The following is a 55917-nucleotide window of genomic DNA, read 5'->3' as shown; positions in this document are numbered from 1 at the left end:
TGTCGGGGACGTTGTCGCCCTCGTCGATGCGATTCACCGCCTTCTCGATCCCCGGCAGCAGCGCCGGCAGGAGACCGACCCAGGTGTCGGCATTGGAGACGTAGCGCCCTTCGTTCTCCACGGCCGCCTCGCTCCTGGGCACCCCTTCGCAGACCACGTCGGCATCCGACACGTAGTAGCCAAACCGCGCGATGGCCTTGTCCTTGTAGTACGCCTCGCTGATGCGCGCGTTGGCGTCGACCAGCCGCGCCACGGCACGCGTCGCCGGGTCCAGCGCCTTGTCCTGCGAGGCCGGCGCCGGCGCCGCCTTGTCCTGGCCCTCACGCGTCTGGAGCACCAGCTCGGCCAGGTTGCCGAATCCCTGGCGCAACTCGTTGTCCGAGCCCAGGGTGTTGACCATGTTGTGCGTGTCCACGTTCAACGCCGCGCACAGCCCGATCGCGATCCACAGCCCCACCAGGCTGCTGTTGCGCTTGTACCAACCGGAGGCGCGGTCACCGATGTCGGAGAACCACAGCGCGATCGCGGTCTCGAAGGCCGGCCAGTTGCTCTCGGCCGCGGGAATCAGCGCGCGCAGGCCGTTCAGATAGGCAAACTTCTCCGGGTTCTTGCTGGCGTTCACCCCCTTGAGCAGCGAATCCATGAAGGCCAGCGGCGACAGCGGTTCGGTGGACGGTGCCTTCCCCGACGGATTGAGCGTCATCAGCAGCGCGCGCACGAAGGTGTCCGGGGGTACGGCCGACGGACCGGTGGCGCGCGAGAACCAGCCCGCCGGCTTCGACGCGTCGTTCTTGGTCAGGGCCAGCAGCAGCGGATTGGCCAGCACGTCCTTCTTCAGCGTGGCGTCGTTCCCGCAGGCCTGCAGCAGCAGCTCGTGCATGTTGCGCACCCGGCCGCGGAAGACGCCCCCGTGCAGGCTTTCCTGCAGTTTCATCAGCAGGAGCGCCATCGCGAGGTAGACCAGCACCAGGCCGATCACCACCTCCATCAGCAGCTTTTCCATCGTCGGGCTCCCTCACCGGATGTTGTTGTAGAACTCGTGCCGCCCGATGACGGCGCAGGGATGCTTGTCCAGCAGCCAGTCCGGACGCAGCGCGCTCGGCAAGGTGGTGGCGACGTAGTGCCGGGCGCCGAGCGTCGGATCGGGCACCGTGCCGTCGCGCGAGGGCTGGGACAGCGCGAACGTGGCCACGTCGAGCGCGGTCTTGAAGTTCTCGTCCTGGGACAGCGCGGGATCCAGCCGCAGCATCTGCGCGCGATTCGGATCGTTGGCGTTCCAGCAGCTGAACTGCGAGGGGTCGAGGCAGACCTGGCTCACCGTGCGGCAGCCGCGATAGCCGGAGCGCCAGCGGTTGAGGATCACGCGGCCCACCGCGTACATGCCGGCCTCGCCTTCGCCGCGCGCCTCGCCCCAGAGCGTGCGCGCGAGCACGAGCTGCTCGTCGGCATCGGCGGGATCCTCGGCCGCCTTGCCCGCCAGCGGCGCGGCCATCGCCATCGACGGCGGCCGCTCCGGCCAGTCCGCCGCCGTCACCGTGGCCGGATCCGTCCGCGTGAACGGCTTGACGCAGTACCACGCCAGCGCCGGCTGGACGCGCGCCATCACGGCATTGGCGTCGGCCGCGCGGCCGCTCTCGATCGCGCCCACGTGCATGCCGAACAGCCGGTCGCCGGCCGACCAGATCGCGCCGCCGCTGTCGCCGCCCTGGGTCGAGCCCGAGGTGGCATAGCTGATGCCGTCCTTGAGGAAGTAGTCCACGGCGTCCTGCCCGTCGGTGCCGACCTCGCCCGACCAGGGCGCGCACAAGCGGCCCTCGAGCGGCCCGTCCACGCGGCGCAGCGACACCGGCATGCCCTCGCGCGCGTCGTCGCTGAGCCCGGTGGGCAACCAGCCCGCGTCCATCGCGATCAGTTCCTGCAAGGCGGCCCCGCTCACCTCGATCAGGGCGGCGTCGAGCTCGGTGGGCAGGCAGCCGGGGCCCAGCGCCGGCTGCCATTCGCGCAGATAGGCCTCCAGCGACGCGATGCCGGGCAGGCCGATGCGCACGGCGTCTCCGTAGCGCGAAGCGCTGTCCGGCGCCACCACGTGGCCGCAGGTGAGCAGGAAACAGCGCTCCGGGTTCAGCCGGTCGCGCACCAGCGCGGTGGCGGTGCCGTCCTCGCGCGTGCGGCGCAGCGTCAGCCGCGGCGGCAGGCGCTGCGCCCGCGCGGGAGCCTGCCGCACCGGCACGAGCCGCAGCCCCAGCCAGTCGGCGGGCAGGTCGCGCGCGCCGACGCCGTCCCTGAGCGCCACCTCCAGCGCGGCGCCATGGCCCGCCTCGTTCCCGGGCACCAGCCGCAGCGCGGTCACCGCCTCGCGGCAGAGCCAGTCCGGCGCCGCCACCGGCAGGCCGTGCCAGCGCCGGGCGAGCACCTCGCTGGCCGCGGCGAAGCGGCGCTCCGCCCACGAGCGATCCCGTTCGTGCCGGATGCCGTGGCTCATTTCGAGTTCCCCGATCCGGAGGACGGCGACGCACTGGTGGCCGCGGCGTCCGTGGCCTTCTTCAGCGAGTTGGTGAACTCGGCGAGGTCGCCGTCGCCGCACCCCATGCCGGACGCGACGGCCTTGGCCAGGCGCACGCGCTCGTCGTGCCCTCCCATCCAGCTCGCCAGGTTGGCCGTGGCGGCCTTCAACCTCGGTCTAGGCCCGGTCCAGAAGGCCGTCATCGCGTCGCGCGAGTCCTGCGTCAGGTCCGCGAGATTGGCCGGGGTCGGCGCCCAGTCCTCGCGTCGGGCGGCGCCGGATTCCTTCTTGATGCGATTGACGAGCTTGCGCTCGGAGTCGATGCCCGACTCGAAGGCCTGCGCGATCTGGGTCGCCACGCTGGTGGGCGACTGCAGCGCCGGCGTGCGCTCGTTGAGGCCCTGGACGAGCGCACGCTCGATGGCGATGCGCTGCCAGCGCAGCCGGTCTCCCGCGTCGTGGAGTTGCTGCCTGAGCTTCTGCGCCGCGGCGAGCTGCTCCTCGGCCCGCGTGATCAGGCCGTCGGTCTCGAGGAGGAAGTCGGCGCTGGGATTCTTCTGCGCCTTCGGGGCGCTGTTCAGGCCCATGGCCTCCATCCGCCGTCGATCCGTGTCGGTGCGGCCCGTGGGGCCGGACTTCCGGGCGGCGAGCTGCGTCCCGATCAAGACCCGGTCGCGCTGCTCGGTGAACACCCGCAGGTTCCAGGTCAACTGGTTGATCCGCTGGCCCAGGGAGTCCTCGGCGGGATTGAGCAGCGGCCAGTCGGTCCAAGGCGCGCGCAGCTGACGGTCGTCGGGCTGGACCTCGGACTTCAGGTACAGGTCGGCGTCGAACAGCGTCATCGCGCAGGCCATGCGCGCCGCCGTCTTCACGTAGAGCTGGTCGCGATCCGGGATGCCGGAGTTCAGGAAGCCGTAGCTCGCCACCGCGAGCGCGGCCACGTCCATCGCGCTCCATTCCGGGTGGCGGATCTTCTTCTGGATGAAGTACGCCCCCAGCGGCCAGAGCATCGCGTTGTAGGCGGAATTGATGTTGGTGTGAGCGGCGGCCTGCCCGATCAGCGCGCGGCGGCGCACGTCCGTTTCCCACAGCGCGCGGCCCAGGCCGCCGTAGAAGGCATCGATGTCGTCCTGGAGCGGCTGGCATTCCAGCTGGGTCTCGCCGGCCGACTTGCACGGCGCGTTGCCCGTGCCCTCGTTCTTCAGCGGAAAGCGCCGGTCCGCCTGCTGCGTCTGGATCGGGGCCAGGATCGTGCAACCGGTCGCCAGGCCGAGGCTCAGCGCGGCCAGCCATCGAGTTCTCAAGCGGAGAGCAGCGTCGATCACGGTTCCTCCCGGTCGGATCGCGCCATTAGTTCACGCGCGGGCAAATCGCGCTCCTCGCGCGTCATCAACTCTGATGACGCCGCCGTCCGTTCGTGGGAAAGGGTCAGGTCATGCGCGGCGGTGACGGCGCGTCATGCCCCTGCGTGGGGCGCTCAGCGCGATGCCAGCGCGGCGGCCCTCGACTTCAGCCACGCCAGCACCGCGTCGAAGGTCTCGCCGTCGACGTCCGACTCCGGCGCCATCAGCACGTAGCGCGAGCCGTCGGCGACGAAGCCCCGCGGCGCGACCAGCAAGCCGTTGTCGATGTCGTCGGCCACCAGCGCGACCGGGCCGATCGCGAGGCCCGCGCCGGCGGCCGCGGCCTGCAGGCTCAGGTAGAAGTGCTCGAAGCGGACCTCGCGCGCGGGCCGCAGCGCCGTCCCGGTCGCCTGCGCCCACTGCGTCCACGCCGCCGGCCGGGTGGCGGCGTGCAGCAGCACCGCCGCCTCGTCGCCCCGCTCGGCCCACGCGGCGGCCACCTCGGGCCGGCAGACGGGACCGACGCGTTCGTCGAGGAAGGGCTCGGCCCGCAGTCCCTCGGCGATCGGGAAATCGGCGCGGCGGATCGCCAGGTCGATGCCCTCGCGCGCGAAAGGCACCGCGCCGCCGGCGGACACGAAGCGCAGTTCCCGCTCCGGTCCCAGGGCAGCCTGCAGGTCGCCCAGCCGCGGGATCAGCCATCGGATCAGGAAGGTGGGCTCGCACGACAGCACCAGCGGCCGCTCCGGTCCCGCGGCGCGACGCGCGCGGGTCAAGGCGTCCCGCAGCCGGTCCAGCGCGTCGGCGATCTCCTCGGCGAGATGGCGCGCCGTCGGCGTCGGCACCACCGAGCGGTTGCGCCGGTGAAACAGCGGGAAGCCCAGCGTGCCCTCCAACTCCCGCACGGCGCGGCTGACCGCGCCGTCGGTCAGGTGCAACTCCCGCGCCGCCTTGGACACGCTGCCGTGCCGCACCGTCGCCTCGAAGGCGCGCAGCGCGGGCATCGGGGGGAGATGGGGAAATCCGTTCATCGGTCGCCGCTCCTTGTCGATTGATTTCTGCTCAATCGTTTTTGGAAGATTAATCGATAGTCCATTCAGAGCGCTTCCCGCAAAGTCTCGCCAACGATTGACACACGGGAAATCATCTTGATCACCATCCTGGCCGACGACCTCACCAGCGCGCTGGACGGCGCGGCGCCGTTCGCGGCCCGGGGCCTGGCGAGCACCGTGGCCCTGCACGCCGACGCGGTCGGTCAATGCCAGGCGGAGGTGCTCGCCCTCGACCTGGACACGCGCTCGCTGCTGCCGGAGGAAGCGAGACGCCGCTTCCTGCATGCGGCCATGCGGATGCGTCGATCGACGCTCGTCTACAAGACCGTCGACTCGACCCTGCGCGGCCATCCCGGCGCGGAAACGGCGGCGGTGCTCGCCGGCTCCGGGCGCGTGCATGCCGTGATCGCGCCGGCGTTCCCGGCGGCGGGTCGGACGACGTCGCAGGGTCGTCAGTTCGTCGATGGCCAGCCGGTGCACCTCACCGCGTTCGCTCGCGATCCGCTGACGCCGGTGCGGTCGAGCCGCGTCGTGGACGCGATGCGCGGCGCGGAGCCCGGCAGCTACACCATCCACGACGCCGCCACCGACGGCGACCTGGACGCGCTGGTCGCCCGCGTGGGAACGTTGGCCGAGGTGCTGTGGGTCGGATCGCCGGGACTCGCCGGCGCGCTGGCGCGGGCCCTCCCCGATCGCCGGCACGTGGCGGGGACGATGCCATGGACCCCGGCACGCCGCGTGCTCGTCGTGGTCGGCAGCCTGCATCCGGCGAACGACGCGCAGCTCGCGGCGCTGGGCGGCGCGGGCGTCCCGCTGGTGCCCTTGTCGCTGGAGGCGGACAGCGCCGACCGCGACCGGACCTCGGGCCGATTGCGACAAGCCTTCGCGACGCACCCGGTGGTGGCCCTGGTGTCGCCGAGGGCGGCCGGATCCGATCCCGCATGGCCGAAGGCCCTGGCGTTGCGCGCGGGCCTGATCGCGCGTCGCAACGCGGACTGCTTCGACGGCCTGGTCGTGACCGGCGGCGACACCGCGCGCCGCGTCGTGGACCAGCTCGACGCGGCCACGCTGGACCTCGCCGGCGAGGTCGAGGCCGGCGTGCCCTTCGGCGTGCTGCACCTGCCCGGTCGATCGATCCCCTTCGCCACCAAGGCCGGCGGATTCGGATTGCCATCCACCCTGCTGCGCTGCGTCGATCGCCTGCGTGGCCGCTTTGAAGTCTGAGGAGAACCCCGTGTCCCGTTCCACATCCCCCTGCCTGCCGCCGCTCGCGATCACGATGGGCGATCCGCTCGGCGTCGGGCCCGAGATCGTCGTCCGGCTGGCGATGGCGTCCGAGCCCGCGCCCATGCGCTGGTTCGCCGTCGGCGACGAAGGCTGCCTGGCGCGCGCGGCGCGGATGCTCGGCCTGCCCTTGACGCTGCGTGCCATCGCGGCCGTCGGCGAGCTACCGGCGGAGGCACCCCGGGCCGGCGAGCTTTTCGTGATGCAGGCGGACGGGCCCTTCCCCGCCGACGCGACGCCGGGCCGCGTCGATGCGCGCGCCGGCGCCGCTTCCCATGCCAACGTGCAGCGCGCGATCGACCTCGCGCTGGCGGGCGAGGTGGCGGGCATCGTGACGGCGCCGATCAACAAGGAGGCCCTGCGCGCGGCCGGCGTGCCGTTCCCCGGTCACACCGAGATCCTGGCGGACCGCGCCGGCACGCGGGACTTCGGGATGCTGCTGGTCAACAGCGAGTTGCGGGTGATGCTGGTGTCGATCCACCTGTCGCTGCGTGACGCGATCGCGGCGGTGACGGTGGAGAACGAGCTGCGCGCGATCCGCCTGGCGCATCGGGCCTGCCAGGCGGTCGGCATCGTCGCGCCGCGGGTGGCGGTCGCGGGCTTGAATCCGCATGCCGGCGAGAACGGCCTATTCGGCGACGAGGACCGCGAGGTGATCGCGCCCGCGATCGCGGCGGCGCGCGAGGCCGGCATCGATGCCTCCGGGCCGTGGCCGGGCGACACCGTCTTCATGCGGGCGCGGCGCGGCGATTTCGACGTGGTGGTGGCGCAGTACCACGACCAGGGGCTGATCCCGGTGAAGTACCTCGGCGTCGACGAGGGCGTCAACGTCACGGTGGGGCTGCCGTTCGTGCGCACGTCGGTGGACCACGGCACCGCGTTCGACATCGCCGGCCGCGGCGTAGCCGACGCCGCGAGCCTGGCCTGCGCGGTGCGACAGGCCGCGGCGATGGTGATGGCGTCGCCGCGATGGCAACAGGCCTCCGACGCCAAGCCATCGGCATTGGCGTCCGCATCCACGTCCACGTCCACGTCCACGTCTGCATCGGCATCGGCATCGACGGCGCTGCCCGATTTCATCTTCATGCTGACGCGTCAGGACCGGACGGTGCCGGATGCGAAGGAGCGATTGCGCGAGGTGCTGGCGCGAGGCGTGCGGCACATCGGGTTCAAGGACATCGGACTGCCGCTGCCGGTGCTGCACGAACTGACCGACGCGATTCAGGCGGGCGGCGCGCTCGCCTACCTCGAGGTGGTGAGCCTGGACGAGGCGAGCGAGATCGCCTCGGCGCGCGCGGCCGTCGAATTGGGCGTCGACGTGCTGATGGGCGGGACGCGGCCCGAGGCGGTGCTGCCGATCCTGCGGGGCACGGCGATCCGTTACTACCCGTTCCCGGGCCGGGTGACCGGTCATCCCAGCGTGTTGGAGGGCGACCTCGACGAGATCGTCGCGAGCGCGCGCCGGATCGCGGCGCTGGACGGCGTGGCCGGCCTGGACCTGCTGGCGTATCGATTCCGCGGCGACGTGCCGGCGTTGATCGACGCGGTCTGCGCGGCGGTCGACAAGCCGGTGGTCGTCGCCGGGTCGATCGACCGGCGGGAGCGGCTGGAGACGGTGGCGCGCAGCCGGGCCGCGGGATTCACCGTGGGGACAGCCGCGCTGGACGGCGTGTTCCCGGCGCGCCGGTCAGGCTTGACGGGGCAGCTTGAGACGATTCAGGACTGGGTGCGCGAAATGGGTGGGCGATGAACACGTGAATCGGCGCGCCTCGTTCGGCCGCCCAACGCTCTCAGCGCTCACCGAAGGGGGATGACGGGTTCCCCGCCTCTTTCCGATCCGGCTCCGCAAGCTGAGCCCCCTCGCGAGCCAGCCGCTCGATCCGAGTCTCCTCGCGAGCCAGCCGCTCGATCCGAGTCTCCTCACGAGCCAGCCGCTCGATCGCGCGGATACCGGCTTCCATCTTTTCCCGGGCCGACGAGTTGGCCGAATGCACGCGCATCCTGGGCGGCACGAAGCCGCGGAGCGCCACGGCCTCTTCGATCCAGAGCACCACGTCGTAACCCGTCCCGCGATCGTCGTCGCCGAGGTCGTGGTCGAGGCTCACCTCCTCCACGCCACCCACCTCGAGCAGCGCGATCACTTCATCGGGCCAGTACGCGCGGACCCACCCTTCCGGCGTGGCGCGCTCATCGTCAAGGAACACTCGCATGGCCGCCGATTCTGTCAGCGTGGCGTGCTGCGAAAAACAATCGGCTCAATGGGGCTCGTCGCCCTCCCCGGCCTTCCGGCTGCCAGCCAACTCGGCCACCGCGCCGATCGCCGCGACGACCGCGCTCAGGAACCAGATCCAGAAACCGATGTCCAGGCCGGCGACCGGTTCGCGGATGCCGGATTCCCCGCCCCAGACGGCGTCCTTGATGCCCAGCGAGCTCAGCATCAGAAAACCCGCACCGACGAGCACCGCGAGCGAGAACGCCGGCTTGCGGATCGCCAGCAGGCGCCAGGCACCCCACATCAATGGATTGGCCAGCCAGTGGGCGGTGCCGTTGTACCAACCGAAGCCGAGGATGAACAAGCCGCTGACCGGCTCGCCCCCGGCATAGCGCAGCGCGGGCAGTGCCAGCGAGAGCAAGTAGAGCAACACGCTGATGCCGAGGAAGACGAAACGAGGCGACATGACTCCTCACTCGACCCCGAACGACGCGGCGGTCACCTCGGTGCTCACTGTCCATCCGAGCGCCGAATACAGATGCCGGCCGTCCTCGGTCGCCACCAGCACGCCGAGCGTCGCGCCCTGCTCCCGGCACGCTTTCGCGAGCTGGGACATGAGCAACGAGCCATAGCCCTTGCGGCGATGCTGGGGCTCGGTCACCACCTGGTCGAAGATCGCCGCCGTGCCCGACACCGCCGCCTGGGCACGCGCGGCGAGGTCGCCATCGGGACCCCGCAGCGTCGCGGTGACGACGGGCCCCTCGCGCGTGATCTCGACCGACGGCGCCTCGGGGATCGCCGCCATGTCCGCCAGCGATCGGTGCATCAGGTACTCGGCCGCATGCACCACCCACTCCGCCGGCAACAGCGGCTTCACCGCGTCCTGCGCGGCCGCCACCTTCAACCAAGTGCCTGCGACCGGCGACGCGCCGGCCACCGCTCGCAGCGCGTCGGCCGCGAGCGTCGGGAAGACATGCCGGACCACGTGTCCGGGCAGCCCCACGGCGACCGAGAGGTGCGTGCCGTGGTCGACCGGCGCGGGTGCGTTGCGCGACAGCACCCATCCGTGAACCCAGGCGGTGGTGATGTCAGCGGGCGTCCAGGAGTGCGGCGAGGCGGAATCGTTGGCGAGCATGTGGGAAAGGCCTGCGGCGACAGGCGGCAGCGCCCGTCGAATCGGGCCGCGCGAATCTAGCAGCCGACGCCTCGGCATCCACAGGTCACGCGCGAACCCGGCCATGTCGCGATCGACGGCACCCCGTCGTCACGACCGGCCGAGGCCCCCTCAGCGCCCGTCCAGGTAAGGCGCCTTCCAGGCGTCGAACGGCGCCTGCCACTGCGCGCGGGCGCGCTCGACGACCGGATCGGGATCGGTCAGCGGGTCCAGCTGCGCGACCTCGCTCAGCCACTCGCGGTAGTCCTCGATCGCCTCGCTCGCGTAGTCGTCGTCTTCATCCTCGTCCTCATCGTCCTCGTCGATGAAGAAATAGGCGCTCTCGTGGTCGACATACGGCTCGATGTCCAGCCCGCTGAGCTGCAGCAACTCGCGCACGTTGCGCGCGATCACCCACTCGCCGCCCTCGTCGCCGAACACCACCACCGGCCACTCCGCCGGCTCGCTCCCGTCGTCCGGGTTCCACAGCGCGTAGAAGGAGCCCGAGCCGTTGGCCACGCCAAAGGCAACCAGCCGCGCCAGGAACGCGGGGTCCTTGGACCAGCCGGCCTCCAGGCCGCGCTTCTCGTGGTCGGTGAGCCACAGGCTCTCCGTGTACTGCGCCTTGACGACGTTCTGGAAGCCGCCCAGGCGGATCAGGTCCTCGGGCACCGGGCGCCCGTCGAAGAGCGCGATGAACTGATGGAGGTCGAGCATGACAAGCCTTCAACAAGGAAATCAGCGGGCGACGATAGCCAATCGCCGATGACAGCCCGCATGACCTAGGTCGTGGTTCGATCGACCGCTTTCGCAACCCCTTGTCACCGTCGGACCCCGCCAGCCGAGGGTAAACCCCGAAGACATTCTGAAAGCGCTTTCAGATAGTGGGGATCGAGAGGTGGCGGCGCCCGCGCGGCGATCCAGCCGCCCCATGGCTTACCCCTGTGCTCGGGCGTCCGCGGAGACGCCGTCATCCCGTCGCGCGTCTCCTCCCCCATTGGCTTGAGGAGACTTCACATGACACGCTGGATTCGATCGCTGGCCGCGGCCGCGCTCGCCCTGACGGGCGTCGCGGCGCAGGCCCAGAACTGGCAACTCGTCTGGCAGGACGAGTTCACCAACGGCATCGGCCCGAACTGGCGCTTCGAGACCGGCACCGGCTCGGGCGGCTGGGGCAACAACGAGCTGCAGTACTACCGGCGCGAGAACGCGTCCATCGAGAACGGCCAGCTCGTCATCACCGCCCGGCGCGAGGACTTCGGCGGCATGCGCTACACGTCGGCGCGGATGACGACGCAAGGCCTGGCGACCTTCAAGTACGGCCGCATCGAGGCCCGCATCAAGGCGCCCTCCTTCTCCGGCATGTGGCCGGCGTTCTGGATGCTGGGCAGCAACATCACCTCGGTGGGCTGGCCCGCGTCGGGCGAGATCGACATCATGGAACACGTGAACGCCGACGCCGACGCGCACGGCACGATCCACTGGCAGGGACCGGACGGCGGCCATGCGTCCTACGGCGGCCACACGCCGGTCAACGTGGCGGACTACCACGTCTACTCGGTCGAATGGGACCCGCAGTTCATCCGCTGGTTCGTCGACGGCCGGCAGTTCCACATCGCCGACATCACCAACGGCGTCAACAGCACCGAGGAATTCCATCGCGACTTCTTCCTGCTGCTGAACCTGGCGGTGGGCGGCAACTGGCCGGGCTGGAACATCGATGAATCCCGGCTGCCCGCGAAGATGTACGTCGACTACGTGCGCGTCTACAAGGGCGACACCACGACGCCGGGCTTCTCGACGACGCTGGACGCCGCGGGCTTCGCGCTGCAGCAGGGCATGCAGCTGGAGGGCTCGAGCGAAGGCGGGCAGAACCTGGGCTGGATCGACACCGGCGACTGGGCGGTGTGGAACGTCAACCTGCCGCAGGGCGGGACCTACACGGTCGAGTACCGCGTGGCCAGCCAGAACGGCGGCGGCGCGCTGCAGCTGGAGATGGCCGGCGGCACGCCGGTCTACGGCGCGCTGGGCGTGCCCTCCACCGGCGGCTGGCAGAACTGGACGACGATCTCGCACCGCGTGACCCTGCCCGCCGGACAGCAGCAGATCGCGGTGAAGGCCAACGGGCCGGGGTGGAATCTGAAGTCGATCCGGATCACCAAGTCGTGATCGAATGCGGCGGATGACCACCGTCCGCCGCGTTGCCCCTCCGCCCGACAGCCGGCTCGCCGCCGGCTACGCGGGCGCCCATCTCGCCGATGCCTTCGCCATCGCGCTGCCGGACCACGCGCCCGACGACGCGATGGCGCTCGCGCGCGAGGCGCTGGCCGATCCGCCGCGCTGGTTCCGCGTGCTGCTCGCGATGCGGGACGTGGCGGTCAAGCCCTTCGGATTGAAGACGACGGCGGCGATGCGCGCCCATCTCGCCGAGATCGGCGTCGAGCACGTCGACATCTTCCGGGTGCTCGAGTCCTCGCGCGAGGAGGCGATCTTCGGCGAGCAGGACCGGCACCTGGACTTCAAGCTGTCGATCCTGATCCGCCGCGTCGAGGGATCGACGCGGCGCGAGGCGGTCGCCACCACGGTGGTGCATTGCCACAACCTGCTCGGCAAGTGCTACCTCGCGGCGATCCTGCCGGGGCACGTGCTGGTGGTGCGCTCGCACCTGGCCGCGGCGGCGCGGCGGTTCGAGGCGCGCTGAGCGCTCAGGCGGTGGCCGCCCGCTCCTGGTCCTTGCGCCCGGCGGTCAGCCACAGGACGAGCGCGAACACCGCGCCCGCGACGCTGGCCAGGCCGAAGAACAGCATCATCGGCTCGTAGCCGGCGGGGTTCTGCGCGCTGGCGCCGGCGCGGTCGTTGAGCCAGCCGGCGACCAGATTGGCGCCGGCGATGCCGGCGTTCTGCGCGACCCACATCAGCCCGATCGCCGTGCCGAAGCGTTGCGGCGACACGATCTTGCTGGCCAGCGGCCACATCACCGCGGGCACCAGCGAGAAGCTCACGCCGATCAGCGCGGTGGCGATCCACAGGCTGGCGTGGGTCAGCGCCATCGTGGCGATCGCGATGGGCAGCAGCAGCGCGCCGAAGGCCAGGAACGGCGCGTAGCGGCCGACGCGGTCGCACAGCCAGCCGAAGGCGGGCGTGGCGAAGACCGCGGCGAGGAAGACGTAGCTGTTCATCGCGCCGGCCGCGGCCAGGTCCAGGCCGTGCGCGTGCTGGAAGTACTTGATGGAGAAGGTGCTGCGGAACGCCAGGATCACCGAGTACCAGAGCACGCACAGCGCGAGCAGGAACCAGTAGGCCTTGCCGAAGTGCAGCAGGTCGCGCCAGACGAAGGGCTGGGCCTGCTTCTCGGCCTCGCCCTTGTCGGCGGCGGCGACGCGGCGGTCGAGCCACCAGTACAGCACCGCGCCGGCGAAGGACGCGGCGGCGGCGATCGCGGCGATCATCAGCGGCGGCTGCCAGCCTTGGGCGTAGGCGTCGGCGAACCAGGTCGGCGACATGTCCGAGGAGTACGAGCCGAGGCGGCCGATCGACAGGGCCAGGCCCATCGAGAACGCGACGTTGCCGCCGACGAAGTACTGGGCGAGCGCGGCCAGCGTGGCGATGCCGAAGGTCTCGGCGCCGATGCCGAACAGCAGCCGGCCCGCGGCCATGCCGGCGAAGCTGGGGCTGAGGGCGGTGAGCAGCGCGCCGACAAGGCAGATGGCGGCGGTCCACACGGTCATGCGCGCGGCGCCGAAGCGGTCGACGAGCACGCCGCCGACGAGGATCAGCACGACGTTGGGCAGGCTGTAGATCGCGTTGAGCAGGCCGATCTGCTGGTCGCTGAAGCCGCGCTGGCTCTGCAGCGCGTCGGCGACGGGGCCGATGGAGTCGTAGACGTAGTAGTTGCCGTAGAGCGCGGCGGCGATCAGGGCGCAGACCAGCCACGCGATGGCGCGGCTCGGGGACTTGTCGTTCATGGCGGGAGGCGGGGGAGTCCGATGCGGCGTCGAGGGCCGAAGGGGCGGATTCTCGGTGAACTCGGCGCCACCGCCGTTAAGGTAACGGCGCGTAAGCGCCGCCGTTCCGACACGACATTCCGCGACGCCACCACCCATCGGTGGGGAGCGACCCATCCCAAATTTGCGCTATGGTCCCCGCCGTTTCTGGCTTTCGCAGTCATTGCGCTCAGGAGATCGGCATGGCACACGCGCGCTCGTTCGCATTCATCGGCACTTCCCTTCCCCGCGCGGGCGCGGCCCTGGCCGTCTGCGCCGCGGTGGCGTTGCTCGCCGGATGCGGCAAGCAGGGCGCGACGCTCGGCGAAGGCAGCTCGGAGATCACCGGCTCGGCCGGACCGGCGGGCGCCCACAACGCCAACCGCGAACTGATGAAGTGCGATGCGCCGGTGGCGACGCTGTCGCTGATGGAGAACCCCAACGGCTACACGATCAGCGCGCCCAATGGCCTGCCGAACTCGCCGCTGCCGCTGGTGCGCCTGCTCGCGCAGCAAAGCGGCTGCTTCCGCGTGGTCGACCGCAATTCAGGCCTGCGCGCCACGATCAAGGAGCAGGAACTCAAGGACGCCGGCATCCTGCGCCAGGAAGGCTCCACCGTGCACAAGGGCAAGGGCTATGAGGCGCAGTACACGCTGATCCCGAGCCTGACCTTCAGCGAGCAGGACGCGGGCCGCCAGGTCGGCGGCATCCTGGGAATGATCCCGGTGCTCAACAAGTTCGTCGGCGCGGCCGAGCACATCAAGCTCAAGGAAGCGCAGGTGGCGCTGCTGCTGACCGACAACGAGACCACCGAGCAGGTCGCGGCCGCCACCGGCTCGGTGCGCGTGACCGACCTCGGCATGGGCGGACTGGTGCTGGGCAAGCTCGGCGGCGCCGCGGGTGCGGGCTGGGCCAACAGCAACGAAGGCAAGGTCATCGCCGCGGCGTTCCTGGACGCGCACAACCAGTTGGTCACGCAGGCCCGGATGCTCGCGGCCAAGGACCTGCCGGAGCCGGTGAAGACGAAGAAGGCCGTCGAAGGCGCGAAGAAGGTGGCGGCGGGGGCTTGAGGGCTCTGGGCGCTCTTGGCTCCCCGGCTCCGTCAGCGAAAGCCGGGCCGGGGGCTCCTCCTACTTCTCGCAGGCTCCAAAAGTCGTCGCCCCCGGCCCGGCTTCCGCCGACTCCGGATCGAGGACTTCGTCGAGGACTTCGTCGCGTCAGGCTCGCTCGAGCCGCAGCTGCCCGAACGCCGCCGGCACGTGGAAGTTGGGCTTCTCGCTGCCGGTCGGGTTCCATGCGCTGAACTGGCGCGTTTCCTTGTTGCCCTCGATGCGGAACAGGTTGATCCGCCATCCATCCAGCGGCTGCGTTCCTCGCGGCATCGGCACCACCAGCTCCGCCGTCCACATCCGGTGGACCGCGTCCACCGCCGTCCGAGCCCGGCTCTCGCCGACGAAGCGCTTGCGCCCCTGGCCTCGCACCTCGAGGTCCATCAGCAGCCCGTTGGGCGACACCTCCACCTCGCGGTAGCGGTCCGTCCCCGCGTCCTGCGGCGCCTGCAGGAACACCTCCACCACGTCGCGCTCCCACAGCGGCCAGATCGCCGTCGTGGACGCCTCGCGCTCGAAGGTCGTCAGCGCGTTGTAGCGGCTGCTGAACCGCAGGTGCAGCGCGCCGTCGGCATGCATCAGCTGCACCCGCGTCGACTGCGTCCCGGCCAGCGGCCGGCCGCGCCAGTCGTGCGCGAAGAACATCGCCGGCGCGTCCTCCCATGCCGAGGCCAGCGCGAATCCGTCGCGCCCGACCAGCCGTGACGGCAGCCGCGACGCGCGCGCCAGCGGGCGCTCCACCGCGCTCTCCAGCACCGCCTCGATCAGCAGGTTGTCCTTGAAGCTCACCTTGAGCGTCGGCTTCGCCGCGTCGACACGCCCCAGGTCCACGCCGTTCACGTAGTCCCGGATCCGCCACGTGCCCGGGCCGAGCCCGCGCAGCGTCACTGCGCCGTCGAAGCGCAGCGCGTAGAACGCGTAATGCATCGCCCCGTTCTTCTCGACGACGTGCGTCTCCGGCTTGTCGAAGGCGATGTCGTAGAGCTCGCCGCGATAGACGCCGTCGGACAGCCCCTTTGCGTTGTGCGCCGCGATCCACTTGCGCCAGTGCGTCTCCCGCTCCGGCGTCAGAAGGAAGGAATCCTTGGGCTTTGGGTCCTCCGGCCAGGTGAACTTCGTCGACACCACCGCGCCGACACCGACCGACGACGCGAAGTCCGTCCCGCCGGTCGACAGCTCGACGTGATCGCCCGCGTAGGCCGACCACCGCCCCATCTGCGCCTTCAGCGCCTTGCCCTTGTGCCGGACCTGCCAGCTCGACAGCGGGTCCGAGGCCGGCGCCTGGTCGATCCACGGCATGTTGTGGAACGCGTAGCTCGTGCCGCAGGGGCAGACCTCGACCACCGCCTCCGGATTGACCGCATGGGCGGCCTCGAACATCGCGCGGTAGAAGTCGGCCATGCGCTCGTACGAGTCCTCCGGCTTCGCGTGCGCGTGCTTCGGGTTGAAGCACGGCGCGACGCCGTTGAGGTGCTGGCCGTCGATCTTCACGCCGTCGAAACCCCAGTCCTGGAGGATCTTGCGGAACATCGCCGCGGTGCGCGCCTGCGTCTCCTTGGCCACCGGGCACAGGTAGAGGCAGTTCCACCACGTGATCATCTGCGGCGCGCCGTTCTGGTCCAGCAGCAGCAGGTCCGCGTGCTCATGCAGCTCGTCGCTGCCCGGCGCCACCGCCAGCGGCGCGATCCACAGCCGCGCCTTCATCCCGCGCGCGTGGATGTCGGCGACCAGCGCCTTCATGTCCTCCTCGCCGCGCGGGAACTTCTTGAGGTCGATGTCGAACCAGTCGCCGGTCGCGCGCTGCCAGCCGTCGTCCAGCACCGCCCACTTCAGGCCGAGCTCCTGCGCCTTCGGCAGCGTCGCGCGCACGCGCTCGAGCGAGAAGTCGCGCTCATAGCCCCAGGCGCACCAGACCGCGTCGTGCGCGCTGCGCGGCGGCTCCGGCGCGGCCAGGCCCTGCGCGTTCATCAGACGCCGGTAGCGGTCCAGCGGCACGAAGCAGTCGCCCTCGTGCACCGCGATGAAGGCCAGCGGCAGGGCGAGCGTCTCGCCCGGCGCCAGCGTGCGCGGCTCGTCGCCGCGCATCGCCACGTCGACCTGGTCGCCGACCGCCTTCACCGGCAGCGAGACCAGGCGCGGCAGGGTGTCCAGGTGGCCGACCGCGACCCCCAGGTCGCGCCGCCACACGTCCACGAGCGGCGTGCCGCCGCCGTAGTCCGACGAATCCATGCCCAGGAAGTTGCGCTGCTCGAAGCCGCGCTTGACCGGCTGCATCCAGTCGCGCCGGTCGGTGTGCGTCGAGCCCGAGTAGGTCCACCACCCGCCCGCGTGCCGCGGCGCGGCCAGCAGCCGGTGCGACGCGACCGTCCAGCCCTGGATCGCCAGCGGCTTGTCGCCGCGGTTGATGAAGGCCACCTCGATCAGCGCGACGCCGGGATGCTCGTCGAGCAGCGTCACCGTCACCGTCTTCTCGACGGCCGCGCCCTCGGCCCGGCCGCTCAGCGCCAGCCGCTGGCCGGGGCCGAACGGCGTCGCGCCACTGCCCGGCACCGCGCTCGCCAGCACGAAGCGGTCGAGCGTGCGGGGCATCGTCGGCGCCGGAGCGCCCGCCGCTTCCGCGCCCAGCACGACGGCCGCCGCGCCAGCCGCGGGGGGCTTCGGGATCGACAACACGAGCTGCTCGCCCGCGTCGAAATCGGTCAGCGCCAGCGGACGCGCGCCGCCGAGCCGGACGATCCGGCTGCGCATGCGCTCGTCGAATTGCAGCGAGAGCCGGTCATCCTGCAGTCGCACGTGGCCGCGACCCGGATCGGCGGCGCGCGCCGACGCGGCGGCGCCGGCGGTCGCCGTCAGCGCCAGCCGCGGCGCGAGCGTGGCGACCGGAGCCGCCCCCAGCCATTGGAGGAACGCGCGGCGGGCGGTCATCGGGCCGCCTTCCAGGCGGTCGGGAAGCTCCGCTCGGCGTTGAGGTGATACAGCTTGTCGACGACGGCGCGCGGCAACCCGAGGCCCTGCACCGGCTTTTCCAGATCGGACACCTTGAACGTCTCCTCGGTGTTGAAGTAGCGCCAGTGCATGCGCCACACCGGCTCGACTTCCTTCAGCAACTCAGCGCCCGATTGTTGCGGCGGTTGCGAGACGTCGGTGCCGTACAGCAGACGGTCCTGGTACTGGATCAGGAAGCGCCGGACCTTCTCGCGGTCGTGCTGGCTCTGCGCCTGCAGCTGGCCGATGCGCGCGGCCAGGTCGACCTTGGCCAGCGGGAAGCGGTCCAGGAAGGCCGCGAGCTCATCCACGTCGCGCTCCAGCGAGGCCATGTGCATGCCGATGAACTTGAGCTTCGGATGCGCGGCCACCATGCGGTCGCGCGCGGCCATCTGCTCCTCCCAGCTCGGCATCTCCGGATGCAGCGCCATGTGGTACTGCGGGTGGTGCGCGAAGTACTCGCGGTCGTTGAGCACCGTCATCTTCTCCAGCGGCAGCCAGCAGTTGTGCGGCTCGCCCTGGTGCCCGAGCAGCGGGATGCCCTGCTGCTCGAAGTAGGAGAACAGCGGCGCGAAGCGCGCGTCGTCGATCATGACGAGCTTGCCCTGCTTGTCGCGCAGGCTCATGCCGATGTTCTTCCAGACCTTCACGCCGATGGCGCCGGCCTGCAGGCCGGCATCGACGCGACGTCGTGTCGCGTCGAGCCAGCCGGGCTGGTCCGAGGTCTCCGACGAGAAACTCACCGCCCACGCCACGTCCGCCGGCCTGGCCTTGCGCAGCGCGATCGCCACCTGCTGCTGCTCGTCCAGCGGCGGGAAGTCCGGGTAATCGACGTTGATCGTCAGCACCTTGAAGCCGAGCTTGCGCGCGGCGTCGAGGAACGCCGGATCGGCGTTGTGCAGGTGGACGTGGGCGTCGATCTTGGGCACCTTGGCGAAGTCCGCCATCGTGTAGCGGGCCTCGCCGGCCTTCTCGGCCTTCGCGGCGATCGGAGCGGTCAGCGCGGCGGCGGCGAGCGCGGCGGCCAGCAGGGCCGGCAGCGCGGCGCGGACGGGAGTTCTCGTCATGTCGGTCATCGGATCAGGAGGAGGGAAGTCAATCGCAGCTGTAGCGATAGGCGTCGTTCAGGTCCAGCGGCAACACCAGCGTGCGGATCTTCGCGGCCTTCATCTTCGTGCACAGCTTGTCGCGCGCGCCGTTGGTGTTCTTCTTGTACTTGGACGCGTACTCGGCGTTGAACACGGGCTTGTTCTTGCTCGTGAAGACCGAGTAGCCGCCGCACTCGTCGTACTGGTTGCACTGCTCGTTGACGGCCATGTCGAAATACGGCTCGAGCTGCGCCAGCTGGTCGACATCGTTCTTCAGCGCGATGGCCAGGCCGCGGCCGTGCGCGGCGTTGGCCAGGTACTTGTTGTAGTCCAGCTGCGTCGCCGCGCTCAGCGGGAAACCGGTGCCGTTGGTGTAGCCGTCGACGTTGTCGGGCTCCACGCCGTCGCAGCCCTTGGACACCGCCTTGTCCAGACGCGACAGCATCACCGCGCGCACGTTGGCCGAGCGCGTGTCCAGCCACTTCTCGCCGGCCCAGCCGTCCAGCGGCTGGCCCATGTCGGCGGCGTTGAAGCTGCCGAAGTCGTCGCGCCAGTTCTCCGAGCTGCCGGCCGAGAAGTAGCACACCACCTTGCGGCCCTGCGCCTTGAGCTGCGCGATCGTCTGCGCGGTGGTGTCGAACAGGTCGACGTCGTAGACGTTGACGTTGTAGCTGGTGTTGAGCGTGCCGCTCAGCTGCCACTGCCAGGTCGTGTTCACGCCCGGCTTCCACCAGGTTTGCGCCTGCGCGCCCACGGCGACGGTCAGGGCGGCGGCGGCGGCCAGGCCGGAGGCCAGCGCGCGGATCAGCGATCGTTTCATGAGTTCTCCTATGGGAGGGCCGCGTCGCGGCCCGGGTTGTGGAACCCCCAACGTCCTCTCCGGGAACCCGGCGTCAGAACTTGATGCTCGCGCCGATCGTGAACGCGCGGCCCCAGCGGTTGTAGCCCTGCGGCAGCGTGATCGAGCCGTTGCCCAGCGTGTACTCCTGCTTGGCATCGGTCAGGTTGCGGCCTTCGATCGAGACCTTCAACCAGTTGTTGAACTCGTACGAGGCCTGCGCGGTCAGCCAGGTGATGGCCTTGGCGCGCTCGTTGAAGCCAGGGCCGATCACGTTGATCGCGGTGACGAAGTCATCGGTGTGGTCGGCCGTCGCGCTCAGGCTCCACGGGCCCTTCTCGTAGAGCACGCCCAGCGACGAGGTCGCCGGCGCGATGCCCTCCAGCGGCCGCTTCTCGCCGCCGACCCAGCTGTCGGAGCGGTTGCGGGTGTACTGCGCCCGCACGCCGAAGCCGTTGTCCCACAGGTGCTGGAAGCCGATCTCCAGGCCGGTGACCTTGGCCTTGTCGCCGTTGATCGGCCGCTGCACATTGAACAGGTGGCCCGGCACGCCGATGTCGACGCCGGTCTCCCAGCTCGTCGTGATCTGGTTCTTGATGTCCTTCTGGAACACCGCCAGCGTCAGCGCCGAGTTGCGCGCGTAGTACCACTCCAGCGAGGCGTCGTACTGCTTGGCGCTGTAGGGCTTGAGGTCGGCGTTGCCCGAGTACACCTGCGTGAACGCGCCCCAGGCGACGCTCTCGGTGGTGCTGGTCGGCGCGAGCTGCTCGACCGACGGCCGCGCCATCGTCTTGGCCGCGCCCAGGCGCAGCTGCAGCTTGTCGGTGAAGTGCCAGACGAAGTTGGCCGACGGCAGGCCGTAGGTGTAGCTGGCGTCCTGCCCCAGCTGCGTCGGCTCGCCGTAGACGGCGCTGTAGTTGAAGGGGCCGTTCTCGGTCAGGCTGACGATCTTGGCGTCCCAGGCCGTGGCCGAGGTCTTGGTCTTGACCAGGCGCACGCCGACGTCGGCGCTCCAGCGCTCGCCGGAGAGGTCGGCCTCGACGAAGAACGAGTTGGTGCGTTCCTTGACGCGGTAGCTCTTGAGCGGGTTCCAGACCGGCGCGGCCTGGCTGAAGTCGTAGGTGCCGCCGTCCGGACGCGGCTTGCCGTTGTAGGCCTGCAGCGCCGCGAGGTAGTTGGGCACGTCGAAGCCCAGGAAGGTGCGCGGGAAGCTGCCGCCGACACCGCTCATGAAGTTGGGCGGGCTCAGGCGCTGGTCCAGCACGTTGCCGCCGAGCTGCCCGACGTTGATCGCGTAGCGGTCGGAGTAGTAGTTCTCGCCGCCGTTGATCGCGTTGTCGACCAGGTCGCGGCTCTTGGTGCGCCGCGTGGATTGCACGCCGAACTGGATCTGGTCGACGTTGAACCGGTCCACCGTCCACGCGCCGTTGAGCGTCAGGCCGCGGACCTTGTCGTCGATGTTGTCGCCCCGCAGGCCGAGGTAGTGGGTGTTGAAGTCGTTCGCGCCGAACTGGCCGTTGGCCAGGCCGCTGACCAGCTCGCGGCCGTCGCCGAAGACGGTCTTGACGTCCGGGATCACGGAGCTGCCCACCTTCACCGTCGAGACGTTGGGCTGGTTCATCCGCAGCACCGTGTAGGTGTCCTGCCCGCCGGAATGCCGCTTGGAGGTCGACTGGTACACGTCGCCGTTGAAGCGCAGCGTGTCGGTGGCCTTCCACTCGACGTTGGCGCCGTAGACCGCGCTGTCCACCACGCGATGCGTGGTCAGGTTGAGCAGCTCCGGATTCAGGCGCTTGTCCGGATCCGGGTTGTCCATCGTGAAGCCGGTGACCACGCCGTTCTGGATCTGCATGTTGGACCAGCGGCCCGGCGCGAACAGCGTGTAGTAGGACTGCTGGTAGCCCACCTGCGGCGAGTTCAGCCGCGTCTTGATGCCGTCGACGGTGACCTTGATCGCGTCGGTGGGACGCCACTCGACCTTGCCTGACAGCGCGGTGCGCTTCTTCTGTTCCTGGATCGTGCCGACGCGGAACTGGCCCGGGCCGATCAGCCCTTCCTCATTGGGGTCGAGCACGCCGTTGCCGTTGGGATCGATGTTGCCGCCCCAGGCATTGCCCGGCCAGTTGGCGGCCGGGTCGGAGATCGGGTTGCGCGTCCAGCCGTCCTCGGACCCGGCGGTGTCGGTGCGCACCTTGCGGTCGGCGTAGACCACGCCGAACAGCACGCCCAGTTCCTTGCCGAACGTGTTGCTGTAGGTGGCCGAGATCTTGCCGCCGTTGAGCTTGGACATCAGGTTGCGATCGCCCTCGACGCGCAGCACGCCGTGCTGGCCGGGCTGGTCGAAGGGACTGGCCGAACGCAGGTTCACCAGGCCGCCGATCGCGCCTTCCATCACCGAGGCCTGCGCGGACTTCACGACGTCGGCGCCGCTGATGATGTCCGAGGGCAGCACGTCGAAGGCGAAGTCGCGACCCTCGCCGTCGGTGGCCAGGATGCGGTTGTTGAAGGTCGTCAGCGTGTATTCCGGGCCCAGGCCGCGGACGCTGACCTTCTGGCCCTCGCCGCCGGCGGTGCGCGAGATCGACACGCCGGTGATGTGGCTCAGCGAGTCGGCGACGTTGTCGTCAGGGAAGCGGCCGAGCTCGGTCGCGCTGATGCTGTCCTGCACGCCGCTGGCGCTGCGCTTGAGGTTGAGCGACTTCTGCAGGCTGGCGCGGGTGCCGGTGATCTCGACGCGCTCCAGCGTCTGGTCGGCGTCCTTGGCCTTGGCGTCGGCCTTCGTGTCGGGCTGCGCGGCGGAAGCGGCGGCCGCCGGCGGCTGGACCTGCGCCTGGGCGCTCATCGTGGCCAGCGCGGCGGCGATCGCCGCGGCGACGGCCGCCGGCCGCGGCGCGACCCCGGCGGTCAGGAGGGAGGACAGGGGAGCTCGCATCTCAAGGTTCCTTTGTTGTCGTGTCTGGACCGGATCGACGCAAGTCTATGGGTTCTTTCGATTAATTTCGCATATCGTTTTTACCGACGTTTTGTCTTTCGGTTTTATGAATCACGAAAGAAATCGAGCGTATTGGACACCTGTAGCCATGGCTTGATGCGGGTTGTCGTCCGGGTTTTCCCTCGAAATCACCCCAATTTCGGGCGCTCACGGAAACTTCCGTTGTGTTTCCACTTTCATTGTCCTATTCTTTCGTTCGAAAGTTATCGACCCCTTTCCAAGAACGAAAGCGACCCATGCAACGACATTGGCTGACCTACGCGCTGATCACGACCCTGTTCTGGGGCGCGTGGGGGGCGCTGACGGGGCTTTCCGCCGAGCGCGGCTTTCCCGACACGCTGGTCTACGTCGTGTGGGCGCTGACGATGATCCCGCCGGCCGTCGTGGTGCTGGCACGCGCCGGCTGGCAGCTGCAGCGCGACCGCCGCGCGGTGGTCCAGGGCCTGACGGTGGGCCTGCTGGGCGCGGGCGGACAGATGCTGCTGTTCCGCGCCGTCGAGTCGGGCCCGGCCTACCTGATCTTCCCGATCGTGTCGCTGTCGCCGGCGGTCACGATCGCGCTGTCCTTCGGACTGCTGGGGGAGCGTACCGGCCGCCTGGGCGTGGCCGGCATCGTGCTGGCGCTGTGCGCCCTGCCGTTGTTCGACTTCCAGCCCGGCCAGCAGGGCCAGGCGCTGGGCGTGTGGTTCGTGCTGGCGTTGGTCGTGATGCTGGCCTGGGGCCTGCAGGCCTATTTCCTGAAGACCGCCAACAACGCCGCCAGCGCCGAGAGCGTCTTCTTCTACATGACCGTCAGCGCGCTGCTGTGCATCCCGGCGGCGCTGTGGATGACCGACTTCTCCAAGCCCATTCCCTGGGGCTGGGACGGTCCCGGCCTGGCCGCGCTGATCCAGCTGCTCAACGCCGTCGGCGCGCTGATGCTGGTCTACGCGTTCCGCTACGGCAAGGCGCTGGTCGTCTCGCCGATGGTCAACGCCGGCGCGCCGCTGCTGACGGCGCTCGCCTCGATGGCGATGAGCGGCGCCGCGCCCGGCGGCACCAAGCTGGCCGGCGTCGCGCTGGCGCTGCTGGCCGCGCTGCTGCTGGCCCTGCAACCCGAAGGCGACGCCCCGGCCCCGGCCCGGGCGGAGCCCTGACGCCATCGGTCCCGCGCCAGCCGCCGCCCGCCGCCCCCGCCTCCCACCGCTTTCTCGACAGGAAGGACACCCCTTGAAGTTCATGCTCGATCTCGTGCGGCGCCACAAGCAGTCGGCGCCCGGATCCCCGGCCGGCCCGGCCATCGGCATCCCGTCGATGTGCTCGGCCCACCCGGTCGTCATCGCCGCGACGCTGCGGGAATGCGGCGCGCTCGGCCGGCCGGCCCTGATCGAGGCCACCTCGAACCAGGTCAACCAGGACGGCGGCTACACCGGCATGACGCCGGTCGACTTCCGCCGCTTCGTCGAGGCGATCGCGCAGGTCGAGGGCGTGGACCCCGGCCTGCTGATCCTGGGCGGCGACCACCTGGGCCCGAACGCCTGGCGCAAGCAGGACGCGGCGTCCGCGATGGCCAAGGCCGAGGTGATGGTGGCGCAGTACGTCGCCGCGGGTTTCCGCAAGATCCACCTGGACTGCTCGATGTCCTGCGCCGACGACCCGGTGCCGCTGCCCGAGGCCGACATCGCCGCGCGCGCGGTGCGGCTGTGCCTGGCCGCCGAGCAGGCCTGGCGCGACACGCCCGGGCGCGGCGAGCCGCCGGTCTACGTCATCGGCACCGAGGTGCCGGTGCCGGGCGGCGCGCACGAGGACCTGGACGAACTGGCGGTCACCTCGCCCGACGCGGCCGGCGCGACGCTGGCGCTGCACCGCGAGGCCTTCGCCGCGGCGGGGCTCGACGCGGCCTGGGAACGGGTGATCGCGATGGTGGTGCAGCCCGGTGTCGAGTTCGACCACCACAAGGTCATCGACTACCGGCCGGAGAAGGCGCGCGCGCTGAGCGCGTTCATCGCGGCGCAGCCGGGCCTGGTCTTCGAGGCGCACTCCACCGACTACCAGACGCCCGAGCGGCTGGCCCAACTGGCGCGCGACCACTTCGCGATCCTCAAGGTGGGCCCGGGCGCGACCTTCGCGCTGCGCGAGACGCTGTGGGCGCTGGCCGCGATCGAGCGCGAATGGCTGGGCGCGCCGGCGTCCGGCGACGGGCTGGTCGAGACGGTGCTCGGCGTGATGCGCGCGGAGCCCGGCCACTGGGCGCCCTACTACCAGGATCCATCGCGGGTGCAGGTCGACCTGGCCTACAGCCTGAGCGACCGCATCCGCTACTACTGGGCGCATCCGACGGTGCAGACCGCCTGCGCCGCGCTGCTGGACCGGCTGGAGCACTCGCCGCCGCCGCTGACGCTGCTGAGCCAGTTCCTGCCGCGCCAGTACGAGGCGGTCCGCGAGGGCCGGCTGCGCAACCGTCCGGCCGAACTGCTGCGCGACGGTGCCGCGCAGTCGCTGCGCCCTTACCTCGCCGCCTGCGCCGCCTGAGCGCCGACGCTTCCTTCCACGAGAACAAGACCTGCCACGATGACCCTGCTCCACTTCGATGCCGCCGACCTCGAGCGCCGCGGCGCCGCGCACACCGCGCGCGAGATCGCCCAGCAACCCGACGTCTGGAAGACGGTGCACGCGCTGCTGCAATCGCGGCGCGCGGCGCTGGACGACTTCCTCCAGCCGCTGCTGGCCAAGCCCGACCTGCGCATCGTGCTGACCGGCGCGGGCAGCTCGGCCTTCATCGGCCAATGCCTGGCGCCGGCGCTGCTGCAGCAGCTGGGCAGCCGCTCCGGCCTGCGGGTCGAGGCGATCGCCACCACCGACATCGTCTCCAACCCGGCGCAGTGCCTGCAGCCGGACGTGCCGACGCTGCTGGTGTCCTTCGCGCGCTCGGGCAACAGCCCGGAGAGCCTGGCGGCGGTCGACCTGGCCGACGCCACCGTCGGCGAATGCCACCACCTGGCGGTCACCTGCGCGGCCGAGGGCACGCTGGCGCGCCGCCTGGGCGAGCGCGCGCGCGCCCACGTGCTGCTGCTGCCCGACGAGACGCACGACCGCTCCTTCGCGATGACCTCCAGCTTCACCGGCATGCTGCTGGCGGCGGCCTGGGCCTTCGGCATGGCGCTGCCGGCGGTCTCGGCGCTCAGCGACGCGGCGCGCGCGCTGCTCGCCGCCGAGCCGGAGCGCCTGCGCGCGCTGGCCGACCAGCCGTTCGAGCGGCTGGTGGTGCTGGGCAGCAACGGGCTGCAGGGCCTGGCGCGGGAGGCGGCGCTGAAGATGCTGGAGCTGACCGACGGCCGGCTGGTCGCGATGGCGGATTCGCCGCTGGGTTTCCGGCACGGCCCGAAGACGGTGCTCAACGACCGCACGCTGGTGCTGATCCTGCTGTCCAACGACAGCTACACGCGGCGCTACGACCTGGACCTGCTGCGCGAGCTGCGCCGCCAGGGCCGCGGCCGCGTGGTGGCGCTGAGCACCTCGGCGCTGAACGCCGAGGACGCGCTGGCCGCGGACGACGTGCTGCTCGAGCTGCCGGTCAACGCGCCCGACCTGGCGCTGGCGCCGGTGGCGCTGGTCTTCGCGCAGTGCCTGGCGCTGCTGGCGTCGCTCAAGCTGGGCATCACGCCGGACAATCCGAGCGCCTCCGGCACCGTGACGCGCGTCGTCAGCGGCGTCGTCATCCACCCGCTCGACCAACCGGCCCCCTGATCGACATGAGCTCCGGATCCCCTGACCGCGCCGCCTTCCTCGGCATCGACGGCGGCGGCACGAAGACCTCGTTCCTGCTGCTGGACGGCGACGGCCGGCTGCTCGCGCGGCATGTCGGCCCCACCAGCTACTACCTCGAGATCGGCTTCGAGGCGCTGCGCGCGCTGCTGCGCGACGGCGTCGCCGAGACGCTGCGACTGGCGGGGCTCGCGCCGGCGCAGATCACCTCCGCCTTCGCCGGCCTGCCGGCGAACGGCGAGGACAGCGCGCTGGCGCCGTCGTTCGACGCGCTGCTGGACGGCGTGCTGCCGCGCGCGCGCATCGGCAACGACATGATCTGCAGCTGGGCGGGCTCGCTCGGCGGCGACGACGGCATCAGCCTGGTCGCTGGCACCGGGTCCATGGCCTACGGCCAGTGGGGCGAACGCGGCGTGCGCACCGGCGGCTGGGGCGAGGTCTTCGGCGACGAGGGCTCGGCCTACTGGCTGGCGCGCGAGGGGCTGGGCCTGTTCTCGCGCATGTCCGACGGCCGCGCGCCGGAGGGACCGCTGCTGGCGCTGGTGCGCGCGCAGTTCCAGCTGGCGCAGGACCTGGACCTGTGCGCCGCGATCAACGGCGACGCGGCGCGCAGCCGGCTGGCGCAGTTCGCGCGGCTGGTGTCTGCGGCGGCGGCGGACGGCGACACGCAGGCCGGCGCGCTGCTGACGCGCGCGGGCGAGGAGCTCGCGGCGCTGGCGGTCGCGGTGGCGCGGCGGCTCGCGCTGCCGGCGGACGCGGCGGTGCCGGTGTCCTACACCGGGGGTGTCTTCGAGGCGGGCGCGGCGGTGACCGACGCGCTGCGCGCGGCGCTGGCGCGGGACCTGCCGAACGCGACGCTGAGGGCGCCGCGTTTCGGGCCGGAGCTCGGCGCGGCGATGTACGCGGCGCGGCTGGCGGGTTTCCGCCTACGGCCGCAGGCCTGACGACGGGCTTGCGAACGCAGCCGCGTCGATATCATTCGAAAGTTCACGACTTCCGGATTCCCATGACCACCTCCTCCACCGCTCCCACCGCCGACCGGGCGGATGCCTCGCTGCTGATCGACGAGCGCCGCCAGCTCATCCGGGAGCAGGTGCAGGCGCAGGGCAAGGTGACGGTCGAGGAGCTGGCCGAGCGATTCGGCATCTCGGTGGTGACGATCCGCAGCGACCTGAACGCGCTGGCGGCGACCGGCGCGCTGCTGCGCACGCACGGCGGCGCGCTGGCGCACCGCGACACCGAGGAGGTGCCGATCGGCGTCAAGCAGAAGCTGCATCACGAGCAGAAGGTGCGGATCGCCGTCGAGGCGGCGAAGCTGATCCGCGATGGCGAGACGATCCTGCTGGACTCGGGCTCGACGACCGAGGAGATCGCCAAGCAGATCCGCGGGCTGCGCTTGCAGTCGCTGAACGTGATCACCAATGCGCTGAACATCGCGGTGCTGCTGGCGACGGTGCCGGGGGTGAACGTGATCATGCCGGGCGGGCTGCTGCGGCAGAACTCGTACTCGCTGTCCGGTCCGCAAGCGGTGACGGCCTTGCAGAGCCTCTATGCGGACCGCTTGTTCCTTGGCGTGGACAGCCTGGATCCGGAGATCGGCCTGATGACGCCGCACCTGCTGGAGGCGCAGCTGAACGCGCAGATGATGAAGATCGCGCGCCAGATCGTGGCCGTGGCGGACGCCTCCAAGCTGATGAAGCGGAACCTCTCCGTGATCGCGACCGTCGAGCAGATCGACATGCTGATCACCGACAAGGAGGCCGACGAGGCGATCGTCGGCGAGCTGCGGCGCCGGGGTGTCGAGGTCGTCCTGGCTTAGCGCTTGAACTGCGCGCAGGGATCCTCGCGCGACGGCGCGGGTGCGCGCTCGACGTGGTCGTAGCCGCCGAACGGCGCGGCGCTGCCGGGCTCGAGATAGGCCACCGCGTCGATGTCCGATGCCGGCACGCCGGCAGCCTGCAAGTACACCGGCACCGCCACGTCGCGCCGCACGTGCCCGTTCCCCGCGATCAGCACGACCCGCTTCGCGCCGGCCTGCCGCGCGTCGAGCATCGCCTGCGCCATCGCCGCGTCCCGCGCGCGCTGGGCCTGCACCATGCCGGGCAGCATCGCTTCGGGCATCGCGCCGCAGTGGCCGTCCTGGATGTCCTTGCGCAACGTGTCCTGCTGCGTACCGTTCCACGCGACGCGCGCACGCAGCGCCAGCAGGTCGGCGGGCCAGGCGGCGTCGCCCTCGCGGACGATCTTGCGGACCTGGTCGCGATCGATGTTGCCGCCCCGCACTTCCGCGCCGGACTGCAGCGCGGCCTCGAACAGCGGCTGGTGCAGCGGCCAGCGCCAGCTCTTGCGGTCGAACTTCGCGGCCTCGATGACCGCCTCCACGTCGCCGGGCCGCGCCTGGCGCGCCTGCGCGACGGCCGCGTCCTCGCCGCGCGAGAACTGCTCGAAGACGACGACGGTCTTCGGCTCCTGCGCGATCAGCCGGCGCAGTTGCTCCGCGCGGGCGCGGTGGTGATCGGGGTTGTCGTGGAGCTCGCCCAGCAGGACGAACTCGGGTTCGGGCTTGGACGCGGAGCCGGCGGCGGATGAAGTCGCGGACGCGGTCGCAGCGCCGGTCGCGGCGCCGGTCGAAGCGGAGGGCGTCGCGCAAGCCGCGAGCAGCATCGGAACGAGCGCCAGCGCGGCGCTTCGGAAGGCAGTGTTCATGGGTTCGGTCCTGGGATCAGGGAAACGGGAACAGGCCTGCCGAGCGATGGCTGGGTCGGGCGGAGGGTCAGCGGCGGATTGTCGCCGCCGCCGCCCTCGGAGAGAAACGGATCAGCGGCTCAGCGGATCGTGGCCATCGACCGCATCGCCTTGACCGCGCCCTCGCCCAGCGACGCGCCGAAGCGCTTGGCGATGCGCTCGGCGACGTTGTCGCGCGGCGTGTAGTCGATGACGTCCTCGGCCTTCACCACTTCGCGGGCGACGTAGTCCAGGTTGCCCATGCCGTCGGCCAGGCCCATCTTGACTGCCTGCTCGCCGTTCCAGAACAGGCCCGAGAACATCTCCGGCGTTTCCTTCAGGCGATCGCCGCGCCCTTCGCGCACCACCGCGATGAACTGCTGGTGGATCTGGTCGAGCATCGCCTGCGCGTACGCCTGCTGCTTGGGCGTCACCGGCGAGAACGGATCCAGCATCCCCTTGTTCTCGCCCGCCGTCATCAGCCGGCGCTCGACACCGACCTTCTTCATCACCTCGGTGAAACCGAAGCCGTCCATCAGCACGCCGATCGACCCGACCACCGACGCCTTGTCGACGTAGATCTCGTCCGCGCCCGCGGCGATGTAGTACGCGCCGGAGGCGCAGATCTCCTCCACCACCGCGTAGACCTTCTTGTTGTGCAGCGCCTTGAGCCGCTTGAGCTCGTCGTTGACGATGCCGGCCTGCACCGGGCTGCCGCCCGGCGAGTTGATGCGCAGCACCACCGCCTGCGAGCCCTGGTCCTCGAACGCCGCCTTCAGCGCGGCGTTGATCAGCTCGGCGCTGGCCTCGGTGTCGGGCGCGATCTCGCCGCGCACCTCGACCAGCGCGGTGTGCGGCCCGGTCGCCGCGCCGCCATGGTGCTTGGACGCGAACATCGACCACACCAGCAGCAGCGCCAGCGTCACCCAGATCAGCCGGAAGAAGGTCTTCCAGCGCCGGTCGCTGCGGCGGTCGCGCAGGTAGTCGTGGGCGAACTGCTCGATCACGTGCTCGTAGCGGCCGGGCACGCCGGCGCTGCCCGTGGCCGTCGCCGCCGTCGTCGAGGCGCGAGGCCCCTCGGGCGCCTCGGCCTGCTTGAGCATGTCCTCGGGCCGCGGCGTCGCGTCGGGGATCGGACGCGGCAGGCCGTGGTCCGGGCCGCTGTCGGTGTCGTGGGGATGGGTCATTCAGTCCTCGAAGACGGGTCGCGTGTCGCGGGAGGGATACCAGACCACCTGCCCGTCGCGCTCCCGCACGTCGAGCTTGGTCAGGCCGATGCGGCCGCACATGCCGGTCACGCAACGGCCGTCGCGCGGGTGGTAGACCGCGCCGTGGATGCTGCAGATGATGAATTCCTTGCGGCTGTCCAGGAACTCGCCCTCCTGCCAGTCCATCTCCGTCGGCACATGGGCGCAGCGGTTCAGGTAGGCGACCACCTCGCCGTCGAAGCGCAGCGCGAAGGCCGACGCCGGCTGGCGGAAATGGAGCACGTCGAAGGTGTGGGCGCGGCCGCGCTCCTCCAGCTCGGCGGAGGCGCACAGCGGCACCGGGGTCGGGACTTGCTCGGGCGTCATGCTCGGGAACATCGGGGCGATCTCGCGCGGATCAGGCGTTGGCCAGCAGCCACGCGTGCAGCGTCGCCACGTCGTGCGCCACCAGCAGCGGGTCGAAGTCGAGCAGCGACTCGTGCGCGTGCGCGCCGTAGGTCACCGCCACCGCCGGGCAGCCGGCGTTGAGCGCCAGCTGCAGGTCGTGGGTGGTGTCGCCGATCATGAGCGTGCGTTCGGGCTCGGCGCCGAACTCGCGCATCAGCTCCAGCAGCATCCGCGGGTCAGGCTTGCCGGCGGTCTCGTCGGCGGTGCGGGTGCCGTCGAACAGCGTGCGCATGTCCACCGCCGCCAGCGCCTCGTCCAGGCCGCGCCGGCTCTTGCCGGTGGCCACCGCCAGCCAGTGGTGGCGGGCCTTCAGGTCGCGCAGCAGCTCGGGCACGCCGTCGAACAGCGTCACCTCGTGCGCCGACGCGAAGTAGTGATGGCGGTAGCGCTGGCCCAGTTCCGGGTAGCGCGACGCGTCCAGGCCCGGCAGCGCGTGGCGCAGCGCCTCGATCAGGCCCATGCCGATGACGTAGGCGGCGCGCTCGCGCGACGGCGGCTCGATCCCGAGGTCCGCCGCGGCGGCCTGCATGCAGCGCACGATCAGCGCGGTGGAGTCGAACAGGGTGCCGTCCCAGTCGAAGACGATCAGGTCGAAGCGTTGAGGCATGGGCGGTGGAGGCTGGGCGGAAGGTCCGCGGTCAGGGCGCCGCTCGGCGCAGCGCGGCCAGGAGTGTCTCGCACTCGGGCGGCAGCGGCGCGTCGAAGGTCAGCGTCTCGCCGGTGGCGGGGTGCGTCACGCGCAGCTGGCGCGCGTGCAGGAACATCCGGTCGAAGCGCAGCGCGCCGCGGGCGAGCGCGCGGTTGGCCTCGAAGTCGCCATATTTCGGATCGCCGACGATCGGATGGCCCTCATGGGCCAGGTGCACCCGGATCTGGTGCGTGCGGCCGGTCTTGATCGTGACGTCCAGCAGGCTGTAGCCCGGCCCGTTCGCGCCGGGCAGCGCCTCGGCCACCTTCACCAGGCTGATCGAGCGCTTGGCCTGGTCGACCTGCGGGTCCTTCGGATTCGCGACCGCCCGCACCCAGCGCTCGCCGTCGGCGCCGACGAACTTCAGCAGCGGCACGTCGACGACCTTCTTGCCCTTGGCCCAGGCGCCGCCCACCAGCGCGGCGTAGGTCTTGCCGGTCTCGCGGTCGCGCAGCTGGTCCTGCAGGTGGGTCAGCGCGCTGCGCTTCTTGGCGATCATCAGCAGGCCGGAGGTTTCCTTGTCGAGCCGGTGCACCAGCTCCAGGAACTTCGCCTGCGGGCGGGCGCGGCGCAGTTGCTCGATGACGCCGAAGCTCACCCCCGAGCCGCCGTGCACCGCCACGCCGGCGGGCTTGTCGACGACGATCAGGTGGTCGTCCTCGAAGACGACGGGGAACTCGCGGGCCGGGACGGCGGGATCGGCCGGCTTCTCGGCCAGCCGCACCGGCGGCACGCGGACGATGTCGCCCACCTCGAGCCGGGAGTCGGCCGAGCAGCGGCCCTTGTTGATGCGGACCTCGCCGGAGCGAATGATCCGGTAGACCAGCGTCTTGGGCGCGCCCTTGAGCTCGCGGATCAGGAAGTTGTCCAGGCGCTGGCCGGCGGAGCCCTCGTCGACGGTGATCTGCTTCACCGCGGCCGCCGGAGTCTCGACCGGCACGGCGGGGACGGCCGGCGCCGGGGGCGCCGGGGGCGCCGCGGCGCGTCGCGGTGTCGACGGCACCGTGCCCGGCGCGGGGGGGCGGGCTGCTTTGGCGCCGGGTTTCGCACCCGCCTTCGCAACCGGCTTCGCACCCGCTTTCGCGCCGGGTTTGGCGGGGCTGGCACCCCTCGTGGCACTGCGGGCAGTCCCTGGGGCGGCCTTGCGGGCTTTAGCCCCTATAATGCTGCTTGCCACGTTTGCGTTGTAAGTATTTGATTTTTCTCATTTTACTCGGACGAAAGCGTTCGAGCTCGACAAGAACGTGGCGGTGAGCGGTCAATGTGAGTAGGCTGCTCATTACTTTTGGTGATGCAACATCAGGTTGTCGTCGTCGGGCCCGCTTCCCAAAGCGAGCGGGCAGGCACGGGGGCCGGATGGCAGAGCAACGTCGTCAGAACCATGCTCACGCGGCCGGCCGCATCCTTGGATGTCGGCAGGCGGCGCGGGCAGCACAACAAGGTTTCACGACGTCAGCGCGGGGGTCGCAAGCCCTGGCGCTGACGTCAGCACCCAGGCCCCGTTTCCGGATGTCTTCCTCGGTCTCTCCCACCCCCCGCCGCCTGCGAGCGCGTGTTGGCTTCGTCCACACGCTTGGCTCCGGCCGTGGTCGGGTCGCGCCTCACGCGGCGCGCCGGCGGACCGGGACAGCCGACCCGGGGCCCGCGGCGCACGCGCCAACGCTGCAGCGCTGAACGGTCGAACGAGCCGTTCAATTGCAGTCCAGGGCGATCCTTTCATGGGTTCTTTCGCGTTTCTCGTGCATCGGTCGAATCGCCCGCCGGTGACCTTCCGGCAGCGGTTCTATTGAGGAACGCGCGTCAGCGGCAAGTCCCTGGCGTGGAGGAGAACTGATGAAACGCATGCTGATCAATGCGACGCAGCAGGAAGAGCGTCGCCTGGCCATCGTCGATGGACAGAAGCTGTTGGACTTCGAGACCGAGATCGAGGGCCGCGAACAGCGCAAGGGCAACATCTACAAGGCCGTCGTGACGCGCGTGGAGCCGTCGCTGGAGGCCTGCTTCGTCGACTACGGCGAGGACCGCCACGGCTTCCTGCCCTTCAAGGAAATCTCGCGCCAGTACTTCAAGGACGGCGCCGACGTGCGCTCGGCCAAGATCCAGGACGTGATCAAGGAAGGCCAGGAGCTGCTGGTCCAGGTCGAGAAGGAAGAGCGCGGCAACAAGGGCGCGGCGCTGACGACCTTCGTGTCGCTGGCCGGGCGCTACCTGGTGCTGATGCCCAACAACCCGCGCGGCGGCGGCGTGTCGCGCCGCATCGAGGGCGAGGACCGCGAGGAACTCAAGGAAGCGCTGGACCAGCTCGAGTACCCCAAGGGCATGTCGCTGATCGCGCGCACCGCGGGCATCGGCCGTTCCGCGGCCGAGCTGCAGTGGGACCTGAACTACATGCTCAAGCTGTGGTCCGCCATCGACGAGGCGTCGGGCGGCAAGGGCGCCTTCCTGATCTATCAGGAGTCGTCGCTGGTGATCCGCGCGATCCGCGACTACTTCACCGCCGACATCGGCGAGATCCTGATCGACACGGACGACATCTTCGAACAGGCCCACCAGTTCATGTCGCACGTGATGCCGGAGACGGCGCACAAGGTCAAGCGCTACCGCGATGACGCGCCGCTGTTCAGCCGCTTCCAGATCGAGCACCAGATCGAGACCGCCTTCAGCCGCACGGTGAACCTGCCGTCCGGCGGCGCGATCGTGATCGACCACACCGAGGCGCTGGTCTCGGTGGACGTGAACTCGGCGCGCGCCACCCGTGGCGGCGACATCGAGGAAACCGCCACCCGCACCAACCTGGAAGCCGCCGACGAGATCGCGCGCCAGATGCGCCTGCGGGACCTGGGCGGCCTGATCGTCGTGGACTTCATCGACATGGAGGAGTCCAAGAACCGCCGCGAGGTCGAGCAACGCCTGCGCGACGCGCTGCGCCAGGACCGCGCCCGCGTGCAGTTCAGCTCGATCAGCAAGTTCGGCCTGCTGGAACTGAGCCGCCAGCGCCTGCGCCCGGCGCTCTCCGAAGGCAGCCACATCACCTGCCCGCGCTGCAACGGCACCGGCCACATCCGCGACACCGAATCCTCGGCGCTGCAGATCCTGCGCATGGTCCAGGAAGAGTCCATGAAGGACAACACCGCGGCCGTGCACGTGCAGGTCCCGGTGGAGGTGACCAGCTTCCTGCTCAACGAGAAGCGCACCGAGATCACCAAGATCGAGCTCAAGCAGCGCGTGACCGTGCTGCTGGTGCCCAACCGCCACCTCGACACGCCGAACTACAAGCTCGAGCGGCTGCGCCACGACGATCCTCGCCTGGAGAACCTGCAGGCGAGCTACACGATGATCGAGGAGCAGCAGGAAGAGGAAAGCATCACCCGCCGCGGCGCCGAGAAGAAGAACAAGCAGGAGCCGGTGATCAAGGGCATCCTGCCCGAGCAACCGGCCCCGATGCCGGCGCCCGCCCCGGCCCCCGCGCCGAAGGCGGCCGAGCCGGTGGCGAGCGCCCCGGTCGCGGCGCCCGCGGCCCCGGTGCCTGCCGGCGGCGGCTTCTTCGGCTGGATCAAGACCCTGTTCGGCGGCGCGCCGGCGCCCGCGCCGGCTCCGGCCAGCGAGGCCAAGGCCGCCGAGCCCGCCAAGAAGGAACGTGGCGAGCGCGGCGAGCGCGACCGCAACGGCCGTGGCGATCGTGGCGACCGCAACCGCCGTGGCGAGCGCGGCGACCGTGCCGAGCGCGGTGAGCGTGGCGAACGTGGCGAGCAGAAGGCCCGCGACGGCAAGCCGCGCGGCGAAGGCAAGCCGCAGCAGGAAGGTCGCGGCGATCGTCCGGAGCGGGGTGACCGCGCCGAGCGTGGCGAGCGCGCGGAACGTGGCGAACGCGGTGAGCGTGGCGAGCGCGGTGGCGATCGCAACCGCCGCAACGAGCGCGCCGAGAAGCCGGAACAGGCCGTCGAAGGCGCGCCGCGCCAGGAACGCGCCGAGCGCGGCGACCGTCCGGAGCGTGGCGAGCGCGGTGACCGGGGCGAGCGCGGCGAAGGCCGCCGCCGCCGCGAGGAACGCGCGCCCGCCGAGGCGCAGGAGCAACTGCAGGCGCTGGCCGGCACCGAAGCCGCCAATGTCGAGTCGCCGAACGCGTTCGCGGACACGCAGCCGCTGGACACCGCGCTGACCGGTGAGGCCGGCGAGGAGCGCCAGGGCCGTCGTCGTCGTCGTCGCGGCAACCGCGGCGAGCGCGGCGCCGAGGGCGCGGAGCAGATCGAAGGCGCGCTGGTCGAGGGCCAGGCCCCGGCCGCCGGCGAGACCTCGTTCGCGGACGGCGTCGAATCGGCGGAAGCCCCGGTGGTCGGCGGTGACGCCGCCGCCGGCGAGGCGCCGGAAGGCGTCGAAGGCCAGGAAGGTCAGGACGGCCAAGGCCGTCGCCGTGGCCGTGGTCGCGACCGCTATCGCCGCGACCGCCGTGAAGGCGAAGGCGCGCCGGCCGAAGGCCAGGCCGCCGAAGGCCTGATCGCCGAAGGTGAAGCGCCGACGCCGGCCGTGGCCGCGCTGGACGGCATCGTGCTGGACGCGGGCGCCGCGCCGCGCCAGCTGGCGCTGGGCGACGAACCGACGCAGGCCCCGATGGCTGCCGCGCCGGTGGCGGCCCCTGCCCCCGCGCCGGTCCAGACGCCGGCTCAGGCACCCGTGGCGCAAGCCGCGCCGGTCGCCGCCGCGGCGCCTCGCTTCGAGCTGCCGATGGCGGACCTGAGCGCGGTCGCCGAAGGCGCGGGCCTGGTCTGGGTCAACAGCGACGCCGGCAAGATCGCCGCCGCGCAGGCCGCGATCGCCGCCGAGCCCGCCGCCGCCAAGCTGGGCCGCGAGCCCGCGCCGGTGGTGGTGCTGGACGAGGGCCCGCTGGTCCTGGTCGAGACCCGCAAGGACCTGAGCCAGTTCAAGCTTCCGTTTGAGGCTTGATGCCGGCATGAACTCCCTCTCCCGCACTGCGGGAGAGGGCGGGGGGGTGAGGGTGAGGGGTCTCGCGAACGGCCGCTCGTGGTGACCACCGACCCTCACCCCAACCCCTCTCCCGCAGTGCGGGAGAGGGGACCACCTTCAGGCCGTGTAGTTCCCCCCTTTTAGCCATAGCCGCCGGGATACCTCTCGGCGGCTTTCCTTTTGGGGCGTCACGAGCGCCCCGCGACACGACGGAGACTTTCCCTTGAACACCTCCTCCATCGCCGCCGGACCGGGCGGCACGGCGGGCGCGGCCTCGCAGGCGGCGCCGAAGATGCCGCCGCAGATCCCGTACATCATCGCCAACGAGGGCTGCGAGCGCTTCAGCTTCTACGGGATGCGCAACATCCTGACGGTGTTCCTGATGACCAGCCTGCTGCTGGCGATCCCGGAACCGCTGCGCAAGGGCGAGGCCAAGGAGGTGTTCCACACCTTCGTCATCGGCGTCTACTTCTTCCCGCTGCTGGGCGGCTGGCTGTCGGACCGCTTCTTCGGCAAGTACAACACCATCCTCTGGTTGAGCCTCGTCTACTGCGCCGGCCATGCCTGCCTGGCGATCTTCGAGAACAACCTGCGCGGCTTCTACTTCGGCCTGTTCCTGATCGCGCTGGGCTCGGGCGGCATCAAGCCGCTGGTGAGCTCGTTCATCGGCGACCAGTTCGACAAGAGCAACCGCACGCTGGCGCAGAAGGTGTTCGATGCCTTCTACTGGATCATCAACTTCGGCTCGTTCTTCGCGTCGCTGCTGATGCCGATCTTCCTGAAGCAGTTCGGCGCCAGCATCGCCTTCGGCATCCCCGGCGTGCTGATGTTCCTGGCGACCGTGATCTTCTGGAGCGGCCGTCGCAAGTACACCCACGTGCCGGCCGGCGTGTCGCACCGCGATCCGCACGGCTTCCTGAAGGTGGTGCGCACCGCGCTGCTGTCGCGCGCGCCGGGCCAGGGCCGCGGCGGCCTGGTGGTGGCCTGCCTGGGCGTGGCGCTGGCGATCGGCGCGCTGGCGCTGACCCCGAACCTGGGCTTCGTGATCGCCTTCTGCTCGGCGCTGGTGCTGCTGATGGGCTTCGGCGGCATCGGCGCGTGGATGCAGCTGGAACGCGCCCGCGCCGTCCATCCGGACGAAGCGGTCGAGGGCGTGCGCACGGTGCTGCGCCTGCTGGTGCTGTTCGCGCTGGTCACGCCGTTCTGGTCCCTGTTCGACCAGAAGGCCTCGACCTGGGTGCTGCAGGCCGACCAGATGACCAAGCCCGCGTGGTTCGAGTCCTCGATGATGCAGGCGCTGAACCCGGCGCTGGTCATGATCCTGATCCCCTTCAACAACCTGGTGCTGTACCCGCTGCTGGGCAAGCTCGGCCTGCGCATCACCGCGCTGCGCCGCATGGGCGCGGGCATCGCCTTCGCCGGCATCGCCTGGATCGTGGTGGGCGGGCTGCAGCTGTGGCTGGACGGCGGCCACGCGGTCGACATCACCTGGCAGGTCCTGCCCTACGCGCTGCTGACGCTGGGCGAGGTGCTGGTGTCCGCGACGGGCCTGGAATTCGCCTACAGTCAGGCGCCGCTGGCGATGAAGGGCGTGATCACGAGCTTCTGGAACCTGTCGGTGACGATCGGCAACCTGTGGGTGCTGCTGGCCAACTCGAGCGTCAAGGGCGCCTCGGTCACGGCCTACATCCAGTCGACGGGCACGAGCGTCACGGCCTTCCAGATGTTCTTCTTCGCCGGCTTCGCGCTGCTGGCGGCGCTGCTCTTCGCGCTGTACGCGCGCGGGTATCGGATGCAGGACAACTACCGGGGCTGAGGCCCCTTTCCGGGAGAAGGACCGATGAGTCGAATCGTTTCGCTGGCCGCCTGGGTGGCGGTGCAGGCGGCGCTGGTGGCGCCGGCGGCGATGGCGCAGGAGAGCGTCAAGCTGAACATGGTGCCGCTGCCGTCGACGCGGCAGCAGCTGGACGTCGCCATGGACATGCGCATGAACATGTCGATGAAGCTGCCGGCCGACGCGACCGAGCAGGCCAAGGCGCAGGCGCAGCAGATGAAGGCGTCGATGCCCATCACGATGAAGATGGCCATGCGCCAGGACCTGTCGACGACGGCCCGGCAGCCCGACGGCGGCTACACGCTCAACGCCGAGGTCACCTCGCTGAAGAACGAGATGCGCGACGGCACCGGCCAGACGCGCGCGCTGCCGCAGCAGGGCGCGATCCGCTTCAGCGCGCGGCTCAAGGACGACCAGTTCGAGAAGATCGACCTGCAGTTGCCGCCGTCCGCGCAGGCGCAGGCCCTGAGCAAGGAGATGCAGGAGAAGATCTTCAACCAGAGCTTCGACTGGATGCGCAAGTTCAACGGCATGACGCTCAAGGTCGGCGAGACGGTGGAAGTGCCCATCGACATGAACCTGCCCACGGGCAACGCGCCGACCGGCAAGCTGCTGGGCAAGTACACGCTGACCGGCGTGAACAAGGGCGTGGCGTCGTTCGACGTGGCGGTGCGGATGGACGTGAACTTCGCGGTCCCGGCGCCGGCCTCGGCACCGTCGGCCGCGGCGGCCGCGCCGGCGCAGGGCGCGATGAGCGGCTCGGGCACCGGCAAGATGGACCTGCGGCTGGCCGACCGGCTGATGCTGCGCAGCACGATGGCGATGACCATGGGCATGGACATCGCGGGGCCGCAGGGCAACATGCGCATGGACATGGACATGACGATGACCAGCACCGGCAAGGCGCTGCCCGTCGGGAAGAAGCCGGCCGCGCCGGCCAAGCCCGCCCCGAAGGGCTGATGGCGCGAGCGCCCGGCGCGCTCGACCGCGCGACCGCATGAAGACAAGGACCGCCCGAGGGCGGTCCTTGTTCTTGGCGGGTCGGATTCAATCCAGGAACTTGAACAGCGTCATCATCGCCACGATCACGCTGAAGCCGCTGCACATCACGGCGACCTGCGATCGCTGCATGTCGCTGAACCGCTGGAAGAAGTCAGCCCGCAGGTTGGCCATCTCGACCCGCAAGTCCGCGATGTCGCTTTTCGTGGCCAGGTGGGCCACGCCGCGCTTGAGCTCCTCGGTCACCTCCTGGCGGATCGACTCCGCCGCCGAGCGCGCCTTCGCTTCCGAAACACCGGCGCTGCTTAGCGCCGTGAACACATCGATTTCCATTCGCTGCCTTTCTCACAAGGGGGTTCCTCAAGAGGAAGAAATCTACGCGTCGGCGTGGTGCTCGGCACTGACCGGTTCTGTGGTCCGACACGGCGTTCCCACGCCGATGAGTAGGCTCGCTCCTCAGCCTTGAGGGCTTGTGTTTGTCCCTCGACAACCGGCTCACCGTCGCCGCGTTTCCCGGATGCCGCGCAGCGTCGGAATCACCTCGCGCATCACCTGCAGGAAGGCGCGCAGGCGGGCGGGCTGGAAGCGCCGCGACGGGTAGACCAGCGAGATCGGCAGCGGCGTCGCGCACCAGTCCGGCAGCAGGCGCACGAGCCGGCCCTCGGCGATGTCGTCGAGGACGGCCCACTGCGACACCAGCGCCAGGCCCAGCCCTCGACGCGCGGATTCCACCAGCGCGAACAGGCTGTCCGTGCCCAGCCGCGGCCGGAAGGCGACATGCATGCGCTCGCCCGACGCCGGCGCGTTCAGCTCGATGCCGTCGCGATAGAACGCCAGCAGCGCCAGCCACGGCTGCGCGCCGAGCAGCGCGGCGATCTCCTCGGGCGCCTTCCGGTCCAGGCCCTTGGGCAGCTTCTTCGCCAGCGCCGGCGCGGCGACCAGCACCCGCGGCACTTCCGCCAACTGCGTGGCGATCAGCGTGGGCTGCTGGATCTCGCCGACCAGCAGCGAGCAGTCGACGTTCTCGCGGCTGAAGTCGGGCAGCTGGTCCTGCAGCATCCACTCGACCGAGACGCGCGGATGCCGCGTCAGGAAGGCCGCGAGCGGCTCGATCAGCTGGCTCTGCCCGAACGCGTGCGGCACCCGCAGGCGCAGCGTGCCGGACAGCTCGTCACCGCCGTCGAGCTCCTCGGCCAGCGATTGCCAGCCGTCGATCAGCTCCTGCGCCTGCGCGGCGCAGCGCTCGCCCTCCTCGGTCAGCCGCAGGCCGCGGGTGGAGCGTTCGACCAGCCGCGCGCCGAGCAGCGATTCCAGCATCTGCACCCGCCGGCTCACCGTCGGCTGCGTGGTGGCGAGCTGGACCGCGGCGGCGGAGAAGCTGCCGGCCTCGGCGACGCGGAGGAAGGTCTGCAGCAGCGCGAGGCGGTCCTGGCCGCCGTCCCGGAGGAGATCGTTCATGGGGCGCTTTATACGCCGCGCGTATGGCCACTGTGCATGCCGGACCGGTTCCGCCGGCAGGGCCGGATCAGAAGAATGCGGGTCAGTCGGTGCGCACCCGACCCCTTCGTCGAATCCATCCCCTCGGGAGTCCGCATGTCCACCCTGCCCTTCCCCGCCGTCGCCACGGCACCCGGCGAGGCTGGCGCCCCGTCCGCGTCGCCTGCCTCGTCCGCGTCGCCCGCGGCGTCTGCTTCATCCGCGGCGTCGACGCCGTCCGCGCCGCTCATCGTGCTGCTGGCGGCATCGGCCGGCCTTGGCGCGGCCTCGCTGTACTACAGCCAGCCGATCCTGACGCCGCTGGCCGAGGACCTGCACGCCTCGACCGGCGGCATCGGCGCGGTGCCGATGCTGACGCAGCTCGGCTACGCGGCCGGCATCCTGCTGCTGACGCCGCTGGGCGACCGCTTCGACCGTCGCCGGGTGATCCTGACCAAGTTCGTGCTGCTGATCGCGACGCTGCTGATGAACGGTTTCGCGCCGGGCTTCGCGCCCTTCCTGGTGGCGAGCGCGCTGCTCGGCCTGACGGCGACGCTGGCGCAGGACGTGGTGCCGATGGCCGCGACGCTGAGCCCGGCGGAACACCGGGGACGCGTCGTCGGCCAGGTGATGACGGGGTTGTTGCTGGGCATCCTGCTGTCGCGGGTGATGAGCGGCGTGATCGCCGACCTGCTCGGCTGGCGTTGGGTCTACGGCCTCGCGGCGCTCGCGCTGACGATCGCCGGACTGGCGAGCTGGCGCTGGCTGCCGTCGGCGCCGCCGGCGATGCGCACGACGTATGGCGCGCTGCTGCGCTCGCTCGGCGGGCTGTGGCGGGCGTGGCCGACGCTGCGTCGCGCCACGATCGCGCAGGCGCTGCTGGCGTTGGCGTTCAGCGCGTTCTGGTCGACGCTGGCGGTGATGCTGCACCAGCGCTTCGGGCTGAGCAGCTCGGTGTCGGGCGCGTTCGGCCTGGCGGGCGCCGCGGGCGCGCTGGCGGCGCCGCTGGCGGGCCGCATCGCCGACAAGCGCGGCCCCGGCGTCGTGACGCGGCTGGGCGCGCTGCTGGTGGCGCTGTCGTTCGCGGCGATGTCGGTGACGGCGTGGCTCGACCGGGGCGCGGCGATCGCGGTGCTGGTGGTGCTGGCGGTGGTGTTCGACTTCGGCGTGCAGGCGGCGCTGGTGGCGCACCAGACGATCGTCTACAGCCTCGACGCGGCGGCGCGCAGCCGGCTCAACGCGCTGCTGTTCACCGGCATGTTCATCGGCATGGCCTCGGGCGCGGCGCTGGGCAGCCTGCTGCTGTCGACCTTCGGCTGGCTCGGCGTGACCGCGCTGGCGACGGTGGCGAGCGTCGCGGCGCTGGTGGTGCGGCTCACTGCCGACGAGTGACCGGCGATGCCCGCGACGGCGCGGGACGCTCGGGACGACTCGAGGCCGCTTGGGACTGCCCGCGCTACAGCCGCTTGAACAGCCCCGGATAGTCGATCACGAGCCGCTCGTCGTCGACGGGCAACTCGGCCTGGAAGCCCGAGCCGTCCAGCGACTCGAAGCGGTACAGGCGGTCGTCGAGCCGCGTGTAGGCCTGCGCCTGCGCGCGCACGGCGAGCGTCGTGCCGTCGATCCACGCCATGCGGAACTCGCGGCGCTCGCCGACCTTCAGCGGCGCGCGCCGGATCGGCAAGCTGTTGGTGAACGGCGTGGGCCAGATGTCGATGTCCAGGCAGCCGTCGAGCTCGCGCAGCGGTTGGCCGCGCTCGTCCTGCCAGTGCCCCTCCCCATCCGTCTTCAGGTGCAGCGACCGCGGCGGCCCGCCGTCATCGACGGCGAGCGACAGGCCCGCGCCGCGCAGGCGCCATTGCGCATCCCACTTCAGCCGGTAGCAGAGCCGGAACGGCCCCGCGTCCGGATCCACCGCGATGACGACGCCATCGGCCTGGCCGTCGGAAAGCAGCAGGTGTTCGATGCCCACGTTCCCGTGGTCGGGGTTCCAGGTGGGGATCCAGCAAATGGTGCGGAACGAATGCGACATGGGCGACTCCTTCGGCGCCGATGGGCAATCCGCATGCGAAGGCGTCGTTCAAGCCGTCGTTCCTGCATCCGCAGGACACACCGCACACGGCTTGTTGCCGACGACGGGCGAATCGCGATCCGCCGGCCACGGACGGCAGCCCGCCGCCCGCCCGCGGGCCATCCTTCCCTACTGCGTCCGCCCGCGCCAGCCGATCAGGCTGACGCCCAGCGCGACGAAGCACGCGCCGAAAGTCCGGTTCATCAGCTTCACCCGGGCCGGCGACGCGAGGCCGCGCCGCAGCGCGCGGGCCAGCACGACGTAGAACGCATGCGCCAGCACGGCGCAGGCCGAGAAGGTCACCGTCAGCACGACGAAGTCGCGCAGCGCCGTCTCGGGGTGGTTCATGAACTGCGGGAACAGCGCGGTGAAGAACAGGATCGCCTTCGGGTTGGTCAGCGCGACCATCACGCCGCGCAGGAACAGCGCGCGACGCGACAGCCCGGCCGTCTCGGCCGCCGCGTCGCCGTCGGCCATCGCCGCCATGCGCGCGCCCTGGCGCCATTGCTTGATGCCCAGCCAGACCAGGTAGCAGGCGCCGAGCAGCTTCACGACGAGGAAGGCCTTGGCCGAGGTGCTGAGCAGCACGCCCAGTCCGGCCGTCGTCGCGGCCGACACGGCGAGCAGTCCGATCGCGTTGCCGATCGAGCCGACCATCGCGCGCCGCGGCCCGACGCTGAGCGAATTGGAGATCGCCATCAGCACCGCCGGCCCCGGCGTGAAGGTGACGAACAGCGCCACGCTGACAAAGCCCAACCAGCTGGTCACATCCACCGCGTTCTCCCATCCGCACGACACAGGAAGCGCCGATGGTACCGGGCACCCCGCCGGGGCTAGGATCCCCCGGTCCATATCCCCACGGCCCGGGAGGCCCCATGCGATCGATCTTCCACCTGGCCTACCACGTGCGCGACCTCGACGACGCGCGCGCGTTCTACGGCGGCGTGCTCGGCTGCGAGGAAGGCCGCAGCACCGACACCTGGGTCGACTTCGACTTCTTCGGCCACCAGATCTCGCTGCACCTGGGCGAGCCATTCAAGACCGGCAACACCGGCCAGGTCGGCAGCCACCTGGTGCCGATGCCGCACCTCGGCGTGATCCTGACGATGGCCGACTGGCGCGCGCTCGCCGACCGGCTGGAGGCGCGCGGCATCGAGTTCGTGCTCAAGCCCGGCATCCGTTTCGCCGGGCAGCCCGGCGAGCAGGCGACCATGTTCTTCCTCGACCCCTCGGGCAACCCGATCGAGGTCAAGGGCTTCGCCTCCACCGACGGGATCTTCGCCACTTGAGCGAGGCCGTCGCCATCGGGCCGCTGGTGCTGCCCTGGGCCTTCGTCCACCTGTGCGTCGCGGTCGCCGCGGCCGGCGCCGTCGCCGCGCTGCTCGCGCGTCGTCGCGGCCAGGACGCCGGACCGCTGTTGTGGCGCTGCCTGATCGTGGCGCTGGTCTTCGCGCGGCTGGGCTTCCTCTACCAGTACAAGGAGCTCTACGCCGCGCATCCGCTGAGCGTCTTGAACCTGCGCGACGGCGGCTGGTCGCCCGAGATCGGCATCGTCGCGATGTGGATGTACGCGACCTTCCGGCTGCGCAACGCGCCGGCGCTGCGGCTGTCGGCGACGGTGCCGCTGGCGCTGGCGACGACGCTTGTGATCGCGGGACAGATCCAGCTCGCGCTGCAGCCCGGGAGCGAGCCGCTGCCGCGCCTGCGTTTCGAGACGCTGGATGGCGCACCGCTCGACCTGGCCGAGCCCGGCGGCAAGCCGACGCTGGTCAACCTGTGGGCGACCTGGTGCGGGCCGTGCATCCGCGAGATGCCGATGCTGGCGCAGGCGCAGCGCGATCGGCCCGACGTGCGGTTCGTGTTCCTCAACCAGGGCGAGGACGCGGGTCATGTGAGGAAGTGGCTCGACGCGCAGCGCCTGTCGATGACCAACGTCGCCGTCGACGAGCGGCGCCAGGCGAGCGCCGCGTTCAAGCAGGCCGGTTATCCGACGACGCTGCTGTTCGACGCGTCCGGCCGCCTCGTCGCGAGACGCACCGGCGAACTGTCGGAGCCGGCGCTGCAGGCGATGCTGACCCGGCTGAGATGAGCGGCCGAAACAAGGCGGCCACCTCGGAGGCCGAACACCAAGGAGCACCCATGACCTCCCCCTTCACCGTCGCCGCCTTCGACGTCCCCAAGCCCGGCCTCGCCGCGCTGATCGAGGCCGGGCTGGACCAGTACAACGAGGCCTTCGGCGAGCGCGGTGCCTTCGACGGCCAGGGCGAGCTGTCCAGCGCCGCCTACGACGCCGGCGGGCGCGTCATCGGCGGCGCGGTCGGCCGCACGCTGGGCCGTTGCTGCGAGCTCCAGCAGCTCTGGGTCGACGCCACCCATCGCCAGGCCGGCGTCGGCAGCGCGGTGGTCCGGGCCTTCGAGCAACGCGCCCGCGAGCGCGGCTGCGACACCTGCTACCTGAGCACGTTCAGCTTCCGGGCCCGCCCGTTCTACGAGCGCCTGGGCTACGCGGTCCAGCTCGAGATCCCCGGCCATGGCGCCGCGGGCTCCAAGTTCTTCATGGTGAAGAAACTCGCCGGCTGAACGCCCCGGCGGCGCGGACGGCGGGCACGCACCTTGCCGCCGATGGGGGCATGAACACCCCCACCCGCACCGTCCACCTCTACCTCTTCGAAGGCTTCGCCGACTGGGAGGCCGCCTACGCGGTCGCGGGCATCAACACGCCCGAATTCCAGAAGGACGCCGGCACCTGGGAAGTCAAGACCGTCGCCGCCGCCGGCGCCAACCTGGCGCGCTCGATGGGCGGGCTGTCGGTGATGCCCGACATCCGCTTGTCGACCCTGTTCCCCGATGACAGCGAACTGCTGATCCTCCCGGGCGGTGCCGGCTGGGACAAGGGCGAGCACATGGAGGCGGCGAAGAAGGCCAAGGAGTTCCTCGACGCCGGCAAGCGCGTCGCGGCGATCTGCGGCGCGACCGCCGGCCTGGCGCGGCTGGGCGTGCTCGACGAGCGCCAGCACACCAGCAACGCGCTGTCCTACCTGAAGGGGGTCCCGGAGTACGCCGGCAGCGACCGCTACGTCGACGAGCCGGTCGTCATCGATCGCGGCCTGATCACCGCCGGCGGCATGTCCGCGCTCGACTTCGCGCGCGCGATCTTCGACACGCTCGGCATCTATGAGCCCGAGACGCTCGAGGCCTGGTATCAGCTCAACAAGACCGGCAAGTCCGCGTACTTCGCGAAGATGGCGCAAGGCGCGACGCGCTGAGGCGGCTCGCCGAGCGCGGGACGGAAGGCACCGGTCGCCTGCTGTCCTGGGCCGAGACCCCCGGCGCACCGGGGGCGCGCTTCAGGGTTGCTGCTTGAACGCCTCCAGCTGCTTGATGCGCAGCTTCGCGTGTTCCTGCATACAGCCCAGGAACTGCAGGTTGCGGATCGAGCCGTCCGCCCACAGCTCGTAGACCGCCTTGCAGTCGGCCTCGCGGAACTTGACCCAGGCGCGCTGCGCCTCGACCAGACGCTGTCTCGGCTTGGCCGGCACCTGCGCGTCGACCTTGGCCGGCGTCGCGGCCAGCACGCGCTGGTAGACCGCGTTGAGCTGCTTCTCGACCTGCTGCTGCTCCTGCGCGGCGCAGTCGTTCATGTCGACGGTGCTGACGGCGTTGGCGCAGTCCAGCGCGTGCGCCACCGACGCCGACGCCATCAGCGCGGCCAGACCCAAGATTCGAATGTGCTTCATGGGAGGGCTCTCCTTCCGATCGGAACCAGGGGGCGGCGCTTCGCGGGCGATCACGGCAGGCGCGCCAGCGCCTCCAGGTAACGCGGCGCGAGCATCAGCTCGTCCCAGGTCAGCGGCGCCGACTGCGGCACCAGCGCCGCGCGCCGGGCTTCGCTGTCGATCGCCGGCGCCCAGGCGCCGTTGGCCTGCGCCTCGACCAGGCCGTCGAGCAGTTCGTCGATCGCGCGACCGCCGTTCTCCAGGCTCTGGTTGCACAGCAGCACCAGGTCGCAGCCGGCGTCCAGCGCCGCCAGCGCGGCCTCGGGGTAGCCCACCGGCCGGCCTTCGATCACGCGCGCCGCGGCCATGCCCAGGTCGTCGCTGAACACCGCGCCGGCGAAGCCGAGCCGGTCGCGCAGGATGTCCTGCAGCCAACGCCTGCTGAAGCCGGCCGGGCGGCCGTCCACCTTGCGGTAGATCACATGCGCCGGCATCACCGCCGACAAGCTCAGGCTGAGCCACTCGAAGGGCCGCACGTCCTCGGCCAGGATCGCCTTGAGCGTCCGCGTGTCCACCGGCACGCCGACATGCGAATCGACGCTGACCGCGCCATGGCCAGGGAAGTGCTTGCCGCAGCTGCCCATCCCCGCCAGCGCGAAGCCCTGCATCAGGCTCTGCGCCAGCAGGCTCACCACCCGCGGATCGCGGTGGAAGCTGCGCGAACCGATCACCGGGCTGACCGACTGGCGGTCGTCGCCCTGGTGGTCCAGGTCCAGCACCGGCGCGAAGGTCATGTCCACGCCGCAGGCGCGCAGTTCCAGCGCCAGCACCAGGCCGGTCGCCGTCGCGGCCTGCACCGCGCGCATCGCGTCCTCCATCCAGAGTTCTCCGAGCGTGCGCATCGCCGGCAGCGCGGTGAAGCCGTCGGTGCGGAAGCGCTGCACGCGGCCGCCTTCCTGGTCCACCGCGATCAGCAGGTCCGGCCGGATCGACTTGGCCTCGGCGCACAGCGCCGTCAATTGCGCGCGATGCTCGAAATGGCGCGCGAACAGGATCATCCCGCCGGTCATCGGATGCGCCAGCCGGCGGCGATCCTCCGCGGTCAGCGTCGTGCCGGCGACGTCCAGGATCACCGGCGAATGCAGGGCTTCGGTCATTGACTTGTCTCTCTCGTTGGCGCGCGCGGTGGCGCGCTCGGTCTCATCGGGCCGCGCTCAGTCGCGCTCAGCCCCGGGTTTCGACGACGACGAACGCCGTCGCGTAATCGGTCTCGTCGCTCACGGTCACGTGCGCTCTCAGCCCCTTGGCCTCGAACCAGTCGGCCAGGCTGCCGTGCAGGCGCACCTCCGGCTTGCCGCTGGGCGCCTTGACGATCTCGCAGGCCCGCCAGGTCATCGGCATGCGCATGCCCATGCCGATCGCCTTGGAGAACGCCTCCTTCGCCGAGAACCGCGTCGCCAGGTACGCGATCCCCCGCGCCGGCACCTTCGCGAACCGCGCGCGGAACACCTCGATCTCGTGCGGTCCCAGCACCTTCTCGGCGAAGCGTTCGCCGCGCCGCTCGAAGGTGTCCCGAATGCGCCGGATGTCGCAGACGTCCGTGCCGATGCCGTAGATCATCGCGGCCCTTTCTCGCGTCCTCGGTGCACGCGTCGTGCCCGGTTCGTGTGGATGACGTGCCGAATTGAAATCAGACGTACGCGCGCTGGATGCAGCGCTGGTAGTCGCGCACCGTCTCGGTGTAGCCCAGCTCCAGCGCGTCGGCGACCAGCGCATGGCCGATCGAGACCTCCGCCACGCCCGGCACCTCGCGCAGGAAACGCGTCAGGTTGTCGCGGTTCAGGTCGTGGCCGGCGTTGATCGCCAGGCCCTGCGCCAGCGCGGCCCGCGCCGCGGCGGCGAAGCCGGCCAGCACCTCGTCCTCGCGCGGCGTGCCGAAAGCGCTCGCCCAGGTCTCGGTGTAGAGCTCGATGCGCTGCGCGCCCAGCGCGGCCACGTGGGCCATCGCCTCGGGCAGCGGGTCCATGAACAGGCTCACCCGCACGCCCAGCGACCGGCACTCGTCGATCATCGGCCGCAGCCGCTCGGCGTCCGCCGGCAGGTTCCAGCCGTGGTCCGAGGTGAACTGGTCCTCGCTGTCCGGCACGAACGTCGCCTGGTGCGGCCTCACCTCGCGGATGAAGGCCATCAGGTTCTGCGTCGGGTTGCCTTCGATGTTGTATTCGGCCTGCGGCCAGGCCTTCATCAGCGCGGCGAGCTCGCGCACGTCGCCGGCGCGGATGTGGCGTTCGTCAGGCCGCGGGTGCACGGTGATGCCCTGGGCGCCGGCCTCCAGGCACAGCTGCGCCGCCCGCGTCACGCTGGGAATGCCCAGGTGCCGGGTGTTGCGCAGCAGCGCGACCTTGTTGACGTTGACGGACAACGCGCAGCGCGCCTCATGGCGGCCGGATTCGGGAGCGATCAGCGGATTCATGTGAGCAGCTTCTGGACGTCGAGCAGCACCTGCCGCGTCCGCAGAGGACGATGCCCGAGATGATAGTGAAGCAACGCGCGCAGCAGCGGCTTCAGGGTCGGTCCCGCGAGTTCGCAGGCCTGTTGCAGCGCCGCCTGGCTGCCGTGCAGCAGCGCCGCCTGCAGCTGGATGAAGGCCATGCCGGTCAGTTGCGGCGCGTCGTGCGTCGGCACGACGACGCCGGACTCCGGCGCCAGCATGTAGGTCCGCTCCGGATCGAGCGGGGCCTGCGTGGTCGCCAGCACGCTCAGGTCGGGCAGCAGGCCGCAGGTCGCGAGCAGCCGGAACTCGAACGCGCGCAGCGCCGCCTGCGCGTCCTCGGCCGAGGGCAACTGCGGCAGCAGCGCCGCGTAGGCGTCGAACAGCGCGGGCTGCGGGTCCTGCCGGGGCAGGAACTTCAGCAGCAGCTCGTTGACGTAGTAGCCGCTGAACAGCGCCGCGCCGCTGGGCAGCGTCTGCCCGCCGACCCATTCCGCGCCGCGCAGCGACTGCACCTCGGCGGCGCCGTCCTCGTTCATCTTCGACGGCTTGGACAGCGTCACCTGCAGCCGCAGGAACGGCAGCAGCACCGAGCGCAACTGCGAATACGGCCGCTTCGCCCCCTTGGCCACCACCGCCAGGCGGCCGTGCTCGCGGCTGAACAGGTCCAGCACGAGGCTGGTCTCGCTCCAGTCGTAGTGATGCAAAACAAAAGCCGCCTGCGTGGCGGGCGGCTTCGGGGCGCGGGTGGCCATCGGGCGGTGCGGCCTGTCGATCACTCGTAGCCGTAGCTTCTGAGGTGTTCCTCGGAATCCGCCCAGCCGGACCGGACCTTCACCCAGAGCTCCAGGAACACGCGCGCGTCCATCAGCGTCTCGAGCTCCTGGCGGGCCTCGGAGCCGATGCGCTTCAACCGCTCGCCGCCCTGGCCGATGACCATGCCCTTCTGGTTGTCGCGCTCGACCACGATGGTCGCGGCGATGCGGCGCAGGTTGCCCTCTTCCTCCCAGCGGTCGATGATCACGGTCGCCTCGTAGGGCAGCTCGTCGCCGGTCAGGCGGAAGAGCTTCTCGCGGATCATCTCCGCGGCCATGAACTTCTCGCTGCGGTCGGTCAGCGCGTCTTCCTCGTAGAACCACTCCTGGTTCGGCAGGTAGGGCTTCAGGATCTGGAACAGGCGCTGCACGTCCGAGTCCTTCTTGGCCGACAGCGGCACGAACTCGGTGAAGTTGCGGCGCTCCTGCATGCTCTTGAGCCAGGGCATCAGCTCGGCGCGGCGATGCACCGCGTCGAGCTTGTTGGCGATCAGAACGACCGGCTTGTCCTGCGGCAGCAGCGACAGCACCTTCGCGTCGTCCAGCCCGAAACGGCCCGCCTCGACGACGAACAGCACCAGGTCCACGTCCGCCAGCACGCCCTGCACCGTGCGGTTCAGGTTGCGGTTCAGCGCGGTGCTGTGCTTGGTCTGGAAGCCGGGCGTGTCGACGAAGACGAACTGCGCCTCGTCGACGGTGCGCACGCCGGTGATGCGGTGCCGCGTCGTCTGCGCCTTCTTCGACGTGATCGAGACCTTCTGCCCGACCAGCGCGTTCAGCAGCGTGGACTTGCCGACATTGGGCCGCCCGACGATCGCGATCAGGCCGCAGCGCTGGTCGCCGTCATAGGGCATCGCGCCGATGCCGCCCTGCACCGCGGGCCGGTCGCCGTCCTCGCCGAACTCGCCGTGCCCGCCCTCCTCGTCATCGTCCAGCGGCTCGTCGCCCTCCTGGGCGGCGGCGTCGGCAGCGTCGGCGGCGTGCGGGTCCAGGGGCGTGGCGGGGTCGTGCGGGGCGTTCAGATCAGGGTCCTTGGCAAGGGGTTCCGCGGGGGAATCCAGCGGGCGGGTCTCGGGGGAAAGGGACGAGGACGCCGTCTCGGGCGTCCTCGGGGTCTTGGGTGCGTTCATCGCGGGCTCCGCGTCAGTCGCGCAGGCCGGTGCCGGGCCGGTCGCCGGCGAGCAGTTCGTCCAGCACCTGCCGGGCCGCCTCCTGCTCCGCGATCCGGCGCGAGCGGCCCTCGCCGCGGCGCGACAGCGTCAGCGCGGCCACCTCGCATTCGACGGTGAAGGTCTGGGCATGCGCCTGGCCGCGCGTCTCGACGATGCGGTAGGCCGGCACCGCCAGCTTGCGCGCCTGCAGCCATTCCTGCAGCGCGGTCTTCGAATCCTTGGCCCACTGCTCGATGCCGCTGGCCGCGATCGTCTCGCCCAGCAGCCCGCGCACGATCTCGCGCGCGGCCTCGTAGCCGCCGTCCTGGAACGCGGCGCCGATCACCGCCTCCAGCGCGTCGGCCAGGATCGACGGGCGCTGCGCGCCGCCGCCCCGGGCCTCGCCCTCGCTCATGCGCAGGCACTCGGGCATCTGCAGCTGCAGCGCCAGGCGGTGCAGGCTGTCCTCGCGCACCAGGTGCGCCCGGATGCGGGTCAGGTCGCCCTCGTCCGAACCGGCGAAACGCTCGAACAGCAGCGCCGAGACCGCCAGGTTCAGCACCGCGTCGCCGAGGAACTCCAGGCGCTCGTTGTGCTGCTGGCCGAAGCTGCGATGCGTGAGCGCGCGCTGCAGCAGTCCCGCCTGCGAGAAGCGGTAGCCGAGGCGTTGCTGGAGGGCGTCGAGCGCTTGAGGGGTCATGGACGGAGGCGGCGGAGGCGGGTCAGTGGGACTCGCCTTTGTACTTGATGGTCAGGAACACCGGCCCGAACAGGGGCACTTCCTTCTCGTAGGCGAAGCTGATCTTCACCTTGTCATCGACCTTGGTGATGTTCAAGTCCTTGGGCTCGATGCTCACGATCGAATACTCGATCTGCTTGGTGCGTTCGAACGAGTCGCGGGCCGCCGGCACCGTCGCCGGGTTGTCCTTGGCGATCTTGTCGATGGCGCGCTGGATCGTGTAGTACTCCATCACCGTGGGCACCACGCGCAACAGGATCACCGAACCGCCGCCGATGATCACCGCCCAGAACAGCAGTCCCAGCAGGCTGATGCCTCGTTGATTCTTGCGTGCCCTCATCACGTGTCGCTCCGGTGGTTGTCGTTGGTACAGGGTAGTCGATCGATCGCGGCGCGTCGGCCCGGCGTCACTGGATGCCGCCGATGCGCTTGAGGTTGCCGAAGTTCATCCAGACCACGAAGGCGCGGCCCACGATGTTCTCGTCCGGCACGAAGCCCCAGAAGCGCGAATCCTGCGAGTTGTCGCGGTTGTCGCCCATCATGAAGTAATGGCCCGCCGGCACCTTGCAGGTCACGCCTTGCAGCGTGTAGCGGCAGTTCTCGTTGTACGGGAAGTCGTACAGCTTCATGATGCGCGGCTGCGCGTTGGGGTCGACCAGGATCTGGTGCTCGACCGGACCGAGCTTCTCGGTGAAGCGCGAGCGGAAACGCATCGCGCTCGGGTCCTCGTCGAAGAACTCGCCCTGCGACGTGACCTCGACCGGCTTGCCGTTGATGTACAGCTTCTGGTTCAGGTAGGCCACCTCGTCGCCAGGCAGGCCGACGGCGCGCTTGATGTAGTCGATGCTGGGGTTCTGCGGGTAGCGGAACACCACCACGTCGCCGCGCTTGACGTCGTTGTTGGCGATGATCTTCTTGTTGATCACCGGCAGCCGGATGCCGTAGTGGAACTTGTTCACCAGGATCAGGTCGCCGATCAGCAGCGTGGGCACCATCGAGCCCGACGGGATCTTGAACGGCTCGAACATGAACGAGCGCAGCAGGAACACGATCAGGATCACCGGGAACAGCCCGGCGGTCCAGTCCAGCCACCAGGGCTGGCGCAGGTGCGGCTCCATGACGTTCTGGCGCGCCGACATGTTCAGCTCGCCGCCGCGCCATTGCTGTTCCTTCTCCCAGCTGGCGGCCGCCACGTCGGCCTCGCGCTTGCGGGCGCGCTCGAAGTGGAAGCGCTCGGCCAGCCAGTAGGCCAGCGTCACCGTGGTCAGGATCAGCAGCAGCAGCGAGAAATTCCCGTTCCAGTAACCCGTGTACCAGCCGCCGAGATAGGCCAGCAGGACTGCGTACAGCAGCCCGGTCAATGCGCTCATGGCTTTCATGCGTGGGGAACTTATTCTTCGACTTGGAGGATGGCCAGGAAGGCTTCTTGCGGCACCTCCACCGAACCGATTTGCTTCATGCGCTTCTTGCCGGCCTTCTGCTTCTCCAGCAGCTTGCGCTTGCGGGTGATGTCACCGCCGTAGCATTTTGCCAGCACGTTCTTGCGCAGCGCCTTGATGTTCTCGCGGGAGATGATGTTGGCGCCGATGGCCGCCTGGATGGCCACGTCGTACATCTGGCGCGGGATGATCTCGCGCATCTTGGCCGCCACCTGGCGACCGCGGTACTGCGACTGCGAGCGGTGCACGATCAGCGACAGCGCGTCGATGCGGTCGCCGTTGATCAGCATGTCGACCTTCACCACGTCGGAGGCGCGGTACTCCTTGAACTCGTAGTCCATCGACGCGTAGCCGCGCGAGACCGACTTCAGCTTGTCGAAGAAGTCCAGCACGATCTCCGCCAGCGGGATCTCGTAGGTCAGCATGACCTGGCGGCCGTGGTAGGCCATGTTCAGCTGCACGCCGCGCTTCTGGTTGGCCAGCGTCATCACCGGGCCGACGTACTCCTGCGGCATGTACAGGTGGACCGTCACGATCGGCTCGCGGATCTCGCCGATCTTGCTCTGCTCGGGCATCTTGGACGGGTTCTCGACCTCGATGACCTCGCCGTCGCCCAGCTGGACCTCGTACACCACGCTCGGCGCGGTGGTGATCAGGTCCTGGTCGAATTCGCGCTCCAGGCGCTCCTGCACGATCTCCATGTGCAGCAGGCCCAGGAAGCCGCAGCGGAAGCCGAAGCCCAGCGCCTGGGAGACTTCCGGCTCGAAGCGCAGCGAGGCGTCGTTGAGCTTGAGCTTCTCCAGCGCGTCGCGCAGCTGGTCGTACTCGCTGGCCTCGGTCGGGTACAGGCCGGCGAAGACCTGGGGCTGGATCTCCTTGAAGCCGGGCAGCGCCTCGGCCGCCGGGCCCAGGTTGTTCGGGAGCTTCTTTTCCAGCGTGATGGTGTCGCCGACCTTGGCCGCGGCCAGTTCCTTGATGCCGGCGATGATGAAGCCGACCTCGCCGGCGTTGAGCTGGTCGCGGTTCTCCGACTTCGGCGTGAACACGCCCAGGTGCTCGGCCGGGTAGACGGCGTTGGTCGCCATCATGCGGATGCGCTCGCCCTTCTTCAGCGTGCCGTCCACCACGCGGACCAGCATCACCACGCCGACGTAGTTGTCGAACCAGGAGTCGATGATCATCGCGCGCAGCGGTGCCTCGACCACGCCCTTGGGCGGCGGCATGCGGGCGATGACGGCCTCGAGGATCTCGTCGATGCCCATGCCGGTCTTGGCCGAGCACGGGATCGCGTCGGTCGCGTCGATGCCGATGACGTCCTCGATCTCCGACTTGGCGCCCTCAGGATTGGCCTGGGGCAGGTCCATCTTGTTGAGCACCGGGATCACCTCGACGCCCAGCTCCAGCGCGGTGTAGCAGTTGGCCACCGTCTGCGCCTCGACGCCCTGGCTGGCGTCCACCACCAGCAGCGCGCCCTCGCAGGCCGACAGCGAGCGGCTCACCTCATAGGAGAAGTCCACGTGCCCGGGCGTGTCGATCAGGTTGAGGTTGTAGACCTGGCCGTCCGCGGCCTTGTACTGCAGCGCGGCGGTCTGCGCCTTGATCGTGATGCCGCGCTCGCGCTCGATGTCCATCGAGTCCAGCACCTGCGCTTCCATCTCCCGGTCCGACAACCCGCCGCAGCGCTGGATGATCCGGTCGGCCAACGTGCTCTTGCCGTGGTCGATGTGGGCAATGATGGAGAAATTGCGGATGTGGTTCATGGACTCGGACGGAGACCGCGAACTCGTCCGCCACGCCAGCGGCGCTCGAGCGGCGCACGCTGAGACACGCTGGGGACGGTCGGTCGAGGCGGTGATGCACGGTCCTTCTCAGGACCGGAACGGGACATAAAAAAAAGGCACGTCGAAACGGTGACGCGCCTTCCAACAAAACGTATGGCAACTGCTTGTTGGGCTTTCATTGTAGCCAAAAGCCCCGCCCTGGAAACCGCATGGATGCGAGCTTCTCGCGCGTTGCCCTTCGCCAACAGCGATTTTATGCACAGGGTATCCACAAAATTTGAGGACATCCTGTGGATCGCTGAGCCCATCAAAATGAAGCCTTCCGATTCACCGTCGGAACAGCGACAAAGCCGGCCGGACGCGCCGCGATTGTAGCGGACAGAGGCACCAATACCGCCCCTTGGTCACAACCGTGAGCAAGCACCAACCGACGACGGGATGTGCGGGTCATCACGAACCGCCGGCTGGATATTCCGCATTGCGGAAAGCCCCAGGCCGGCGGTGGGTTGACGGTGGCGGCTGCCGCTCAAACCTTGCCCGGCTTCAGCACGACGTAGGTCGCGACTTCGCCACGGCGCACCAGCATCTGCAGCGACTTGCCCTTCTCCACCTTGGCCAGGGCGGCCTGGAACTGCTTGACCGTCTTCACCTCGGTGTTGTTGACCGAGAGGATCACGTCGCCGGTCTTCAGGCCGGCGCGCGCGGCCGGGCCGTCCACCGTGTCGATGCGCAGGCCGCCGTCGAGCTTGAGCTCCTTGCGCTGCGCCTCGGTCATCTCGCTGACCGTCAGGCCCCAGGCCTGGGCGCCGCCGGCGGCCGGGGTCTCCGTCTCCGGGGTGGCCGGGGCGCGGTCGTCGGGCAGCGCGTCGAGCGTGGCCGACAGGTCCTTGTACGCGCCGCGGCGGAACACCTGCAGCGGCACCTTCGTGCCGGGCTTGGTCGCCGCGGCCAGGCGCCGCAGGTCGACGGCCTTGTCCACGGTCTTGCCGTCGAACTTCGTGATCACGTCGCCGAGCTGCAGGCCGGCCTTGTCGCCGGGGCCGGCCGGCGTGATGCGGCTGATCAGCGCGCCTTGCGGCTTGCCCAGGCC

Annotated in this window: 50 protein-coding genes and 1 pseudogene (2 of these 51 cut by a window edge); 18 read left to right on the top strand and 33 right to left on the bottom strand. The window is 70.2% G+C overall.

Going from position 1 to position 55917, the window contains the following annotated elements; translation table 11 throughout:
- The 4 genes from N5D62_RS02220 to N5D62_RS02205 form a co-directional block, all read right to left on the bottom strand.
- On the bottom strand, positions 1–1003 hold the start of the coding sequence (locus tag N5D62_RS02220; protein WP_279755798.1) for a CHAP domain-containing protein. Its footprint begins 1781 nt before the window's first position; only the first 1003 of its 2784 coding nucleotides appear in the window; it begins with the start codon at positions 1001–1003; the stop codon falls past the left edge of the window.
- Between the two features lie 12 nt (positions 1004–1015).
- Complete coding sequence (locus N5D62_RS02215) at positions 1016–2482, bottom strand: cell wall hydrolase (protein ID WP_279755797.1); 1467 nt, start codon at positions 2480–2482, stop codon at positions 1016–1018.
- Positions 2479–3828, bottom strand: coding sequence for a hypothetical protein (locus tag N5D62_RS02210; RefSeq protein ID WP_279755796.1), 1350 nt, complete (start codon positions 3826–3828; stop codon positions 2479–2481). The genes N5D62_RS02215 and N5D62_RS02210 overlap by 4 nt, the downstream gene beginning before the upstream one ends.
- A 152-nt stretch (positions 3829–3980) precedes the next feature.
- The gene (locus N5D62_RS02205) at positions 3981–4877 is read right to left on the bottom strand and encodes a LysR family transcriptional regulator (RefSeq protein WP_279755793.1); all 897 of its coding nucleotides are present in this window, start codon (positions 4875–4877) and stop codon (positions 3981–3983) included.
- 117 nt (positions 4878–4994) lie between these two features.
- On the opposite strand from N5D62_RS02205, the gene N5D62_RS02200 reads away from it, so the two are divergent.
- Both N5D62_RS02200 and pdxA read left to right on the top strand, forming a co-directional pair.
- Positions 4995–6122: a four-carbon acid sugar kinase family protein gene (locus N5D62_RS02200; RefSeq protein WP_279755792.1), complete on the top strand. Its 1128-nt coding sequence runs from the start codon at positions 4995–4997 to the stop codon at positions 6120–6122.
- Positions 6123–6132: 10 nt separating this feature from the next.
- Positions 6133–7932 (top strand): 4-hydroxythreonine-4-phosphate dehydrogenase PdxA, encoded by a 1800-nt coding sequence (gene pdxA / locus N5D62_RS02195; protein ID WP_279755791.1) that lies wholly within the window; start codon positions 6133–6135, stop codon positions 7930–7932.
- Between the two features lie 175 nt (positions 7933–8107).
- On the opposite strand, the pseudogene N5D62_RS02190 reads toward pdxA, so the two are convergent.
- From N5D62_RS02190 to N5D62_RS02175, 4 genes and pseudogenes are all read right to left on the bottom strand, one after another.
- A pseudogene (locus tag N5D62_RS02190) lies at positions 8108–8392 on the bottom strand (cyclic-phosphate processing receiver domain-containing protein); the annotation flags it as partial.
- Positions 8393–8437: 45 nt separating this feature from the next.
- On the bottom strand, positions 8438–8860 hold the full coding sequence (locus tag N5D62_RS02185) for a hypothetical protein (protein WP_279755790.1): 423 nt from the start codon (positions 8858–8860) through the stop codon (positions 8438–8440).
- A 6-nt stretch (positions 8861–8866) separates the two neighbouring features.
- Positions 8867–9529, bottom strand: a complete 663-nt coding sequence (locus N5D62_RS02180) for a GNAT family N-acetyltransferase (RefSeq protein ID WP_279755789.1) — start codon at positions 9527–9529, stop codon at positions 8867–8869.
- A 150-nt stretch (positions 9530–9679) separates the two neighbouring features.
- On the bottom strand, positions 9680–10264 hold the full coding sequence (locus N5D62_RS02175; protein ID WP_279755788.1) for a hypothetical protein: 585 nt from the start codon (positions 10262–10264) through the stop codon (positions 9680–9682).
- Positions 10265–10564: 300 nt separating this feature from the next.
- Between N5D62_RS02175 and N5D62_RS02170 the strand changes: the two genes are divergently transcribed.
- Together N5D62_RS02170 and N5D62_RS02165 are read left to right on the top strand one after the other, a co-directional pair.
- Entirely contained in the window at positions 10565–11716 is a 1152-nt protein-coding gene (locus N5D62_RS02170) for a carbohydrate-binding protein (protein WP_279755787.1), read from the top strand.
- A gap of 13 nt (positions 11717–11729) precedes the next feature.
- Positions 11730–12248 carry a DUF2867 domain-containing protein gene (locus tag N5D62_RS02165; RefSeq protein WP_279755786.1) on the top strand — a complete coding sequence of 173 codons (519 nt, stop codon included), beginning with the start codon at positions 11730–11732 and terminating at the stop codon, positions 12246–12248.
- Positions 12249–12252: 4 nt separating this feature from the next.
- Here N5D62_RS02165 and N5D62_RS02160 read toward each other — a convergent pair whose 3' ends face one another.
- On the bottom strand, positions 12253–13512 hold the full coding sequence (locus N5D62_RS02160; RefSeq protein WP_279755784.1) for an MFS transporter: 1260 nt from the start codon (positions 13510–13512) through the stop codon (positions 12253–12255).
- A gap of 221 nt (positions 13513–13733) precedes the next feature.
- On the opposite strand from N5D62_RS02160, the gene N5D62_RS02155 reads away from it, so the two are divergent.
- Positions 13734–14600: a CsgG/HfaB family protein gene (locus N5D62_RS02155; RefSeq protein WP_279755782.1), complete on the top strand. Its 867-nt coding sequence runs from the start codon at positions 13734–13736 to the stop codon at positions 14598–14600.
- A gap of 147 nt (positions 14601–14747) precedes the next feature.
- Here the strand turns inward: N5D62_RS02155 and N5D62_RS02150 are convergent, their stop codons facing one another.
- From N5D62_RS02150 to N5D62_RS02135, 4 genes are all read right to left on the bottom strand, one after another.
- Positions 14748–17564 (bottom strand): alpha-galactosidase, encoded by a 2817-nt coding sequence (locus tag N5D62_RS02150; protein WP_279755781.1) that lies wholly within the window; start codon positions 17562–17564, stop codon positions 14748–14750.
- Positions 17561–18691 carry an amidohydrolase family protein gene (locus N5D62_RS02145; protein WP_279755780.1) on the bottom strand — a complete coding sequence of 377 codons (1131 nt, stop codon included), beginning with the start codon at positions 18689–18691 and terminating at the stop codon, positions 17561–17563. The genes N5D62_RS02150 and N5D62_RS02145 overlap by 4 nt, the downstream gene beginning before the upstream one ends.
- A gap of 28 nt (positions 18692–18719) precedes the next feature.
- Positions 18720–19532, bottom strand: a complete 813-nt coding sequence (locus N5D62_RS02140) for an endo alpha-1,4 polygalactosaminidase (protein ID WP_279755779.1) — start codon at positions 19530–19532, stop codon at positions 18720–18722.
- 73 nt (positions 19533–19605) lie between these two features.
- On the bottom strand, positions 19606–22482 hold the full coding sequence (locus N5D62_RS02135) for a TonB-dependent receptor (protein ID WP_279755778.1): 2877 nt from the start codon (positions 22480–22482) through the stop codon (positions 19606–19608).
- Between the two features lie 296 nt (positions 22483–22778).
- Here N5D62_RS02135 and N5D62_RS02130 point away from each other — a divergent pair, with 296 nt between their 5' ends.
- From N5D62_RS02130 to N5D62_RS02110, 5 genes are all read left to right on the top strand, one after another.
- Entirely contained in the window at positions 22779–23678 is a 900-nt protein-coding gene (locus tag N5D62_RS02130) for a DMT family transporter (RefSeq protein WP_279755777.1), read from the top strand.
- An 82-nt stretch (positions 23679–23760) separates the two neighbouring features.
- Positions 23761–25053, top strand: a complete 1293-nt coding sequence (locus N5D62_RS02125) for a D-tagatose-bisphosphate aldolase, class II, non-catalytic subunit (protein ID WP_279755933.1) — start codon at positions 23761–23763, stop codon at positions 25051–25053.
- 39 nt (positions 25054–25092) lie between these two features.
- Entirely contained in the window at positions 25093–26268 is a 1176-nt protein-coding gene (locus N5D62_RS02120; RefSeq protein WP_279755776.1) for an SIS domain-containing protein, read from the top strand.
- A gap of 5 nt (positions 26269–26273) precedes the next feature.
- Positions 26274–27230 (top strand): BadF/BadG/BcrA/BcrD ATPase family protein, encoded by a 957-nt coding sequence (locus N5D62_RS02115; protein WP_279755775.1) that lies wholly within the window; start codon positions 26274–26276, stop codon positions 27228–27230.
- A 62-nt stretch (positions 27231–27292) separates the two neighbouring features.
- A complete protein-coding gene (locus N5D62_RS02110) occupies positions 27293–28105 on the top strand; it encodes a DeoR/GlpR family DNA-binding transcription regulator (RefSeq protein WP_279755774.1) in 813 nt (270 codons plus the stop codon).
- On the opposite strand, the gene N5D62_RS02105 is transcribed toward N5D62_RS02110, so the two are convergent.
- The 5 genes from N5D62_RS02105 to N5D62_RS02085 form a co-directional block, all read right to left on the bottom strand.
- A complete protein-coding gene (locus tag N5D62_RS02105; RefSeq protein ID WP_279755772.1) occupies positions 28102–28992 on the bottom strand; it encodes a ChaN family lipoprotein in 891 nt (296 codons plus the stop codon). The two genes, N5D62_RS02110 and N5D62_RS02105, sit on opposite strands and share 4 nt — an antisense overlap.
- Before the next feature lie 119 nt (positions 28993–29111).
- The gene (locus N5D62_RS02100) at positions 29112–30113 is read right to left on the bottom strand and encodes a S49 family peptidase (protein ID WP_279755931.1); all 1002 of its coding nucleotides are present in this window, start codon (positions 30111–30113) and stop codon (positions 29112–29114) included.
- Positions 30114–30197: 84 nt separating this feature from the next.
- Positions 30198–30584 carry a Rieske 2Fe-2S domain-containing protein gene (locus N5D62_RS02095; RefSeq protein WP_279755771.1) on the bottom strand — a complete coding sequence of 129 codons (387 nt, stop codon included), beginning with the start codon at positions 30582–30584 and terminating at the stop codon, positions 30198–30200.
- 31 nt (positions 30585–30615) lie between these two features.
- The gene (locus tag N5D62_RS02090; protein ID WP_279755770.1) at positions 30616–31272 is read right to left on the bottom strand and encodes an HAD-IA family hydrolase; all 657 of its coding nucleotides are present in this window, start codon (positions 31270–31272) and stop codon (positions 30616–30618) included.
- 31 nt (positions 31273–31303) lie between these two features.
- Entirely contained in the window at positions 31304–32266 is a 963-nt protein-coding gene (locus tag N5D62_RS02085) for an RluA family pseudouridine synthase (protein WP_279755769.1), read from the bottom strand.
- Between the two features lie 920 nt (positions 32267–33186).
- On the opposite strand from N5D62_RS02085, the gene N5D62_RS02080 reads away from it, so the two are divergent.
- The 3 genes from N5D62_RS02080 (at position 33187) to N5D62_RS02070 (ending at position 39109) form a co-directional block, all read left to right on the top strand.
- Positions 33187–36294 (top strand): Rne/Rng family ribonuclease, encoded by a 3108-nt coding sequence (locus tag N5D62_RS02080; protein ID WP_279755768.1) that lies wholly within the window; start codon positions 33187–33189, stop codon positions 36292–36294.
- Positions 36295–36607: 313 nt separating this feature from the next.
- Positions 36608–38131: an oligopeptide:H+ symporter gene (locus N5D62_RS02075; protein WP_279755930.1), complete on the top strand. Its 1524-nt coding sequence runs from the start codon at positions 36608–36610 to the stop codon at positions 38129–38131.
- Positions 38132–38155: 24 nt separating this feature from the next.
- Complete coding sequence (locus tag N5D62_RS02070) at positions 38156–39109, top strand: hypothetical protein (protein WP_279755767.1); 954 nt, start codon at positions 38156–38158, stop codon at positions 39107–39109.
- Positions 39110–39196: 87 nt separating this feature from the next.
- Here N5D62_RS02070 and N5D62_RS02065 read toward each other — a convergent pair whose 3' ends face one another.
- Positions 39197–39481, bottom strand: coding sequence for a hypothetical protein (locus N5D62_RS02065; RefSeq protein WP_279755766.1), 285 nt, complete (start codon positions 39479–39481; stop codon positions 39197–39199).
- Positions 39482–39643: 162 nt separating this feature from the next.
- Positions 39644–40606 (bottom strand): LysR family transcriptional regulator, encoded by a 963-nt coding sequence (locus N5D62_RS02060; RefSeq protein ID WP_279755765.1) that lies wholly within the window; start codon positions 40604–40606, stop codon positions 39644–39646.
- A gap of 135 nt (positions 40607–40741) precedes the next feature.
- On the opposite strand from N5D62_RS02060, the gene N5D62_RS02055 reads away from it, so the two are divergent.
- Positions 40742–42016, top strand: a complete 1275-nt coding sequence (locus N5D62_RS02055) for an MFS transporter (RefSeq protein WP_279755763.1) — start codon at positions 40742–40744, stop codon at positions 42014–42016.
- 64 nt (positions 42017–42080) lie between these two features.
- Here the strand turns inward: N5D62_RS02055 and N5D62_RS02050 are convergent, their stop codons facing one another.
- On the bottom strand, positions 42081–42656 hold the full coding sequence (locus N5D62_RS02050; RefSeq protein ID WP_279755761.1) for a putative glycolipid-binding domain-containing protein: 576 nt from the start codon (positions 42654–42656) through the stop codon (positions 42081–42083).
- Between the two features lie 168 nt (positions 42657–42824).
- Positions 42825–43463 carry a LysE family translocator gene (locus tag N5D62_RS02045; RefSeq protein ID WP_279755760.1) on the bottom strand — a complete coding sequence of 213 codons (639 nt, stop codon included), beginning with the start codon at positions 43461–43463 and terminating at the stop codon, positions 42825–42827.
- Positions 43464–43570: 107 nt separating this feature from the next.
- On the opposite strand from N5D62_RS02045, the gene N5D62_RS02040 reads away from it, so the two are divergent.
- From N5D62_RS02040 to N5D62_RS02025, 4 genes are read left to right on the top strand one after another with little or no spacing between them, the layout of a single operon-like run.
- Positions 43571–43984, top strand: coding sequence for a VOC family protein (locus tag N5D62_RS02040; protein WP_279755758.1), 414 nt, complete (start codon positions 43571–43573; stop codon positions 43982–43984).
- Positions 43981–44784: a TlpA disulfide reductase family protein gene (locus tag N5D62_RS02035; RefSeq protein ID WP_279755756.1), complete on the top strand. Its 804-nt coding sequence runs from the start codon at positions 43981–43983 to the stop codon at positions 44782–44784. Before N5D62_RS02040 ends, N5D62_RS02035 begins: the two co-directional genes overlap by 4 nt.
- Before the next feature lie 50 nt (positions 44785–44834).
- Entirely contained in the window at positions 44835–45275 is a 441-nt protein-coding gene (locus N5D62_RS02030; protein WP_279755753.1) for a GNAT family N-acetyltransferase, read from the top strand.
- A gap of 50 nt (positions 45276–45325) precedes the next feature.
- Positions 45326–45961 carry a DJ-1/PfpI family protein gene (locus N5D62_RS02025; RefSeq protein WP_279755751.1) on the top strand — a complete coding sequence of 212 codons (636 nt, stop codon included), beginning with the start codon at positions 45326–45328 and terminating at the stop codon, positions 45959–45961.
- Positions 45962–46042: 81 nt separating this feature from the next.
- Here N5D62_RS02025 and N5D62_RS02020 read toward each other — a convergent pair whose 3' ends face one another.
- The 11 genes from N5D62_RS02020 to N5D62_RS01970 all read right to left on the bottom strand — a co-directional run.
- Positions 46043–46432: a lysozyme inhibitor LprI family protein gene (locus N5D62_RS02020; RefSeq protein ID WP_279755749.1), complete on the bottom strand. Its 390-nt coding sequence runs from the start codon at positions 46430–46432 to the stop codon at positions 46043–46045.
- A gap of 50 nt (positions 46433–46482) precedes the next feature.
- The gene (gene nagZ / locus N5D62_RS02015; protein ID WP_279755747.1) at positions 46483–47568 is read right to left on the bottom strand and encodes a beta-N-acetylhexosaminidase; all 1086 of its coding nucleotides are present in this window, start codon (positions 47566–47568) and stop codon (positions 46483–46485) included.
- 67 nt (positions 47569–47635) lie between these two features.
- Positions 47636–48031 (bottom strand): holo-ACP synthase, encoded by a 396-nt coding sequence (gene acpS / locus N5D62_RS02010; protein ID WP_279755745.1) that lies wholly within the window; start codon positions 48029–48031, stop codon positions 47636–47638.
- A 70-nt stretch (positions 48032–48101) separates the two neighbouring features.
- On the bottom strand, positions 48102–48884 hold the full coding sequence (locus N5D62_RS02005) for a pyridoxine 5'-phosphate synthase (protein ID WP_279755744.1): 783 nt from the start codon (positions 48882–48884) through the stop codon (positions 48102–48104).
- The gene (gene recO, locus N5D62_RS02000) at positions 48881–49657 is read right to left on the bottom strand and encodes a DNA repair protein RecO (RefSeq protein ID WP_279755742.1); all 777 of its coding nucleotides are present in this window, start codon (positions 49655–49657) and stop codon (positions 48881–48883) included. The genes N5D62_RS02005 and recO overlap by 4 nt, the downstream gene beginning before the upstream one ends.
- A gap of 20 nt (positions 49658–49677) precedes the next feature.
- Positions 49678–50571, bottom strand: coding sequence for a GTPase Era (gene era / locus N5D62_RS01995; RefSeq protein WP_279755929.1), 894 nt, complete (start codon positions 50569–50571; stop codon positions 49678–49680).
- A 289-nt stretch (positions 50572–50860) separates the two neighbouring features.
- Positions 50861–51568, bottom strand: a complete 708-nt coding sequence (gene rnc / locus N5D62_RS01990; RefSeq protein ID WP_279755741.1) for a ribonuclease III — start codon at positions 51566–51568, stop codon at positions 50861–50863.
- Between the two features lie 22 nt (positions 51569–51590).
- Positions 51591–51947, bottom strand: coding sequence for a DUF4845 domain-containing protein (locus N5D62_RS01985; RefSeq protein WP_279755740.1), 357 nt, complete (start codon positions 51945–51947; stop codon positions 51591–51593).
- A gap of 67 nt (positions 51948–52014) precedes the next feature.
- On the bottom strand, positions 52015–52986 hold the full coding sequence (gene lepB, locus N5D62_RS01980; protein ID WP_279755739.1) for a signal peptidase I: 972 nt from the start codon (positions 52984–52986) through the stop codon (positions 52015–52017).
- A gap of 11 nt (positions 52987–52997) precedes the next feature.
- On the bottom strand, positions 52998–54806 hold the full coding sequence (gene lepA, locus N5D62_RS01975) for a translation elongation factor 4 (RefSeq protein WP_279755738.1): 1809 nt from the start codon (positions 54804–54806) through the stop codon (positions 52998–53000).
- Between the two features lie 547 nt (positions 54807–55353).
- A protein-coding gene (locus tag N5D62_RS01970; RefSeq protein WP_279755737.1) for a DegQ family serine endoprotease crosses the window boundary here: on the bottom strand, positions 55354–55917 show its final stretch. 957 nt of this gene lie beyond the right edge of the window; 564 of the gene's 1521 nt are visible here — the last part of the coding sequence; its start codon lies off the right edge, out of view — the gene reads right to left on this strand; the stop codon is at positions 55354–55356.

Origin of the sequence: Mitsuaria sp. GD03876 (assembly GCF_029840635.1) — a bacterium.
GTDB lineage: Bacteria > Pseudomonadota > Gammaproteobacteria > Burkholderiales > Burkholderiaceae_C > Roseateles.
Note: the sequence above shows the minus strand (reverse complement) of the source record. Positions and strands in the feature narration are given on the sequence as shown.

Excerpts from the sequence above, each read along its gene's own strand:
- N5D62_RS02135 (WP_279755778.1), bottom strand. The coding sequence starts at position 22,482 with ATGCGAGCTCCCCTGTCCTCCCTCCTGACCGCCGGGGTCGCGCCGCGG.
- N5D62_RS02175 (WP_279755788.1), bottom strand. The coding sequence starts at position 10,264 with ATGCTCGACCTCCATCAGTTCATCGCGCTCTTCGACGGGCGCCCGGTG.
- N5D62_RS02130 (WP_279755777.1), top strand. The coding sequence starts at position 22,779 with ATGCAACGACATTGGCTGACCTACGCGCTGATCACGACCCTGTTCTGG.
- N5D62_RS02055 (WP_279755763.1), top strand. The coding sequence starts at position 40,742 with ATGTCCACCCTGCCCTTCCCCGCCGTCGCCACGGCACCCGGCGAGGCT.
- nagZ (WP_279755747.1), bottom strand. The coding sequence starts at position 47,568 with ATGACCGAAGCCCTGCATTCGCCGGTGATCCTGGACGTCGCCGGCACG.
- N5D62_RS02080 (WP_279755768.1), top strand. The coding sequence starts at position 33,187 with ATGAAACGCATGCTGATCAATGCGACGCAGCAGGAAGAGCGTCGCCTG.
- N5D62_RS02140 (WP_279755779.1), bottom strand. The coding sequence starts at position 19,532 with ATGAAACGATCGCTGATCCGCGCGCTGGCCTCCGGCCTGGCCGCCGCC.
- N5D62_RS01985 (WP_279755740.1), bottom strand. The coding sequence starts at position 51,947 with ATGAGGGCACGCAAGAATCAACGAGGCATCAGCCTGCTGGGACTGCTG.
- N5D62_RS02215 (WP_279755797.1), bottom strand. The coding sequence starts at position 2,482 with ATGAGCCACGGCATCCGGCACGAACGGGATCGCTCGTGGGCGGAGCGC.
- N5D62_RS02150 (WP_279755781.1), bottom strand. The coding sequence starts at position 17,564 with ATGACCGCCCGCCGCGCGTTCCTCCAATGGCTGGGGGCGGCTCCGGTC.
- N5D62_RS02115 (WP_279755775.1), top strand. The coding sequence starts at position 26,274 with ATGAGCTCCGGATCCCCTGACCGCGCCGCCTTCCTCGGCATCGACGGC.
- N5D62_RS02185 (WP_279755790.1), bottom strand. The coding sequence starts at position 8,860 with ATGTCGCCTCGTTTCGTCTTCCTCGGCATCAGCGTGTTGCTCTACTTG.
- N5D62_RS02095 (WP_279755771.1), bottom strand. The coding sequence starts at position 30,584 with ATGACGCCCGAGCAAGTCCCGACCCCGGTGCCGCTGTGCGCCTCCGCC.
- N5D62_RS02120 (WP_279755776.1), top strand. The coding sequence starts at position 25,093 with ATGACCCTGCTCCACTTCGATGCCGCCGACCTCGAGCGCCGCGGCGCC.
- N5D62_RS02005 (WP_279755744.1), bottom strand. The coding sequence starts at position 48,884 with ATGAATCCGCTGATCGCTCCCGAATCCGGCCGCCATGAGGCGCGCTGC.
- N5D62_RS02170 (WP_279755787.1), top strand. The coding sequence starts at position 10,565 with ATGACACGCTGGATTCGATCGCTGGCCGCGGCCGCGCTCGCCCTGACG.
- N5D62_RS02145 (WP_279755780.1), bottom strand. The coding sequence starts at position 18,691 with ATGACGAGAACTCCCGTCCGCGCCGCGCTGCCGGCCCTGCTGGCCGCC.
- N5D62_RS02020 (WP_279755749.1), bottom strand. The coding sequence starts at position 46,432 with ATGAAGCACATTCGAATCTTGGGTCTGGCCGCGCTGATGGCGTCGGCG.
- N5D62_RS02090 (WP_279755770.1), bottom strand. The coding sequence starts at position 31,272 with ATGCCTCAACGCTTCGACCTGATCGTCTTCGACTGGGACGGCACCCTG.
- rnc (WP_279755741.1), bottom strand. The coding sequence starts at position 51,568 with ATGACCCCTCAAGCGCTCGACGCCCTCCAGCAACGCCTCGGCTACCGC.
- N5D62_RS02165 (WP_279755786.1), top strand. The coding sequence starts at position 11,730 with ATGACCACCGTCCGCCGCGTTGCCCCTCCGCCCGACAGCCGGCTCGCC.
- recO (WP_279755742.1), bottom strand. The coding sequence starts at position 49,657 with ATGGCCACCCGCGCCCCGAAGCCGCCCGCCACGCAGGCGGCTTTTGTT.
- N5D62_RS02155 (WP_279755782.1), top strand. The coding sequence starts at position 13,734 with ATGGCACACGCGCGCTCGTTCGCATTCATCGGCACTTCCCTTCCCCGC.
- N5D62_RS02160 (WP_279755784.1), bottom strand. The coding sequence starts at position 13,512 with ATGAACGACAAGTCCCCGAGCCGCGCCATCGCGTGGCTGGTCTGCGCC.
- N5D62_RS02070 (WP_279755767.1), top strand. The coding sequence starts at position 38,156 with ATGAGTCGAATCGTTTCGCTGGCCGCCTGGGTGGCGGTGCAGGCGGCG.
- N5D62_RS02100 (WP_279755931.1), bottom strand. The coding sequence starts at position 30,113 with ATGCTCAAGCAGGCCGAGGCGCCCGAGGGGCCTCGCGCCTCGACGACG.
- acpS (WP_279755745.1), bottom strand. The coding sequence starts at position 48,031 with ATGATCTACGGCATCGGCACGGACGTCTGCGACATCCGGCGCATTCGG.
- era (WP_279755929.1), bottom strand. The coding sequence starts at position 50,571 with ATGCCCTATGACGGCGACCAGCGCTGCGGCCTGATCGCGATCGTCGGG.
- N5D62_RS02060 (WP_279755765.1), bottom strand. The coding sequence starts at position 40,606 with ATGAACGATCTCCTCCGGGACGGCGGCCAGGACCGCCTCGCGCTGCTG.
- N5D62_RS02125 (WP_279755933.1), top strand. The coding sequence starts at position 23,761 with ATGCTCGATCTCGTGCGGCGCCACAAGCAGTCGGCGCCCGGATCCCCG.
- N5D62_RS02205 (WP_279755793.1), bottom strand. The coding sequence starts at position 4,877 with ATGAACGGATTTCCCCATCTCCCCCCGATGCCCGCGCTGCGCGCCTTC.
- N5D62_RS02040 (WP_279755758.1), top strand. The coding sequence starts at position 43,571 with ATGCGATCGATCTTCCACCTGGCCTACCACGTGCGCGACCTCGACGAC.
- N5D62_RS02105 (WP_279755772.1), bottom strand. The coding sequence starts at position 28,992 with ATGAACACTGCCTTCCGAAGCGCCGCGCTGGCGCTCGTTCCGATGCTG.
- N5D62_RS02180 (WP_279755789.1), bottom strand. The coding sequence starts at position 9,529 with ATGCTCGCCAACGATTCCGCCTCGCCGCACTCCTGGACGCCCGCTGAC.
- N5D62_RS02030 (WP_279755753.1), top strand. The coding sequence starts at position 44,835 with ATGACCTCCCCCTTCACCGTCGCCGCCTTCGACGTCCCCAAGCCCGGC.
- N5D62_RS02050 (WP_279755761.1), bottom strand. The coding sequence starts at position 42,656 with ATGTCGCATTCGTTCCGCACCATTTGCTGGATCCCCACCTGGAACCCC.
- N5D62_RS02110 (WP_279755774.1), top strand. The coding sequence starts at position 27,293 with ATGACCACCTCCTCCACCGCTCCCACCGCCGACCGGGCGGATGCCTCG.
- N5D62_RS02065 (WP_279755766.1), bottom strand. The coding sequence starts at position 39,481 with ATGGAAATCGATGTGTTCACGGCGCTAAGCAGCGCCGGTGTTTCGGAA.
- N5D62_RS02075 (WP_279755930.1), top strand. The coding sequence starts at position 36,608 with ATGCCGCCGCAGATCCCGTACATCATCGCCAACGAGGGCTGCGAGCGC.
- lepA (WP_279755738.1), bottom strand. The coding sequence starts at position 54,806 with ATGAACCACATCCGCAATTTCTCCATCATTGCCCACATCGACCACGGC.
- lepB (WP_279755739.1), bottom strand. The coding sequence starts at position 52,986 with ATGAAAGCCATGAGCGCATTGACCGGGCTGCTGTACGCAGTCCTGCTG.
- N5D62_RS02025 (WP_279755751.1), top strand. The coding sequence starts at position 45,326 with ATGAACACCCCCACCCGCACCGTCCACCTCTACCTCTTCGAAGGCTTC.